At 69.8% G+C, this 55,740-nt stretch carries 51 protein-coding genes (2 of these 51 only partly in view); 32 read left to right on the top strand and 19 right to left on the bottom strand.

Annotated elements, in window-relative coordinates; translation table 11 throughout:
* The 4 genes in view from ACIBCK_RS09730 to ACIBCK_RS09745 are tightly spaced (at most 19 nt apart) and all read left to right on the top strand, a layout consistent with a single transcriptional unit that may run on beyond the window.
* A protein-coding gene (locus tag ACIBCK_RS09730) for a nitrate- and nitrite sensing domain-containing protein (RefSeq protein WP_399388410.1) crosses the window boundary here: on the top strand, window positions 1-1,271 show its 3' portion. The gene continues 1,282 nt to the left of window position 1, outside the view; 1,271 of the gene's 2,553 nt are visible here — the last part of the coding sequence; its start codon lies beyond the left edge, outside the window; its stop codon occupies window positions 1,269-1,271.
* A complete protein-coding gene (locus ACIBCK_RS09735; RefSeq protein WP_399388412.1) occupies window positions 1,268-1,702 on the top strand; it encodes a roadblock/LC7 domain-containing protein in 435 nt (144 codons plus the stop codon). Before ACIBCK_RS09730 ends, ACIBCK_RS09735 begins: the two co-directional genes overlap by 4 nt.
* A gap of 19 nt (window positions 1,703-1,721) precedes the next feature.
* On the top strand, window positions 1,722-2,135 hold the full coding sequence (locus tag ACIBCK_RS09740; RefSeq protein WP_399388414.1) for a DUF742 domain-containing protein: 414 nt from the start codon (window positions 1,722-1,724) through the stop codon (window positions 2,133-2,135).
* Window positions 2,116-2,721: an ATP/GTP-binding protein gene (locus tag ACIBCK_RS09745; RefSeq protein WP_367038817.1), complete on the top strand. Its 606-nt coding sequence runs from the start codon at window positions 2,116-2,118 to the stop codon at window positions 2,719-2,721. Before ACIBCK_RS09740 ends, ACIBCK_RS09745 begins: the two co-directional genes overlap by 20 nt.
* Window positions 2,722-2,798: 77 nt before the next feature.
* Here the strand turns inward: ACIBCK_RS09745 and ACIBCK_RS09750 are convergent, their stop codons facing one another.
* The gene (locus ACIBCK_RS09750) at window positions 2,799-3,227 is read right to left on the bottom strand and encodes a PPOX class F420-dependent oxidoreductase (RefSeq protein WP_399388416.1); all 429 of its coding nucleotides are present in this window, start codon (window positions 3,225-3,227) and stop codon (window positions 2,799-2,801) included.
* A gap of 93 nt (window positions 3,228-3,320) precedes the next feature.
* Between ACIBCK_RS09750 and ACIBCK_RS09755 the strand changes: the two genes are divergently transcribed.
* Complete coding sequence (locus ACIBCK_RS09755; RefSeq protein WP_399388417.1) at window positions 3,321-3,734, top strand: roadblock/LC7 domain-containing protein; 414 nt, start codon at window positions 3,321-3,323, stop codon at window positions 3,732-3,734.
* Window positions 3,735-3,843: 109 nt separating this feature from the next.
* Complete coding sequence (locus ACIBCK_RS09760; RefSeq protein WP_399388419.1) at window positions 3,844-4,830, top strand: DUF6397 family protein; 987 nt, start codon at window positions 3,844-3,846, stop codon at window positions 4,828-4,830.
* 41 nt (window positions 4,831-4,871) lie between these two features.
* Here ACIBCK_RS09760 and ACIBCK_RS09765 read toward each other — a convergent pair whose 3' ends face one another.
* The gene (locus ACIBCK_RS09765; protein ID WP_399388420.1) at window positions 4,872-5,399 is read right to left on the bottom strand and encodes a tetratricopeptide repeat protein; all 528 of its coding nucleotides are present in this window, start codon (window positions 5,397-5,399) and stop codon (window positions 4,872-4,874) included.
* Window positions 5,400-5,750: 351 nt separating this feature from the next.
* Between ACIBCK_RS09765 and ACIBCK_RS09770 the strand changes: the two genes are divergently transcribed.
* Together ACIBCK_RS09770 and ACIBCK_RS09775 are read left to right on the top strand one after the other, a co-directional pair.
* Window positions 5,751-7,952, top strand: a complete 2,202-nt coding sequence (locus ACIBCK_RS09770) for an MMPL family transporter (protein ID WP_399388422.1) — start codon at window positions 5,751-5,753, stop codon at window positions 7,950-7,952.
* 10 nt (window positions 7,953-7,962) lie between these two features.
* Window positions 7,963-8,238, top strand: coding sequence for a hypothetical protein (locus ACIBCK_RS09775; protein ID WP_399388424.1), 276 nt, complete (start codon window positions 7,963-7,965; stop codon window positions 8,236-8,238).
* Window positions 8,239-8,277: 39 nt separating this feature from the next.
* Here ACIBCK_RS09775 and ACIBCK_RS09780 read toward each other — a convergent pair whose 3' ends face one another.
* Window positions 8,278-9,183: an acyl-CoA thioesterase gene (locus ACIBCK_RS09780; protein WP_399388426.1), complete on the bottom strand. Its 906-nt coding sequence runs from the start codon at window positions 9,181-9,183 to the stop codon at window positions 8,278-8,280.
* A 120-nt stretch (window positions 9,184-9,303) separates the two neighbouring features.
* The gene (locus tag ACIBCK_RS09785; protein ID WP_399388428.1) at window positions 9,304-11,940 is read right to left on the bottom strand and encodes a DEAD/DEAH box helicase; all 2,637 of its coding nucleotides are present in this window, start codon (window positions 11,938-11,940) and stop codon (window positions 9,304-9,306) included.
* Between ACIBCK_RS09785 and ACIBCK_RS09790 the strand changes: the two genes are divergently transcribed.
* A complete protein-coding gene (locus tag ACIBCK_RS09790) occupies window positions 11,939-12,733 on the top strand; it encodes a metal-dependent hydrolase (RefSeq protein WP_367038809.1) in 795 nt (264 codons plus the stop codon). The two genes, ACIBCK_RS09785 and ACIBCK_RS09790, sit on opposite strands and share 2 nt — an antisense overlap.
* A 140-nt stretch (window positions 12,734-12,873) precedes the next feature.
* A complete protein-coding gene (locus ACIBCK_RS09795; RefSeq protein ID WP_399388430.1) occupies window positions 12,874-13,755 on the top strand; it encodes an alpha/beta fold hydrolase in 882 nt (293 codons plus the stop codon).
* Between the two features lie 147 nt (window positions 13,756-13,902).
* Here the strand turns inward: ACIBCK_RS09795 and ACIBCK_RS09800 are convergent, their stop codons facing one another.
* Both ACIBCK_RS09800 and ACIBCK_RS09805 read right to left on the bottom strand, forming a co-directional pair.
* Complete coding sequence (locus ACIBCK_RS09800; protein ID WP_399388432.1) at window positions 13,903-15,684, bottom strand: ABC transporter ATP-binding protein; 1,782 nt, start codon at window positions 15,682-15,684, stop codon at window positions 13,903-13,905.
* The gene (locus tag ACIBCK_RS09805; RefSeq protein ID WP_399388434.1) at window positions 15,681-17,537 is read right to left on the bottom strand and encodes an ABC transporter transmembrane domain-containing protein; all 1,857 of its coding nucleotides are present in this window, start codon (window positions 17,535-17,537) and stop codon (window positions 15,681-15,683) included. The genes ACIBCK_RS09800 and ACIBCK_RS09805 overlap by 4 nt, the downstream gene beginning before the upstream one ends.
* A 310-nt stretch (window positions 17,538-17,847) precedes the next feature.
* Here ACIBCK_RS09805 and ACIBCK_RS09810 point away from each other — a divergent pair, with 310 nt between their 5' ends.
* Both ACIBCK_RS09810 and ACIBCK_RS09815 read left to right on the top strand, forming a co-directional pair.
* Complete coding sequence (locus ACIBCK_RS09810; protein WP_399388436.1) at window positions 17,848-18,588, top strand: L,D-transpeptidase family protein; 741 nt, start codon at window positions 17,848-17,850, stop codon at window positions 18,586-18,588.
* 117 nt (window positions 18,589-18,705) lie between these two features.
* A complete protein-coding gene (locus tag ACIBCK_RS09815) occupies window positions 18,706-20,172 on the top strand; it encodes a cation:dicarboxylate symporter family transporter (protein ID WP_399388438.1) in 1,467 nt (488 codons plus the stop codon).
* Here ACIBCK_RS09815 and ACIBCK_RS09820 read toward each other — a convergent pair.
* The 3 genes from ACIBCK_RS09820 to ACIBCK_RS09830 all read right to left on the bottom strand — a co-directional run bounded on the left by ACIBCK_RS09820 (window position 20,111) and on the right by ACIBCK_RS09830 (window position 25,189).
* Window positions 20,111-21,580 carry a Gfo/Idh/MocA family protein gene (locus ACIBCK_RS09820; RefSeq protein ID WP_399388440.1) on the bottom strand — a complete coding sequence of 490 codons (1,470 nt, stop codon included), beginning with the start codon at window positions 21,578-21,580 and terminating at the stop codon, window positions 20,111-20,113. The two genes, ACIBCK_RS09815 and ACIBCK_RS09820, sit on opposite strands and share 62 nt — an antisense overlap.
* A 174-nt stretch (window positions 21,581-21,754) precedes the next feature.
* On the bottom strand, window positions 21,755-24,673 hold the full coding sequence (locus tag ACIBCK_RS09825) for an FAD-binding and (Fe-S)-binding domain-containing protein (RefSeq protein WP_399388443.1): 2,919 nt from the start codon (window positions 24,671-24,673) through the stop codon (window positions 21,755-21,757).
* A gap of 72 nt (window positions 24,674-24,745) precedes the next feature.
* Window positions 24,746-25,189, bottom strand: coding sequence for a MarR family winged helix-turn-helix transcriptional regulator (locus ACIBCK_RS09830; protein ID WP_399388445.1), 444 nt, complete (start codon window positions 25,187-25,189; stop codon window positions 24,746-24,748).
* Between the two features lie 116 nt (window positions 25,190-25,305).
* Between ACIBCK_RS09830 and ACIBCK_RS09835 the strand changes: the two genes are divergently transcribed.
* Window positions 25,306-27,123, top strand: coding sequence for an ABC transporter ATP-binding protein (locus ACIBCK_RS09835; protein WP_399388446.1), 1,818 nt, complete (start codon window positions 25,306-25,308; stop codon window positions 27,121-27,123).
* A gap of 46 nt (window positions 27,124-27,169) precedes the next feature.
* Window positions 27,170-28,009, top strand: coding sequence for an endolytic transglycosylase MltG (gene mltG, locus ACIBCK_RS09840; protein ID WP_399388907.1), 840 nt, complete (start codon window positions 27,170-27,172; stop codon window positions 28,007-28,009).
* 24 nt (window positions 28,010-28,033) lie between these two features.
* Here mltG and ACIBCK_RS09845 read toward each other — a convergent pair whose 3' ends face one another.
* The 6 genes from ACIBCK_RS09845 to ACIBCK_RS09870 all read right to left on the bottom strand — a co-directional run bounded on the left by ACIBCK_RS09845 (window position 28,034) and on the right by ACIBCK_RS09870 (window position 33,328).
* Complete coding sequence (locus tag ACIBCK_RS09845) at window positions 28,034-29,143, bottom strand: NAD(P)-binding domain-containing protein (protein WP_399388447.1); 1,110 nt, start codon at window positions 29,141-29,143, stop codon at window positions 28,034-28,036.
* 60 nt (window positions 29,144-29,203) lie between these two features.
* Window positions 29,204-30,412, bottom strand: a complete 1,209-nt coding sequence (locus ACIBCK_RS09850; RefSeq protein ID WP_399388449.1) for an LLM class flavin-dependent oxidoreductase — start codon at window positions 30,410-30,412, stop codon at window positions 29,204-29,206.
* Between the two features lie 2 nt (window positions 30,413-30,414).
* The gene (locus ACIBCK_RS09855; RefSeq protein ID WP_399388909.1) at window positions 30,415-31,458 is read right to left on the bottom strand and encodes an ABC transporter substrate-binding protein; all 1,044 of its coding nucleotides are present in this window, start codon (window positions 31,456-31,458) and stop codon (window positions 30,415-30,417) included.
* A gap of 56 nt (window positions 31,459-31,514) precedes the next feature.
* The gene (locus ACIBCK_RS09860; RefSeq protein WP_399388451.1) at window positions 31,515-32,291 is read right to left on the bottom strand and encodes an ABC transporter ATP-binding protein; all 777 of its coding nucleotides are present in this window, start codon (window positions 32,289-32,291) and stop codon (window positions 31,515-31,517) included.
* Complete coding sequence (locus ACIBCK_RS09865; protein ID WP_399388453.1) at window positions 32,264-33,124, bottom strand: ABC transporter permease; 861 nt, start codon at window positions 33,122-33,124, stop codon at window positions 32,264-32,266. The genes ACIBCK_RS09860 and ACIBCK_RS09865 overlap by 28 nt, the downstream gene beginning before the upstream one ends.
* 120 nt (window positions 33,125-33,244) lie before the next feature.
* Complete coding sequence (locus tag ACIBCK_RS09870) at window positions 33,245-33,328, bottom strand: putative leader peptide (protein ID WP_363206664.1); 84 nt, start codon at window positions 33,326-33,328, stop codon at window positions 33,245-33,247.
* 101 nt (window positions 33,329-33,429) lie between these two features.
* Between ACIBCK_RS09870 and ACIBCK_RS09875 the strand changes: the two genes are divergently transcribed.
* From ACIBCK_RS09875 to ACIBCK_RS09905, 7 genes are all read left to right on the top strand, one after another.
* Window positions 33,430-33,852, top strand: a complete 423-nt coding sequence (locus ACIBCK_RS09875; RefSeq protein WP_399388455.1) for a secondary thiamine-phosphate synthase enzyme YjbQ — start codon at window positions 33,430-33,432, stop codon at window positions 33,850-33,852.
* A 148-nt stretch (window positions 33,853-34,000) separates the two neighbouring features.
* A complete protein-coding gene (locus ACIBCK_RS09880; protein WP_399388457.1) occupies window positions 34,001-35,659 on the top strand; it encodes an MFS transporter in 1,659 nt (552 codons plus the stop codon).
* Between the two features lie 206 nt (window positions 35,660-35,865).
* Complete coding sequence (locus tag ACIBCK_RS09885; protein WP_399388459.1) at window positions 35,866-36,351, top strand: MarR family winged helix-turn-helix transcriptional regulator; 486 nt, start codon at window positions 35,866-35,868, stop codon at window positions 36,349-36,351.
* 154 nt (window positions 36,352-36,505) lie between these two features.
* Entirely contained in the window at window positions 36,506-37,543 is a 1,038-nt protein-coding gene (locus ACIBCK_RS09890) for an AvrD family protein (RefSeq protein WP_399388461.1), read from the top strand.
* Between the two features lie 233 nt (window positions 37,544-37,776).
* Complete coding sequence (locus ACIBCK_RS09895) at window positions 37,777-38,217, top strand: hypothetical protein (RefSeq protein ID WP_399388463.1); 441 nt, start codon at window positions 37,777-37,779, stop codon at window positions 38,215-38,217.
* Window positions 38,218-38,372: 155 nt separating this feature from the next.
* On the top strand, window positions 38,373-39,077 hold the full coding sequence (fabG, locus tag ACIBCK_RS09900) for a 3-oxoacyl-ACP reductase FabG (protein ID WP_399388464.1): 705 nt from the start codon (window positions 38,373-38,375) through the stop codon (window positions 39,075-39,077).
* A 59-nt stretch (window positions 39,078-39,136) separates the two neighbouring features.
* Complete coding sequence (locus tag ACIBCK_RS09905; RefSeq protein ID WP_399388466.1) at window positions 39,137-39,928, top strand: AAA family ATPase; 792 nt, start codon at window positions 39,137-39,139, stop codon at window positions 39,926-39,928.
* Between the two features lie 3 nt (window positions 39,929-39,931).
* Here ACIBCK_RS09905 and ACIBCK_RS09910 read toward each other — a convergent pair whose 3' ends face one another.
* Window positions 39,932-42,376 carry a tetratricopeptide repeat protein gene (locus ACIBCK_RS09910; RefSeq protein ID WP_399388468.1) on the bottom strand — a complete coding sequence of 815 codons (2,445 nt, stop codon included), beginning with the start codon at window positions 42,374-42,376 and terminating at the stop codon, window positions 39,932-39,934.
* Between the two features lie 189 nt (window positions 42,377-42,565).
* Between ACIBCK_RS09910 and ACIBCK_RS09915 the strand changes: the two genes are divergently transcribed.
* From ACIBCK_RS09915 to ACIBCK_RS09940, 6 genes are all read left to right on the top strand, one after another.
* Window positions 42,566-43,021 (top strand): carboxymuconolactone decarboxylase family protein, encoded by a 456-nt coding sequence (locus ACIBCK_RS09915; RefSeq protein WP_399388911.1) that lies wholly within the window; start codon window positions 42,566-42,568, stop codon window positions 43,019-43,021.
* 73 nt (window positions 43,022-43,094) lie between these two features.
* Window positions 43,095-43,550, top strand: coding sequence for an iron chaperone (locus ACIBCK_RS09920; protein WP_399388470.1), 456 nt, complete (start codon window positions 43,095-43,097; stop codon window positions 43,548-43,550).
* A gap of 85 nt (window positions 43,551-43,635) precedes the next feature.
* On the top strand, window positions 43,636-44,193 hold the full coding sequence (locus ACIBCK_RS09925; protein WP_399388472.1) for a PadR family transcriptional regulator: 558 nt from the start codon (window positions 43,636-43,638) through the stop codon (window positions 44,191-44,193).
* A gap of 79 nt (window positions 44,194-44,272) precedes the next feature.
* Complete coding sequence (locus ACIBCK_RS09930) at window positions 44,273-45,994, top strand: acyl-CoA dehydrogenase family protein (protein ID WP_399388474.1); 1,722 nt, start codon at window positions 44,273-44,275, stop codon at window positions 45,992-45,994.
* Window positions 45,995-46,140: 146 nt separating this feature from the next.
* Complete coding sequence (locus ACIBCK_RS09935) at window positions 46,141-46,338, top strand: hypothetical protein (RefSeq protein WP_399388476.1); 198 nt, start codon at window positions 46,141-46,143, stop codon at window positions 46,336-46,338.
* Between the two features lie 37 nt (window positions 46,339-46,375).
* On the top strand, window positions 46,376-46,585 hold the full coding sequence (locus tag ACIBCK_RS09940; RefSeq protein WP_399388477.1) for a hypothetical protein: 210 nt from the start codon (window positions 46,376-46,378) through the stop codon (window positions 46,583-46,585).
* A gap of 37 nt (window positions 46,586-46,622) precedes the next feature.
* Here the strand turns inward: ACIBCK_RS09940 and ACIBCK_RS09945 are convergent, their stop codons facing one another.
* Window positions 46,623-47,054, bottom strand: coding sequence for a VOC family protein (locus ACIBCK_RS09945; RefSeq protein WP_367038788.1), 432 nt, complete (start codon window positions 47,052-47,054; stop codon window positions 46,623-46,625).
* Between the two features lie 52 nt (window positions 47,055-47,106).
* Window positions 47,107-47,520: a Fur family transcriptional regulator gene (locus ACIBCK_RS09950; RefSeq protein WP_399388479.1), complete on the bottom strand. Its 414-nt coding sequence runs from the start codon at window positions 47,518-47,520 to the stop codon at window positions 47,107-47,109.
* 308 nt (window positions 47,521-47,828) lie between these two features.
* On the opposite strand from ACIBCK_RS09950, the gene katG reads away from it, so the two are divergent.
* Complete coding sequence (gene katG, locus ACIBCK_RS09955; RefSeq protein ID WP_399388481.1) at window positions 47,829-50,042, top strand: catalase/peroxidase HPI; 2,214 nt, start codon at window positions 47,829-47,831, stop codon at window positions 50,040-50,042.
* Between the two features lie 54 nt (window positions 50,043-50,096).
* Here katG and ACIBCK_RS09960 read toward each other — a convergent pair whose 3' ends face one another.
* Window positions 50,097-51,440, bottom strand: coding sequence for a Gfo/Idh/MocA family protein (locus ACIBCK_RS09960; RefSeq protein ID WP_399388483.1), 1,344 nt, complete (start codon window positions 51,438-51,440; stop codon window positions 50,097-50,099).
* Between the two features lie 215 nt (window positions 51,441-51,655).
* Between ACIBCK_RS09960 and ACIBCK_RS09965 the strand changes: the two genes are divergently transcribed.
* The 4 genes in view from ACIBCK_RS09965 to ACIBCK_RS09980 are tightly spaced (at most 57 nt apart) and all read left to right on the top strand, a layout consistent with a single transcriptional unit that may run on beyond the window.
* A complete protein-coding gene (locus ACIBCK_RS09965; RefSeq protein WP_399388485.1) occupies window positions 51,656-52,774 on the top strand; it encodes a Gfo/Idh/MocA family protein in 1,119 nt (372 codons plus the stop codon).
* Complete coding sequence (locus ACIBCK_RS09970) at window positions 52,771-53,685, top strand: PmoA family protein (RefSeq protein WP_399388487.1); 915 nt, start codon at window positions 52,771-52,773, stop codon at window positions 53,683-53,685. The genes ACIBCK_RS09965 and ACIBCK_RS09970 overlap by 4 nt, the downstream gene beginning before the upstream one ends.
* Entirely contained in the window at window positions 53,679-54,425 is a 747-nt protein-coding gene (locus ACIBCK_RS09975; RefSeq protein WP_399388489.1) for a cupin, read from the top strand. Before ACIBCK_RS09970 ends, ACIBCK_RS09975 begins: the two co-directional genes overlap by 7 nt.
* Window positions 54,426-54,482: 57 nt before the next feature.
* Window positions 54,483-55,740, top strand: the 5' portion of a protein-coding gene (locus tag ACIBCK_RS09980; RefSeq protein ID WP_399388491.1) for an ABC transporter substrate-binding protein. 26 nt of this gene lie beyond the right edge of the window; only the first 1,258 of its 1,284 coding nucleotides appear in the window; its start codon is at window positions 54,483-54,485; its stop codon lies off the right edge, out of view.

The following is a 55,740-nucleotide window of genomic DNA, read 5'->3' on the forward strand; positions in this document are numbered from 1 at the left end:
AAATCGACATTCACGCCGAAGCGCCGCCCGGCCCGCCCGCGGAGGACGAGACGGGGCAGGTCAACGAGGCGCTCGGCACGGTGCACCGGGCGGCCCTGCGTGCCGCCATCGAGCGTGCCGAACTCGCCAGCGGCATCTCGGGCGTGTTCGTCAACCTCGCCCGCAGGAGCCAGGTACTCGTCCACCGCCAGCTCAGCCTCCTCGACAGCATGGAACGCAGGTCGGACGACCCGAACGAGCTCAGCGACCTCTTCCGCCTCGACCACCTCACCACCCGGATGAGGCGGCACGCCGAGAGCCTGATCATCCTCTCCGGAGCCGCCCCCGGGCGCGCCTGGCGCCTGCCGGTCTCGCTGACGAACGTCGTCCGCGCGGCCGTATCCGAAGTCGAGGACTACGCGCGCGTGGAGGTACGACAACTCCCCGCCGCCGCGGTCGTCGGCACGGCCGTCGCCGACCTCACCCACCTCCTGGCCGAACTCGTCGAGAACGCCGCCCAGTTCTCACCGCCCCACACCAAGGTGCGGGTCAACGGCGAACCGGTCGGCAACGGTTACGCCCTGGAGATCGAGGACCGTGGCCTCGGCATGGGCGAAGAGACCCTGGCCGAGGCCAACCACCGCATCGAGCAGTCCGAAGCACTCGATCTGTTCGACAGCGACCAACTGGGGCTCTTCGTCGTCAGCAGGCTCGCCGCGCGACACGGGATCAAAGTGCACCTCAGCACGTCCCCCTACGGCGGCACCACCGCGGTCGTCCTCCTGCCCACCGCACTGCTGCAGAGCACCACGCCGGAGAGCACCGGAGCACACACCATGGAACGCGACCGCGAACAGAACGGACACGCGCGCGTGCCCGATGCCGCACCGATGAACGGCAACCCCGTACCCGCCCCGGCCGCCCGCCCCGCACTGGCCGCCACTACGGAGACCCCGGCGACGCCACCCCCAGGCGTCACGGCTCTGCGCCTGCACAAGCCCCCGGACGCGGAACCCGACCACGCCCCGGAATCTTCGGACGACCTCCCGCGCCGCGTGCGCCAGGCCAGCCTCGCCCCCCAGCTGCGTGAGCGACCCCGCGACGACGCGACCACATCCGTGAGCGTCCACGAAGACACCGAACGCAGCCCCGAAGACGTACGGGACCGCATGTCCGCCTACCGCGACGGCTGGGCCCGCGGCGGCGGACGCAGGCCGGGCATCGTCGGCGCGGTCCCCGACATCCCAGGGTCCGCCCCGGCCAGTGACAGCACCGAAGGAGATCACGCATGATCCAGGATCAGAGCATCACCGCAGGCAGGGCCGGCGAACTCGACTGGCTGCTCGACGACTTGGTATCGCGTGTCGGTGAGGTGCGGCATGCCGTGGTGCTCTCCAACGACGGACTCGCCGTAGGGGCCTCGACCGGCCTCACCCGAGAGGATGCCGAACATCTCGCCGCTGTCGCCTCCGGGTTCCACAGCCTCGCCAAAGGCGCGGGCCGGCATTTCGGGGCCGGGGGAGTGCGCCAGACCATGGTCGAGATGGACGACGGCTTCCTGTTCGTGGCGGCGGCGGGTGACGGCTCCTGTCTCGCCGTGCTCAGTGCCGTGACCGCAGACATCGGTTTGGTCGCCTACGAGATGGCGCGTCTGGTCAAACGCGTCGGCGAGCACCTGTACACGCCCCCGCGTTTCGCGGCGCAGCCACCCGCTGTCGGATGACACAGGGCGGTCTACGCAGATGACCGAGAACAGAAGCGGCGACCCGCGCGACGCGGGCAGCCAGTGGTACGACAACGAGGCCGGACCACTGGTCCGTCCCTACGCGATGACGGGCGGGCGGACCCGGCCCGGCCCCAGTGGAGTGCGTTTCGATCTGATCGCACTCGTCACTCTGGACCAGAGCGCACCGGGCCCCGGGGACGACACCGCGCTCGGCCCGGAACACCGGTCGCTCATCGAACTGTGCCGCACGGAGACCCAGACGGTTGCCGAGCTGGCGGCCGACGCCGACCTGCCCGTGGGGGTGGTCAGGGTGCTGCTCGGCGACCTGCTGGAAATGGGCTGCGTGAAGGTGAACCGACCTGTGCCCCCCGCGCAGCTACCCGACGAGAAGATCCTGCGAGAGGTGATCGATGGGCTCCGAGCGCTCTGACGCCGACGGCGGCGACACGACCGCCATGGCGTTGAAGATTCTGGTCGCGGGCGGCTTCGGGGTGGGCAAGACCACCCTGGTCGGCGCGGTCAGCGAGATCCGCCCGCTGCGCACCGAGGAACTCCTCAGCGAGGTGGGCCAGTCGGTGGACGACACCGGCGGAGTCGACCGCAAGACCACGACGACCGTCGCCATGGACTTCGGCCGCATCACCATCAGGTCGGGCCTGTCGCTGTATCTCTTCGGTACGCCAGGGCAGGACCGTTTCTGGTTCCTGTGGGACGAGTTGTCCCAGGGCGCGCTCGGAGCCGTCGTCCTCGCGGACACCCGACGGCTCGAGGACTGCTTCCCCGCCGTCGACTACTTCGAGCACCGGCACATCCCGTTCGTGGTGGCAGTCAACTGCTTCGCGACCGCGCGTACGTACGGCGCACATGAAGTGTCACGGGCCCTGGACCTCGACCGCGGCACCCCCGTGGTGCTGTGCGACGCACGGGACCGCGATTCGGGAAAGGAGGTGCTGATACGCCTGGTCGAGTACGCCGGGCGGATGCATACCGCCCGGCTGCTCGACACGGTGGGCTGACCACGGCCGCTGGGTGAGTACAGCCGTCGGGCTGAGCACGCCCGAAGGGTGAGCACGGCAAGGTGGGTGAGGCGTCGTCAGTCGGCGACGCCGCCGTGAGCGACCACCTTGTCGATCTTGACGCGTACGAGCAGCTCGCCGGGCACGCCATTGCGCTCGCCGAACTCCTCGGCGCGACTCTCGCCCATGTAGCGCGCGCCGAGCCGGCCGGCCCAGTGCCGCACCTTGTCGAGGTCGTCGATCAAGCGTGCCTGGCCTTGAATCACCACGAACGCGAACGGAGGCCTGTCGTCGTCCACACAAAGGGCGACGCGCCCGTCCCGCGCCAGATTCCGCCCCTTGACGGTCTCTGCGCCGGTGTTGAACACCAACTCCTCCCCGTCCAACAGGAACCAGATCGGTGCGATATGTGGGCTGCCGTCCGCCCGGACGGTCGACAGCTTGCCGGTACGGGTGCCCTGCGAGATGAAAGCCCGCCACTGGTCCTCGGTCATCTTCTGTGCCATGTCCTCATCATGCTTGCCGGGCGGCCGATGGTGGGGAAGGCTGGCAGGTCAGTTCCTTCAGCCAGGGGGAACAGAAAGCGGGGAGACGGGAACATGGTGCAGAACACGGGCCTCGGTTGGCTGCTCGACGACTTGACCAAGCGCATGGAGTCCGTACGGCACGCCCTGGTGCTGTCCAACGACGGCCTGGTGACCGGCGCGAGTTCGGAGTTGAAGCGCGAGGACGCGGAACACCTGGCCGCGGTCTCGTCGGGTCTGCACAGCTTGGCCAAGGGCTCGGGGAGGCACTTCCGTGCGGGCAGCGTGCGCCAGACGATGATCGAGTTCGACGACGCCGTGCTGTTCGTCACCGCGGCCGGCGACGGCAGCTGCCTGTGCGTCCTCAGCTCCGCGGAGGCGGACATCGGTCAGGTCGCGTACGAGATGACGCTCCTCGTCAATCGCGTCGGCGAGCACCTCGGAGTAGGCGCCCGGCAGCCGGAACGGACACCGGTCGTAGACCTCTGACCAGCTGAAACGGCGACGTGACGAGAGTTATCCACAGGCCCGACGCGGGTTGTGCTGATCGCGCTACGGTTTTCCCGAGAGCAAAGACGCCTCACGGGGGAGAACCACCATGACAGGTCAGACGATCACGCAGGAAACCGCCGACACGGCAGAGCGGGCGCCGGTCACGCAGAGCCGAGCGGCACGGGAACTGGGGCTGAAACGCGGCGAGTTCGAGCTCGCCGTGATGCTGGGACGCATCCACACCGTCAGCGACGCGATCGGCGGACGGCGCCGCGTCACACGCGAGGAGATCGAGCGCGTCCGTGCCGGGGAGGGTTTCCCCGAGGCGTGGATGGAGCGCATCAGAGCCGTGGGGACCACGGAGGGCGCCGCTCTCATGAACATCTCCACGGCCCGGTTCACACGGCTCACACGCGCAGGCTTCGTCACGCCGGTGAAATTTTATCTGAACCGCTATCGAGCGGTGGTGTGGCTGTATCTGGCGGAAGAGCTGAAGCACTTCGCCGAGTCCGAGGTCAACGCAAGTCTGCTGACGGGTCGCGCCCCCGGCACGATCCGCGCCCAGCTGGATGCGGGCGTGGACCTGCGGGCACGGAACTGGCGGGGCCGCCACGCGGGAGCACTGTTGCGTCAGTCCAACGACCCTTGGGAGCGCGCCGCGGCCGTGGCCTCACTGCTCGACCCGGTCCAGATCGCGGAAATCATCAGGGATCCGTACGAACGCGCCTACGTGCGAAGGCTCATGCCCCAGTCCTTCGGCCAGGGCGCACCGGAGTCACCGGCGGGACGGATCATCGAGAAGATCACGACCGCGGACGACCCGGACGAGATCCGGTGGCTGCGGGCCAACCTCACCATCGGTCTCTCCCAGGCCAGGGGAGAACGGCCGGCGCCACGGCCCGCACCGAAGCCTGCGCCCCATCCGGCGCCCGGCACCATCCCCACTTCTCGGGCAGAGCTCGATGCCGGGGCGAGCCCACGCCCCGCGCCGCATCACGAAGCACCACGGGCGGCACAGCCCGACGAAGGGAAGGGAGGACGGCCGCCGGAGCCGCGAGGCCTGCTGAAGTGGATGCGTCGCAGGGGAGCGTAGCCGGACAGGCACGAGGGCAGAGCCGGCCGCGGGGCGCGTCGCTACGTGGTCGCGTCGAGGTCCTTGGCGTAGTGCTCGATCGCGGGACGGTAGCCGGCGATGTCCGGGTCCTGGCTCGTGGTGGCGAGCAGGGTCAGGAGCATCTCCATCGCGTCGTGCGCCCGGCCGGTGTTGTAGAGCGCCATGGCCAGGAAGGTCTTGAGCGCGGCGTCGTCGGGGAATTCCGCCGCCGCGCCGCTCAAGGTCGTGACGGCTTTCGGATAGCGGCCTAGGACGCGGTAGGTGCTGCCCAGACCCAGGAGCGCTCCCCGGCGGTCATCAGGGCAAAGGCCCGGCTGCGAGACCGCACGGACGTAGTGGGGCACCGCCTCCGCCTCCAGGCCGAGCGTGTCGTGCACCCACGCGGTCTGGTACGCCACCTCCGCGTCCTGGGGGAACTGCTCGCACAGGGCGAGGAGTTGCTCCCGGGCCTCCTCGCGGCGACCGTCCGCGCGGAGTCGCACGGCCTCGGCCAGCAGGCGGTCACGATCCCCGGTCATGTCCTCGTCGTCCCTCTTCAACGCCCCCATACCTCTCTCCAACCTTCCTCAGACCACCCGAAGTCCCGCAGTTCCCCAGTCCCCCCAGTCCCGAGTCCCGAAGTCCGAGCCGACCGGAGGCACACATGCCATTTTGCCTGGAACACATCTCGCGGACCGCGCTCCTGAGCGTGGGTGCAAGCACTCGTACGGACGGTGGGGCAGAGAACGAGGGGCCGTCACCCGTTTCCCCGCCCCCGAGGTGCCGCGGGCGTCGCCGTTGCGTTGAATCCGAAGTGACCTATGCCTTGGGGAGCAAGCATGTCAGTGTCACGCGGGCCGAGTGACCCACCGGCGAGCGCTTCATCACGCCGGCCGAACGACACACCGCCACGGCCAGGCATGCTTCGGCGGACCGGGCAGTGGTGCGCCCGCCACTGTGTGACCGTCATCGTGGTGTGGCTCGCCGCGCTGGTCGGGCTGCAGGTCCTGAATCACGCCTACGGCGGTCAGTACTCCGACGACTTCTCCCTGCCCGGCACCGAGTCGCAGGCGGGCCTGGACGTTCTCCAGGCCCACGAGCCCGCGGCCGGTGGCTACAGCGCCCAGGTCGTCCTGCACGACTCGGGCAAGCCTCTCAGTGACGAGAGTGACCAGGTCAGCGCGGCCGTCAGCAGCCTGCAGAAGCTGCCCCACGTGCTGTCCGCGCAGAGCCCGCTGCCCGCGCAGCAGCAGCCCGCCGGTACGCCGAACCTCGGCCCGCTGTCCTCCGACGGCAAGACGGGCTACATCACCGTCCGCTTCGACGTGCAGCCCTCCACCCTCGGCGACGACTACCTGACCGGTGTCGACAAGGCGGTGCAGCCGTTGCGCAGCGCCGGTGTGGAGGTGGAGTACGGAGGCCCGCTGGGCGAGCTCGCCCGCCCCGAGGCGGACGACCGCACGAGCGAGGCCATCGGGTTCGGCGTGGCGATCGTGGTCCTGCTGATCGGATTCGGCAGCGTGCTCGCCGCGCTGCTGCCGCTGGTGACAGCACTGATCAGCGTGCTCTGCGGCCTCGCCTGCCTGGGCCTCCTCGCGGGTGTGTTCACCTTCGCCACGGTCTCGCCGACGCTGGCCACGATGATCGGTCTCGGTGTCGGGATCGACTACGCCCTCTTCCTGGTCACCCGCCACCGTCAGAACCTCCTCGGCCAAGACACGGTCACGGCAGCGGGGCATGCGACGGCGACCAGCGGCCGGGCGGTCCTGGTATCCGGATGCACGGTCATCATCGCCCTGTCCGGGCTGTGGGTCTCCGGGATCTCGTTCATCGGCAAACTGGGCCTGGCCGCCGCGGTCACCGTCATCACGGCGGTACTCGGCGCGCTGACCCTGGTGCCCGCCCTCCTCGGACTGATCGGGCGCCGGATCGACAGACTCCGGGTGCGGACCCCGATCGCCGAGACGAGCACCGAGCCGGGGGCCGCCGACCAGGGCGGCTGGCATCGCTACGCACAGCGCGTGGAGCGACGGCCGTGGTGGTTCCTCGTCGGCGGCGCCGCCGTGCTCGCGGTTCTGTCCGTCCCGGTCTTCTCCATCCAACTGGGGCACATCGGCGACGGAGCGGATCCCAAGTCCTTCACCGACCGGCGCGCCTTCGACCTGATGTCCTCCGCGTTCGGACCCGGCTCGAACGGCCCGATGACACTCGTCATCGACCAGAGCGCCGTGCCCCAGTCGGACAGGGCGGCGCTGGCGAGCCAGGCGCAAAAGGCCCTCACCGACGTACCCGACGCGGCCGCGATCACCCCGCTCAAGGCCACGTCGGACGGTGACGTCCTGATCTCCACGGCCTACTCCGTGGCCGCTCCGCAGGACGAGCGGACCACAGAGCTGCACGAGCACCTGAGCGACGATGTGCTCCCGCAGGCGGTGTCAGGGACGAAGGCCAGCACGTACGTCACGGGGACGACCGCCGCGCAGGCGGACTTCCTGGAGATCGTCTCCAAGAAGCTGCCGCTGATCATCGCGGTGGTCGTCGCCCTGGCCTTCCTCGTCATCCTCGTCGTGTTCCGCGGCCTGCTTGTCGCGGTCAAGGCAGCGGTGCTCAACGTCCTGTCGATCGCTGCCTCGTACGGGGTCGTGGTGGCCGTCTTCCAGTGGGGCTGGGGTGGCCCTGCGCTCGGGGTGTCGGGGAAAGTCCCAATCGAGAGCTACGTACCGATGATGATGTTCGCGATCGTCTTCGGGCTGAGCATGGACTATGAGATCTTCCTGCTGTCCCGGGTCCACGAGGCATGGCTGCGCACCCGCGATGCCAAGGCGAGCGTCGCCCATGCCCTGGAGATCACCGCGCGGGTTATCACTTGCGCCGCATTGATCATGGTGAGTGTCTTCGCCGCATTCATCATCAGCGACAACATCGTGGTGAAGATGCTGGGTCTCGGTCTCGCGGCCAGCGTGCTCATCGATGCCACCGTGGTGCGGCTGTTGCTGGTGCCGGCGGTCATGACGCTCCTGGGCAAGAGCGCCTGGTGGACGCCTCGTTGGCTGGACCGGCTGCTTCCGCATATCGACGCCGAGGGCGAAAGCCAGCCGACCGGGCAGTCCGGGAAGCCGTAGGCTCATCCGTATGAAGATCCGCGGCATCGATCCCCGTGACGCCACCTGGGAACTGGACCACGCCCGTTACCGCGTCTATTTCTGGGACGTTCCCGCCGCGACGGCGCACGAGTACGAAGTCCTCGACACCGTCGATGTCGGCGAACTCCTGGAGTGGGCGTCGCGATACGCCGCCGACCGCGGGTGGTCGTACACCGTCTACACGGCGGTCAGCGACGGCGACAGGCTCGGACTCGTCCGTCTCGCGGGCGTCTTGGGGGACCCGTTCGCCGACGCCTTGGACTGACCGACGCGCCGGGCTGATCGGCGTGCCGGCGGGAGACGCTCACGCGCCCGTCGGCGGCCTCCCGTCCATGTGCCGCTCCCCATAAGCCCGGAAGAGCCCTTCCTGCACGACGGAGACCAGCAGCCTGCCCTTGATGTCGTAGATACGGCCGCGTGCGAGACCGCGGCCGCCCGTCGCGATCGGGGACTCCTGGTCGTAAAGGAACCACTCGTCCGCGCGGAAGGGGCGGTGGAACCACATGGCGTGGTCCAGCGAAGCCATGTCGAAGCCACGCGGACCCCACAGCGGTTCCACCGGGATGCGGACGGCGTCCAGGAGCGTCATGTCGCTCGCATACGTCAGCGCGCAGGTGTGGACGAGCGGATCGTCGCCGAGTGGGCCGACCGCGCGCATCCAGACCGCGCTGCGCGGCTCGGCGTCCTTGATCTCCTCGGTGGTCCAGCGCAGCCGGTCCACGTAGCGGATGTCGAAGGGCTGGCGCCTGGCCATCCGCTCCAGCTGCTCGGGGAGTTCGCCCAGATGCTCGGTGATCTCCTGGGCGACCGTCGGCAGCGTCTCGGGGTCGGGAGCCGTGATGCGCGGCGGCAGCTGGTGCTCGAACGCTCCTTCCTCGGGCTGATGGAAGGACGCGGTGAGGTTGAAGATGGTGCGGCCCTGCTGCACCGCGGTGACCCGGCGCGTGGTGAAGGAACGCCCGTCCCGCACTCGCTCGACCTGGTACACGATCGGCACGCCGGGACGGCCGGGCCGCAGGAAGTAGGCGTGCAGCGAGTGCACCGGGCGCTCGCCCTCGGTGGTGCGCCCCGCGGCCACCAGGGCCTGCCCGGCGACCTGCCCGCCGAAGACCCGCTGCAGGGACTCCTGCGGGCTGCGGCCACGGAAGATGTTGACCTCGATCTGCTCCAGGTCCAGCACGTCGACAAGCCGGTCGGCGGGGTTGTTCATGAAGGTTCCTCGACTCCTGTCCGGGGGAAGCTCGGGGCGGTCAGCGGTCAGCGGTCAGCGGTCAGCGGTCAGCGGTCGACTGGCAGCTGACCGCTGGCAGCAATTGTCAGCCGTCAGCCCTCAGAGCTGACCGACGTCCGTGACCCGCACAACGGCGCGCCCCTCCTCGTCGGAAGCCGCGAGATCGACCTCCGCGCTGATACCCCAGTCATGGTCGCCGTTCGGGTCCGCGAACGTCTGCCGGACGCGCCACAGACCGTGGTCCGCGTCCTCCTCGATGAGCAGCAGCTTGGGGCCACGCGCGTCGGGGCCGGTGCCGAGATCCTCGTACTCGTCCCAGTACTTGTCCATGGCCGCGCCCCAGGCGTCCGCGTCCCAGCCGGAGTCGGCGTCCAGTTCGCCCAGTTCCTCGACGTGGTCGAGCGCGGCGAGTTCGACGCGGCGGAAGAGCGCGTTGCGGACCAGGACGCGGAAGGCGCGGGCGTTGGCCGTGACCGGCTTGACCTGGTCGGCCTTCTCCTGGGCCTCCTCCGCGGTCATGACCTCGGGATTGGCGAGCTGCTCCCACTCGTCGAGGAGGCTGGAGTCGACCTGGCGGACCATCTCGCCGAGCCAGGCGATGAGGTCTTCCAGGTCCTCGGACTTCAGGTCGTCCGGGATGGTGTGCTCAAAGGCCTTGTAGGCGCTCGCGAGGTAGCGAAGGACGATGCCCTCGGTGCGGGCGAGCTCGTAGAAGGACGTGAACTCCGTGAAGGTCAGCGCCCGTTCGTACATGTCGCGGATCACGGACTTGGGGGAGAGCGGGTGGTCGCCGACCCACGGGTGGCTCGTCTTGTAGGTGTTGTACGCGTGGAAGAGCAGCTCCTCCAGAGGCTTGGGGTACGTGACGTCCTGGAGGCGCTCCATGCGGTCCTCGTACTCGACGCCGTCCGCCTTCATCAGGGCCACCGCCTCGCCGCGTGCCTTGTTCTGCTGGGCGGCGAGGATCTGGCGCGGGTCGTCCAGGGTGGACTCGACGACGGACACCATGTCGAGGGCGTACGAGGGGGATTCCTGGTCGAGCAGGTCGAAGGCGGCCAGCGCGAACGTCGACAGCGGCTGGTTCAGTGCGAAGTTCTGCTGGAGGTCGACCGTCAGACGCACGATGCGGCCCGAGGCGTCCGGCTCGTCGAGCTTCTCCACCACACCGCCGTCGAGCAGCGAACGGTAGATGGCGATGGCGCGGCGGATGTGCCGCAGCTGCTGCTTGCGCGGCTCGTGGTTGTCCTCAAGGAGGTGACGCATCGCCTCGAAGGCGTTGCCCGGGCGGGCGATCACCGCCAGGAGCATGGTGTGCGTGACGCGGAAGCGGGAGGTCAGCGGCTCGGGCTCGGAGGCGATGAGCTTCTCGAAGCCGGACTCGGTCCATCCCACGAAGCCCTCGGGGGCCTTCTTGCGCACCACCTTGCGGCGCTTCTTCGGGTCGTCGCCCGCCTTGTTGAGCGCCTTCTCGTTCTCGATGACGTGCTCGGGCGCCTGCGCCACGACGAGGCCCGCCGTGTCGAAGCCAGCACGTCCCGCGCGGCCCGCGATCTGGTGGAACTCCCGGGCGCGCAGGGTCCGTACGCGCGTGCCGTCGTACTTGGTGAGGGCGGTGAAAAGGACCGTGCGGATCGGGACGTTCACGCCGACGCCGAGGGTGTCCGTGCCGCAGATGACCTTCAGCAGACCGGCCTGCGCCAGCTTCTCGACGAGCCGCCGGTACTTCGGCAGCATGCCCGCGTGGTGCACGCCGATCCCGTGGCGCACGTACCGCGAGAGGTTGCGGCCGAACTTGGTGGTGAAGCGGAAGTTGCCGATCAGCTCGGCGATCTTGTCCTTCTCCTCGCGCGTGCACATGTTGATGCTCATCAGCGACTGCGCGCGCTCGACGGCCTGTGCCTGCGTGAAGTGGACGATGTAGACCGGCGCCTGCTTGGTCTCCAGGAGCTCGGTGAGCGTCTCCGTGATGGGCGTCAGGCGGTACTCGTACGACAGGGGCACGGGGCGGGTCGCGGAGCGGACGACCGAGGTGGGGCGTCCCGTGCGGCGTGTCAGGTCCTTCTCGAACATCGACACGTCGCCGAGCGTCGCGGACATGAGGATGAACTGTGCCTGCGGCAGTTCGAGGATCGGGATCTGCCAGGCCCAGCCGCGGTCCCCCTCCGCGTAGAAGTGGAACTCGTCCATCACGACCTGGCCGACGTCGGCGTTCTTGCCGTCCCGCAGCGCGATGGACGCGAGGACCTCGGCCGTGCAGCAGATGACGGGGGCGTCGGAGTTCACGGACGCGTCGCCGGTGAGCATGCCGACGTTCTCGGTGCCGAAGAGCTTGCACAGGTCGAAGAACTTCTCCGACACCAGAGCCTTGATCGGAGCCGTATAGAAGGTGACCTTGTCCTGGGCCAGCGCCGTGAAGTGCGCACCCGCCGCGACCAGGCTCTTTCCGGAGCCGGTCGGCGTTGACAAGATCACGTTGGCTCCGGAGACCACCTCGATCAGCGCTTCCTCCTGAGCCGGATAGAGAGTGATCCCCGTCTCCTCGGCCCACGAGGAGAAGGCTTCGAAGAGGGCATCGGGGTCGGCATCCGGCGGCAGCTGATCAATAAGGGTCACACCCCCATCTTGCCTTCCTTCTGTCCCGATCCGGGAACCGGCGGTCTCCACGAAGATCACGAACGCTACGCTGTGTGGCCAACGGGGCGTCAGTACAACAGAAATGGGGCGGGGAACAGCCATGATGGGTCCGGCACACTCACTGTCGGGGGCTGCGGCCTGGCTCGGCGTCGGAGCGGCCGCGGCGGCCGCCGGGCACACGATGCCCTGGCCCGTCCTCCTCGTCGGAGCCCTGATCTGCGCCGGGGCCGCGCTCGCACCCGACCTCGACCACAAGTCGGCGACCATCTCGCGGGCCTTCGGGCCCGTCTCCCGGGGCCTCTGCGAGATCGTCGACAAGCTCTCGGCCGCCGTCTACAAGGCGACCCGCAAGCAGGGCGACCCGCGCAGGGCCGGCGGACACCGCACCCTCACGCACACCTGGCTGTGGGCCGTCCTCATCGGCGCCGGGTCCTCCGCCCTCGCGATCTTCGGCGGGCGCTGGGCGGTCCTCGCGCTGCTCTTCGTCCACGTGGTGCTCGCCATCGAAGGCCTGCTGTGGCGGGCCGCGCGCGGGTCGAGCAGCGATGTGCTGGTGTGGCTGCTCGCCGCGACGAGCGCCTGGATCCTCGCCGGGGTCCTGGACAAGCCCGGAAACGGCGCGGACTGGCTGTTCACCGCGCCCGGCCAGGAGTATCTGTGGCTGGGTCTGCCGGTGGTGCTCGGCGCCCTGGTGCACGACATCGGGGACGCGCTCACGGTCTCCGGCTGCCCGATCCTGTGGCCCATCCCCATCGGCCGCAAGCGCTGGTACCCCATTGGACCGCCGAAGCTGATGCGGTTCCGGGCGGGCAGCTGGGTCGAGCTGAAGGTGCTGATGCCGGCGTTCATGCTGCTCGGGGGAGCGGGCGGCGCGGCGGCGCTGAACTTCATCTGAGGGATGCCGTGCGTGGGCGGATCCTCGGCCGGTACCGACCCGCGACAGCGGACCCTCGGCCGGTACCGACCCGCGATAGCGGCCCCTCGTCCGGTATCCCCCGGCGATGACTTCCGGCCCTGGTCAGGGTCTACACGAACATGACGACGCACATGCTCACCACCCGTGAGGCCGAGCTCGCCTACGACGTCCGCGGCCCGGTGCCGCCGGCGGACGGGCGCCCTCCGCTGCTCATGATCGGCCACCCCATGACCGCCGACGAGTTCGGAGCCCTGGCGGCCCGCTTCCCGGACCGCACCGTGGTCACCTACGACCCGCGCGGCCTCGGCCGCAGCAGCCGCAGCGACGGCAGGACCGATCATGACCCCACGGTTCAGGCCGGCGACGTGCACGCGCTGATCCAGGCGCTGGGGGCCGGCCCTGTCGAGCTGTTCGGGAGCAGCGGTGGCGCGGTGGTCGCGCTGGCACTGGTGGCGGCCTACCCCGACGACGTTTCCACCCTGGTCGCGCACGAGCCGCCGCTGCTCACTGTGCTCCCTGATGCCCCGGCGGCCGAGCGTGCAAGGGCTGGCGTGCTGGGGGCGTACGACAAGAGCGGCTGGGGTGCCGGGATGGCGGCCTTCATCTCGATGACGTCATGGCAGGGCGAGTACACCGACGCCTACTTCGCCGAGCCCGCGCCCGATCCTGCCGCGTTCGGCCTGCCGACGGAGAACGACGGCTCGCGCGATGACCCGCTGCTCTCCGACCGGTCGTGGGCGGTCAGCGGGTATCAGCTGGACGTCGGCGCGCTCGCCGCGGCATCGACGCGGATCGTCATCGCGGTGGGGGAGGAGTCGCAGGGCGTGGTCACCTGGCGTACCTCGGAAGCGACAGCCGCGCTCCTTGGCCAGCGGCCGACGGTGTTCCCGAGTCACCACGGCGGCTTCACGGGCGGTGAGTCCGGCTATCCGGGCAAGCCGGACGAGTTCGCGCTCAGGCTGCGTGAAGTGCTCGACAGCGCCGGTTCCGGGGGCAGTTGACCGCCTGGCCGTCCGGCCGCCCAGCCGCCCAGCCGTCCGGCCGCCCAGCCGCCCGGCTGTCTTCGGCGGGACGGAGCGAAAGGACCGCTCCGTCCCGCCGAGCCTCCTTTACCCGTGCCAGGCCGCTCCGTCCCGGCCGAGGCTCCGCTACCCGTGCCAGGACCGCCAGAGCGCCGCGTACGCGCCGCCCGCCCCCACCAGCTCGTCATGGCTGCCCAGCTCGCTGATCCGGCCGTTCTCGACCACCGCGATGACATCCGCGTCGTGCGCGGTGTGCAGACGGTGGGCGATGGCGACGACGGTGCGGCCGTCCAGGACGCGCGCGAGGGAACGCTCCAAGTGGCGTGCCGCGCGCGGGTCCAGGAGCGAGGTCGCCTCGTCGAGGACCAGGGTGTGCGGGTCGGCAAGGACCAGGCGGGCCAGCGCGACCTGCTGGGCCTGTGCCGGTGTGAGGGCGAAACCGCCCGAGCCCACCTCGGTGTCAAGACCCTCGCTCAGGGACCGGGCCCAGGTGTCCGCGTCGACCGCGCCGAGCGCCGCCCACAGTTCGGCGTCCCGCGCCCCGGTCCTCGCGAGCAAGAGGTTGTCGCGCAGGGAGCCCACGAAGACGTGGTGCTCCTGGTTGACCAGCGCGACGTGGGAGCGGACGTCTTCCGCGGGCATGGCCGACAGCTCCGCCCCGCCCAGCGTCACATGACCGTCGCGCGGTGCGTAGATCCCGGCGAGCAGTCTGCCGAGCGTGGACTTGCCCGCGCCGGACGGGCCGACCAGGGCGACGCGCGAGCCCGGTTCGACGGCGAGTGACACCTCGCGGAGCACGTCGACGCCCGGCCGGTAGCTGAAATGCACGTCGTCCGCGAGCACGTCGCGTCCGTCAGGAGCGACGGAGCCGTCGCCCGCGTCCGGTTCGATGTCCCGTACGCCGACCAGGCGGGCCAGTGAGACCTGGGCGACCTGCAGTTCGTCGTACCAGCGAAGGATGATGCCCAGTGGGTCGACGAGCATCTGTGCGATGAGTGCGCCCGTGGCCAGCTGGCCGACACCGATCCAGCCCTGCAGGACGAACACGCCGCCGATCATCAGGACCGAGCAGAGCACGAGGGTGTGGGTGAAGGTGATGACCGGGAAGAGGACGGAGCGCAGGTAGAGAGTGTGTCGTTCCCACGCCGTCCATTCCTTGATGCGCCGCTCCGACAGCTCCACGCGGCGTTTTCCGAGCCGGTGCGCCTCCACCGTGCGCCCCGCGTCGATGGTCTCGGCGAGGGCCGCGGCGACAGCGGCGTACCCCGCGGCCTCCGAACGGTAGGCGGAGGGCGCCCGCTTGAAGTACCAGCGGCAGCCGACGACCAGAAGCGGCACCGCGGCGAGGACGGCGGGCGCGAGCGGCGGCGCGGTCACGGCGAGACCGCCGATCAGGAGCCCGGCCCACACCACGCCGATCGCCAGCTGCGGCACGGCCTCCCGCATCGCGTTCGCGAGCCGGTCGACGTCCGTGGTGATCCGCGAAAGGAGATCACCCGTCCCGGCCCGCTCCAGGACGCCCGGCGGCAGCCCGACCGACCGTACGAGGAAGTCCTCGCGCAGATCGGCCAGCATCCGCTCGCCGAGCATTGCGCCGCGCAGCCGCACCTGCTGGACGAAGCAGGCCTGCACGAGCAGGGCGACGGTGAAGAGGCCGATAGTGCGGCCCAGATGGAGGTCACGGGCGCTGTCCGCGACGTTCTCGACCAGATCGCCCAGGAGGTAGGGCCCGGCCATCGACGCGATCACGGCACAGGTGTTGACCGTGATGAGCAGGGCGAAGGCCCGGCGGTGCCGCCTGACCAGTTCGCGTACGTACGCCCCTACGGTCGCGGGCGCGCCCACGGGCAGGGTGTCCGCGGTGGTCGGGGCCGCCGGGTCGTACTCCGGTGGCGCCAGGCCGATCATGCCGTCTCCTCGATGTCGATCTTGATGTCGGTCAGGTTCACGGAGGCTTGTTCCTCGTCCGTCTCACGCGTCACGACCGCCCGGTAGCGCGGCTCGCTGTGCACGAGATCGCGGTGCACGCCCACCGCCGCGACCTCCCCCTCGTGGAGGAAGACCACGCGCTCGGCCCGGTCGAGGAGCAGCGGCGACGAGGTGAGGACCACCGTCGTACGCCCCTTGCGCAGCCCCTTGACGCCGTCGGCGACCCGCGCCTCGGTGTGCGAGTCGACGGCGGACGTCGGCTCGTCGAGTACGAGGACTTCGGGGTCGGTGATCAACGAGCGGGCCAGCGCGAGCCGTTGCCGCTGCCCGCCCGACAGGGAACGTCCGCGCTCGGTGACGTGGGCGTCCAGCGGGTCCTCGCTCACCGAACCCTGCGCCAGAGCGTCCAGCACGTCGGCGCACTGCGCGGCGTCCAGGGCCTCGTCGGCGCTCACCGCTCCCGATGCCGGGACGTCGAGGAGTCCGCGGAGCGTGCCGGAGAGCAGCACCGGGTCCTTGTCCTGTACGAGGACGGCGGTACGGGCGGTGGCCAGCGCCGTCTCGTCGAGCGGCACCCCGCCGAGCAGCACGGACGGCAGCTCCTGCGCGTCGTCGAACGCCGCGTGCCCGCCGAGGCGTTCGGCGAGCCGCCCCGCCTCGTCCGGATCGCCGCACACGACGGCGGTGAGACGGCCCGAGGGGGCGAGAAGCCCGGTCGCCGGGTCGTAGAGATCACCGGTGGGCGTCGGGAGATCACCGGTGGGCGTCGGAGCGCCGGCATGCGGCCCGACCCCCGCGTACTCGGTGCTCGCCGTCCGCTCGCCACCGGCATGCGTCGTGCGCTGGAGCGAGAGCACCCGCGCGGCACGCTTGGCCGAGGGGCGCGAGAAGCTGTAGGCCATCGCGATCTCCTCGAAGTGCCGCAAGGGGTAGGTCAGCATCGTGACCGCGCTGTAGACGGTGACCAGTTCACCGATGGTGATCCGGCCTTCGCGCGCCAGGTTCACGCCGTGCCAGACGACCACGATCAGGAGCAGCCCCGGCAGCAGCACCTGAACCGCCGAGATCGCCGCCCACATCCGGGCGCTGCGCACGGCGGCCGTACGCACTTCCTGCGAGGCGCGGCGGTAGCGGTCGAGGAAGAGGTCCTCGCCGCCGATGCCGCGCAGCACCCGCAGCCCCGCCACGGTGTCCGAGGCGAGTTCGGTCGCGCGCCCGGCCTTCTCCCGCTGATGGTCGGCCCGCCGGGTGGCGCGCGGCAGCAACGGGAGCACGGCGAGCGCCAGCACCGGCACACCCACCGCGACGACCACACCGAGAGCGGGCTGGTACACGACAAGGCCCACGCAGACGAAGACGACCGTGAGGGCGGCCGCCGTGAACCGCGAGATCGCCTCCACGAACCAGCCGATCTTCTCGACGTCACCGGTGGATACGGCCACCACCTCACCGGCGGCGACTCGCCGCGTGAGCGCCGAGCCGAGCTGGGCGGTCTTGCGGGCCAGCAGCTGCTGGACGCGGGCGGCCGCGGTGATCCAGTTGGTGACCGCGGTGCGGTGCAGCATGGTGTCGCCCAGGGCGATGGCGATGCCGCACAGGGCCATCACCCCGCCCGCCACGGCGAGCCGTCCCCCGGAGCGGTCGACCACGGCCTGTACGGCGAGGCCGACGAGGTAGGGGAGCACCGCGATGGAGCCGAAGTGCAGGATGCCCCAGGCGAGGGACTTCAGCTGGCCGTCGAGCTGGTTCCGCCCGAGCCAGCGCAGGAAGTGGGGGCCCGAGCGGGCATCCGGCATGCCCGGGTCGGTGAACGGAAGATCGCGAATCTGCATGAGGTGTGACGTCCCAGGGTTGGGGTCGGGGTCGGGGTCGAAAGAGAGGGGCCGTCGGTTCGGCGGAGCGTGCCGGCGTGAACGGACGGTGTGGAACGGGAGGTGAGGAAGCGGGGAAGCGGCGGGGCGGGGAAGCGGCTCCACAAGGGGAGAAGCTGACGTCGAGCGGCGGTGACTCGCCGTGAAAGGTTCGCCTCGCTCGGTGGCGCGAAGCAAACGATTTTCCGTCGGGGAGTAAAGATTCGGCCCCTTCTTCGACGGCGGCCGGGCGACGGGACGGCTCCCGCGAGCCGGGTGCGACCATGGGCGGATGCGTATAGCCGGTGCGGTGCGAACGGCGGCCGCCCTCGCGGCCTGCGGTGTTCTGTTGACGTCCTGCGGGAGTTCGGGCCACGGCCCCAAGGCCGGGGGGAAGAACGAGGAGGGCGCGGGCCGGGAGAAGAGAGCCGATGCGCCGGCGACGACCGACCTCAAGCGCATCCCCAATGTGGGTGACCCCTTGCAGAACAAGATCCCCAAGAACTCCCGGCAGGTCGTCGCGGTCTACGGAGAGGGCGAGGACTCGGCGAAGTCGACCGTCGTCCTGTACGAGAAGTCCGGCTCGACCTGGGACAAGACCCGTAGCTGGGCCGCGCACAACGGCAAGAAGGGCTGGACGACCGACCACCGCGAGAACGACAAGCGCAGCCCGGTCGGCGTCTTCACGCTCACCGACGCCGGCGGCGTCCTCGCCGATCCCGGCGCGAAGCTCCCGTACACGCAGAGCGCGTCGATGCAGGCCCCGCACTACTGGCCCAAGACGCACTGGCACGACTTCGACTACGTCGTCGCGATCGACTACAACCGCGCCAAGGGCACCCCGCCCAACGACCCGACCCGCCCCCAGGGACAGTCCAAGGGCGGCAGCATCTGGCTGCACATGGACCACGGCAGCGGTACGTCGGGCTGCGTGAGCCTGTCGAAGCAGGGCATGAAGTACCTCCTCGAGAACCTCGACCCGAAGGAGCACCCGGTGGTGCTGATGGGCGACAAGGCGCATCTCAAGGGCTAGCCCCTGCTGACCTGACCCCTTGGAGCAAGATCCAAGATTTACGCCGATGTGATCTGGAGGTCTTTTCCGGAAGAGGGCACTCCGCCATAGTGGCGCCTCGCGGAAACAAATTTCCGTATGGCAGAAGCCAGTTGGAGCCTCACCACAGGAGTGCCCGTGCCGCAGTCCGTACCGTCCCTGCCGCGACGCGTAGCACGCACCTTGCGAACCTCACTGTTCGCGCAGGTCGCCTGCGCGTTGGTGCTCGGAGTCCTCGTCGGGAGGCTGTGGCCCGACGCGGGCACCGCCGTCCAACCGCTCGGCGACGGCTTCGTACGTCTCATCAAGGCGATGATCGCCCCGCTCGTCTTCTGCGTGGTCGTCGCAGGAATCACCAAGGCCGGAGACCTCAAGGCCTTCGGCCGTATCGGGATCAAGGCCCTGATCTGGTTCGAGGTCGCCACCACGGTCGCCCTCGTCGTCGGTCTGCTCGCCGGAAACCTCGTCAGCCCCGGGACCGGCATGAACGTCGACCCCGCCACACTCGACGCATCGGCCGTCGACGAGAAGACCGGCGGCGGTGAACTTCCCTCGACGAGCGAGTTCATCCTGCACTCGCTGCCCGACAGCGCGATCGGGGCCTTCGCCGAGAACTCGCTCCTCCAAGTCCTCGTCCTGTCCTGCCTGGTGGGCGCCGCCCTGCTGCACCTGGGCAACACGAAGGTCCCCGCGATACTGCCCGCCATCGAGCAGGGCCAGGAGGTCGTCTTCGCGATCGTCGGCTTCATCATGAAGCTGGCACCGCTCGCCGTCTTCGGCGCCACCGCGCATCTGGTGGGGGAGTACGGTCTCGGCGCCCTGTCGACGTACGGCAAGCTCATCGGCGTCTGTTACGCGGTGGCTCTGCTCTTCCTCGTCCTGCTCGGCGTCGCCCTGAAGGCGCTGACAGGACTGAGCCTGTGGAAGTTCGTCCGCTACACCCGCGAGGAGATGCTGCTCGCACTCGGCACGGCCTCCAGCGAAGCCGTCATGCCGCGCATGATGCAGAAGCTGCGCCAGGCGGGCTGCCGCGACGACGCGGTGGGCCTGGTCCTGCCGACGGGGTACTCCTTCAACCTCGACGGAGCCTCGATCTATCTCTCCGTCGGTACGTTGTTCATCGCGCAGGCCGTGGGCGTGGACCTGAGCCTGGGCCAGCAGATCACGGTCGTCCTCGTCCTGATGCTGACCAGCAAGGGCATGGCGGGCGTGCCCGGTTCGGCGTTCCTCGCGCTGTCCGCGACCGCCTCCGCGCTCGGGGTCATCCCGGCCGGCGCGGTCGCGCTGCTGCTCGGCGTGGACCGCATCATGGACGCCATGCGCGTCGCCACGAACCTGCTCGGCAACTGCGTCGCCGTCTTCGTGGTCTCGCGCTGGGAGGGCGCACTGGACACGGCGCGGGCGAAGAAGGTCCTGGGCGGCGAGATCGCCTTCGTTCCGGAACAGGGCGAACCGGTGGAGGAGCCCGGCAGTGCCGATGCGAGCACTGCCGGGCCCAAGTCCCTTACGCCTGCGGCTTCTGAGAGTCCACTCCCGGACGGGCCTTCTTCCACAGCCCGCGAGTGAAGTCCGGGATCGCCTGCGGCGCGCCCTTCGCCTTGATCGACAGATGGCTCAGGGGGACGGGCGACGTCCAGACGGCGGCGTCGTAGACGTCGAAGTCAGGAACGAGGCCGAGCTGCATGGTCTGCATCAGACGGAAGATCATGATGTAGTCCATGCCGCCGTGCCCGCCCGGCGGGTTGGCGTGCTCCTTCCACAGCCAGTGGTCGAACTCGGTCGCGTACTTGTCGAAGTCGCCCCACTCGTCGTTCGTGTGGTCCGGCTCGATGTAGATGCGCTCGGGGTAGTCCTCGAACACGCCCCGCGTGCCGCCGAGGCTGTTGATCCGGGAGTAGGGGTGCGGGGTGCTGACGTCGTGCTCCAGGCGAATCACCCGCCCCTTCGCCGTCTGGACGAGGCTGATCGTGCGGTCGCTCTCGATGTACGTCTCCTTCCAGCTCGGGTCGCCCGCCGGCATGTGCGCCTTGCGGTACTCGGCGAGGCCGAGGGCGGGCGTGCCGAAGCTGGAGATGTGCGTGACGCGGTCGCCGCGGTTGATGTCCATGTAGTTGGAGACCGGACCGAAGCCGTGGTTGGGGTAGAGATCGCCGCGCAGCCGCGTGTGCCACAGGCGCCGCCAGGGTCCCTCGTAGTAGTCCGGGTCGAACATGAGGCCGCGCAGATCGTGGTTGTAGGCGCCCGCTCCGTGCAGCAGATCGCCGAACTTGCCCGCGTGGGCCATGCGCAGGACGCGCATCTCGTTCTTGCCGTAACAGCAGTTCTCCAACTGCATGCAGTGTCTGCGGGTCCGCTCGGAGAGGTCGACCAGTTGCCAGAGCTGGTCGAGCTGGAGGGAGACGGGACACTCCACACCCACGTGCTTGCCGTTCAGCATCGCGGACTTGGCCATCTCGAAGTGCCAGTCCCAGGGCGTCGCCACGTACACGAAGTCGATGTCCCCACGCTTGCACAGGTTCTCGAAGTCGTGATCGCCCTTGGTGTACGTCGCCGGAGCGGGCTGGCCCGCATCGGTGACCTTCTTCGCCGCGGCGGCCGTCTTGTCCTTGACCGGGTCGCAGAGCGCGACGACCTTCACCCCGGGGACCGCGAGGAACAGGTCGATCATGCTGCCGCCGCGGTTGCCGAGCCCGACGATGCCGACTCGCACCGTGGAACGCCGCTCGAACGGTACGCCGATCATGGTCTTGCCCTTGCGGGGCGGCGCCTGTGCGGCCGAGTCCGCGGCCATGGGCGCTGCGGGCGCGCCCTGCGGGGCATCCGCGTGGGCCGTGCCGCCGGCGAGGGCGCCGAGACCGAGCCCGGCTCCGGCGAGGCCGGCGGTGCGGAGCACGGCGCGGCGGGATGCGCCGTCGGCGGACTCGTCAGGGGTCGCGGACTCGTCAGGGTTCGGCTTCGCGTGCTCGTCGTGCATCGGACCTCCGTGGCTTGGATGCCTGCGCTGGAACGGATGCCACCCTGATGGCGGGACGGGCGTGGCGCAAGGGACCGAAGTGGCCGGGGAGTTGGATTTATTTGGCGCCGCCCCGCCACCGGGGACGCGGCGGGTGCGATCCCGGTGTGATCCGGTGGGGCCTTGGGGACGGCTTCACGGCCGTGTCGCGTGCTCCAGCTCCAGGAGTACGGAGTAGTACGCGCGGCCCGTGGCGTGGTCCATGCCGACCTCGCACATGCGGTTCGCCGAGAGGTGTGCGTCGAAGGGGCGGGCGGTTACTTCGGCCGCCTCCTTGCGGGTGGCGGACTCCGTCAACTCCTTGTGCAGCATGCCGCGGTCGCCCGCGAAGGCGCAGCACCCCGCGTCGTCGGGGACCACCACCTCGTCCGCGCAGACCTCGGCGACGGCGCGCAGCTGGGCCTCGTCACCGAGGTGGCTCATGGAGCAGGTGGGGTGCAGGACGGCGGAGCCGACCGTGCGGTACACGTTCAGGTGAGGGAGCAGCTCGTCAGCGGCCCAGACGAGCGAGTCGACGATGTTCAGCTCGCGGTGCAACTGCCTGTTGTCGGCGGTGAGATAGGGGACGACTTCGTGCGCGATGCCGAGCGTGCAGGACGAGGCGTCCACGACCAGGGGCAGCCTGCCGCCCGCCGTCCAGCCCCACGCCGCCTCGACGATGCGGTTGGCCATCACCGCGTTGCCCTCGTCGTACCCCTTCGAGTGCCAGATCGTCGCGCAGCATGTCCCCGCGACATCGTCCGGAATCCAGACGGGCCTTCCCGCGCGCGTGGAGACGGCGACCATCGCCTCCGGCAGGGAGCGGTCGCCGGGGCTTGTGAAGATGCGGTTGACGCACGCCGGGTAGTAGACGGCGCTCGCGCCCGCGCGCGTGGTGCGGGGCAGCTTGCGGGCGGCCGCTCCCGGGATGCTCGGCAGCCACTCGGGGACCAGATCGGGGCGGACCGCCTTGCGCGCGGCGCGCGTCACCGAGGTCAGGAGACGGTCGCTGATACGGTCGGCGGCGGCCACGGCGAGCCGTGCTGCGGCCTCCACCGCCTTGAAGTTCCTGGCGGCGAGGGCGGCCCTCCTCTCCTCGCGCGGTGAGTGCCGTGCGTGCCGGAACTCCTTCATCAGGGCGCCCGTGTCGATGCCCACCGGGCAGGCCAGCTTGCAGGTGGAGTCACCGGCGCAGGTGTCCACCGCGTCGTATCCATACGCCTCGACCAGGCCGTCCTCGACCGGGGACCCGGAGGGCTGGCGCATCATCTCGCGGCGCAGCACGATCCGCTGGCGCGGAGTGGTCGTCAAGTCCTCGCTGGGGCAGGTCGGTTCGCAGAAGCCGCACTCGATGCAGGGATCCGCGATCAGCTCCACCTTGGGGATGGTCTTGAGGCCGCGGAGGTGAGCCTTCGGGTCGCGGTCGAGGACGATCCGCGGCGCCAGCACCCCGTCAGGATCGATGATCTGCTTGGTGCGCCACATCAACTCCGTGGCCCTCGGGCCCCATTCGAGCTCCAGGAACGGGGCGATGTTGCGTCCGGTCGCGTGCTCGGCCTTGAGCGAGCCGTCGAAGCGCTCGACGGTCAGCCGGCAGAACTCGTCCATGAACGCGGCATAGCGCTCCACGTCCGAGGGCAGGCCCGCGTCGAACGCGAGCAGGAAGTGCAGATTGCCGTGCGCGGCATGCCCCGCGACGGCCGCGTCGAAACCGTGCCGCGTCTGGAGCTCCAGAAGGGCCCCGCAGGCGTCGGCGAGCCGCGACGGCGGCACCGCGAAGTCCTCGGTGATCAGTGTCGTCCCGGAGGGGCGTGAGCCGCCCACCGCCGTCACGAACGCCTTGCGGGCCTTCCAGTAGCCGCCGATCGTCCTGGGGTCGCGGGTGAAGGCGTTGGTCACCGAGGCGACCGGCGCGACCAGTTCAAGCCCCTCGGTCACCTTGGCGGCCGCAGCCTCGTACACCTCCTGGCGCGTCTCGTCCGGTGCGCGGAACTCCACCAGAAGCGCGGCCGTCGACTTCGGGAGCCGCGCCCAGTCGGCGGGCACCCCCGCCACGCTGGTCGAGGCACGCAGAGTGTTGCCGTCCATCAACTCGACGGCCAGTGCGCCCGCTTCGTTGAACAGCGGGACGGCCGCCGCCGCGGCCGGCAGGGAGGGGAAGAACAGCAGGCCGGTGGTGACATGCCGGTCCAGTGGAAGCGTGTCGAACACGACCTCCGAGATGAACCCGAAGGTGCCCTCGGAGCCGACCATCAGGCCGCGCAGGATCTCGACGGGCGTCGCGCCGTCCAGGAAGGCGTCCAGGCGATAGCCGTTCGTGTTCTTGATCTCGTACTTGGCGCGGATACGGGCCGTGAGCTCCTGGTCCGCCTCGATCTCCCGCTTGATCGCCAACAGGCCCTCGCACAGGGCAGGTTCGGCGTGCGCCAGCTGTTCGTCGGCATCCGGGTCCGCCGTGTCGACGACCGTGCCCGTCGGCAGGACGAAGGTGAGCGAGGCGACCGTGCGGTACGAGTTGCGTGTGGTGCCCGCCGTCATTCCGGACGCGTTGTTCGCGACGACTCCGCCGATAGTGCAGGCGATGGCGCTCGCCGGGTCGGGGCCGAGCACCCTCCCGTGCCGGGCGAGCGTGGCGTTGGCCCGCAGGATGGTCGTCCCCGGGCCGATGCGTGCCTGCTCGCCCGCGCCGATGACCTCGACGCCCGCCCAGTGCTTGCGGACGTCGACCAGGATGTCCTCGCCCTGGGCCTGGCCGTTGAGCGAGGTGCCCGCCGCGCGGAAGACGACCTCGCGGCTCCTGCCGTGCGCGTACGACAGGACGGCGGAGATGTCGTCGATGTCCTCGGCGACGACCACGACCTGCGGCACGAAGCGATAGGGGCTCGCGTCGGACGCGTACCGCACGAGGTCGGAGATCTTCGTCAGCACCTTGTCCTCGCCGAGCAGCGCTGTCAGTTCCGAGCGCAGCGGCTCGGGGGTGCCCTTGGCCTGCCGGTCCGGGACCCGGTCGTGAGCCGGTGCCTCCGGGCGCGACATGGGGCGCAGGGATTCCGGCTTGGGCTCCAGGATCGGCATGAGCTCTCCTCGGCGGGGTCATACGGTCAGCGGTCTGGGGTGGCCCGCGGTCTCGGGTGGCCCGCCGCGGTGTCAGCAGCGGCGGACGTCCGGCACATCGAACAACGCGTTCAGCAGGACGCCCAGCTGCTCGCGCTGCTCGGCGTCCAGTGGGGCAAGGATGTCCTCCGCGGCGGCCCGGCGCGCGCTGCGCAACTCCCTCAGCGATTTGCGCCCCGCGTCCGTGAGCTCGATGCGGATCACCCGGCGGTTGGTCGGATCGGGGACGCGACGCACGAGATCACCGGACTCCAGGCCGTCGACCAGGCTCGTCACGGCGCGCGGGACCACCTCGAGGCACTCGGCGAGGTCGGCCATACGGGGCGGGGTGTCGTACTGCACGAGGGTGCGCAGCAGGCGCGACTGGGCCGGGGTGATGCCGATCGGCACCAGATGGCGCTTCTGGATGCGGTGCAGCCTGCGGGTCAGCCGCAGCAGCTGTTCGGCGAGCAGTCCGTCGGCGTCCGGGGTGTTCATGCGGGAACATTATCAGGACCTTGTGCATTGTGAGTATAGGTAACAGTGAGCTATGCTCCCTCAGTCATCGTCGGCTGTACTGCTGCCGACGGCCGTCTCACCTCCCGTAGGAGCCCATGCCACACGACGAACCCAAGTGGACACCGCAGCCCCTGGCCCCCGGCCAAGAGGAACAGCCGCGGCAGATCCGCCGCATCCTGCGCCTCTTCCGCCCCTACCGCGCCCGTCTCGCGGTCGTCGGCCTGCTGGTCGGCGCCGCCTCCCTGGTCTCGGTCGCCACCCCCTTCCTGCTGAAGGAAATTCTCGACACCGCCATCCCGCAGGGCCGGACGGGCCTGTTGAGCCTGCTGGCTCTCGGGATGATCCTCAGCGCGGTCGTCACCAGCATCTTCGGCGTTCTGCAGACCCTGATCAGCACGACGGTCGGGCAGCGCGTGATGCACGACCTGCGCACCGCTGTCTACGGCCGCCTGCAGAGCATGTCGCTCGCCTTCTTCACCAGGACCCGCACCGGTGAGGTCCAGTCCCGCATCGCCAGCGACATCGGCGGCATGCAGGCGACGGTCACCTCCACCGCCACCTCCCTGGTCTCGAACTTCACCAGCGTGATCGCCACGATCGTCGCCATGCTCGCCCTCGACTGGCGTCTGACGGCCGTGTCACTGCTCCTGCTGCCCGTCTTCGTGTGGATCAGCCGCCGGGTCGGCCGCGAGCGCAAGAAGATCGCCACGCAGCGGCAGAAGCAGATGGCCGCGATGGCGGCGACGGTCACCGAATCGCTCTCCGTCAGCGGCATCCTGCTCGGCCGCACGATGGGCCGCGCCGACTCGCTCACCCGGTCCTTCGCCGACGAGTCCGAGCGCCTCGTCGACCTCGAGGTCCGCTCGAACATGGCGGGCCGCTGGCGCATGGCCGTCATCTCGATCGTCATGGCCGCCATGCCCGCCGTCATCTACTGGACCGCGGGCCTCGCCCTGCAGACGGGCGGCCCGACGGTCTCGATCGGCACGCTCGTCGCCTTCGTCTCGCTCCAGCAGGGCCTGTTCCGGCCCACGGTGAGCCTGCTGTCCACCGGCGTACAGATCCAGACCTCGCTCGCGCTCTTCCAGCGCATCTTCGAGTATCTGGACCTGCCCATCGACATCACCGAGCCCGAGCACCCGGTGCGCCTGGACAAGATCAAGGGCGAAGTCCGCTTCGAAGGCGTCGAGTTCCGCTACGACGGCGACGACGGCCGGAGCCGCCCGATCCTCGACGGCATCGACATCACCGTCCCCGCGGGCGGCAGCCTGGCCGTCGTCGGCCCCACCGGATCGGGAAAGTCGACCCTCAGCTATCTGGTGCCGCGGCTGTACGACGTGACGGGCGGGCGCGTCACGATCGACGGCGTGGACGTGCGCGACCTGGACTTCGACACGCTGGCCCGTGCGGTCGGCGTCGTCTCCCAGGAGACGTATCTCTTCCACGCGTCGGTCGCCGAGAACCTGCGCTTCGCCAAGCCCGACGCCACGGACGACGAGCTGATCGCGGCCGCGGGCGCCGCCCAGATCCACGACCACATCGCGTCCCTCCCCGATGGGTACGACACGGTGGTCGGCGAGCGCGGCCACCGCTTCTCCGGAGGCGAGAAGCAGCGCCTCGCCATCGCCCGTACGATCCTGCGCGATCCGCCCGTGCTCATCCTGGACGAGGCGACCAGTGCCCTGGACACGCACACCGAGCACGCCGTGCAGGAAGCCATCGACGCCCTGTCCGCCGACCGGACGACCCTCACGATCGCCCACCGGCTCTCCACCGTCCGCGGCGCCGACCAGATCGTGGTCCTGGACGCGGGCCGGACCGCCGAGCGCGGCACCCACGAGGAGCTCCTGGAAAGGGACGGCCGTTACGCCGCCCTGGTCCGAAGAGACGCCCAACTGGAGCCAGCGACATGAAAATATGCTCGGTATGTCCGCATTTGCAAGATAATGTGACCGCATGCTGCAGACCAAGACTCCGCGCCGGGGCACGATTCGACTGACGCGTCGGGGCCGGATCGCCCTGATCGCGACCGGAACCGTCGCGGCGGTCACCGCCGTGACGGTGCCGCTGCTGCTCCCGGAAGACGACGGACGCCCCGAATCCCTGACCATCCCGGAGGGCTGGCGCTCCACCCAGGTGTACGGGGCCGTCGACAAGGTCCTCGGTGTGCCGACCGGCACCACGAAGAAGGCCCTTCCCAAGGCGGGCCTCAAACTCCCCGCCGACGCACGCGGCAACCCGGAGGGCTACCTCTTCCCTGCCACGTATCCCATCAACGACAAGTCGACCCCCGCCTCCGTGCTCTCGTACATGGTGAACACGGCGACCAAGAAGTTCAGCGGCGGCCAGGTCACGGCGGGCGCCGAACGCAACGCCGTGAACGTCTACCAGACCCTCACCATCGCCAGCATGATCGAAGCCGAGGCAGGCACCAAGGCGGACATGGGCAAGGTGTCCCGGGTCATCTACAACCGCCTCGAACAGGGCATGCCGCTGCAGATGGACTCGACGATCAACTACGCCCTGAACCGCTCCACGCTGAACACCCGTGAACGCGACACCCAGATCAACAGCCCTTACAACACCTACGCGCGCATGGGCCTGCCCCCCACCCCGATCGGCAACCCCGGCGAGGAGGCTATGCGCGCGGCGACCAACCCGACGCAGGGCAACTGGCTGTACTTCGTGACGGTGAAGCCGGGGGACACCCGCTTCACGGCGAGCTTCGAGGAGCAGCAGAAGAACGTGGCGGAGTTCAACAGGAACCAGAGCAAGGACCAGAAGAAGCAAGGGGCCTGAGAGCAGGGGCCCGCCCCCGGTGTGTCACACGGTGGCGGGTACCTCCTGCAGAAGCCTCTTGATGTCCCGCACCGCCGCTCGCCCCGCACGGTTCGCGCCGATCGTGCTGGCCGACGGCCCGTACCCCACCAGGTGGATGCGGGGGTCGGCGGCGGCGCGAGTGCCCTCGATCCGGATGCCGCCTCCCGCCTCGCGCAGCCGCAGCGGCGCCAAGTGTTCGATGGCGGCCCGGAAGCCGGTGGGCCAGAGAATGACGTCGGCGTCCACGCGCCGCCCGTCGTTCCACTCCACGCCGCTCGGCGTGACGCGGTCGAACATCGGGAGCCGGTCGAGCACCCCCTCGGCCCGCGCCTGCCGGATGGCGTCGTTGACGGGCAGCCCGGTCACGGACACCACGCTCTGTGGCGCGAGCCCCTGCCGCACCCGCTCCTCGACCATGGCCACGGCCGAGCGCCCCCAGTTCTCGTCGAAAGGGGCCTCACGGAAGACGGGCTCACGCCGAGTGACCCAGGTGGTCCGCGCGGCGTACGGGGCGATCTCCATCAGATGCTGGGTGCCCGATGCCCCGCCGCCCACGACGATCACGCGCTGACCCTGGAACGCCTCGGGCCCGGGATAGACGGCCGTGTGCAACTGCCGCCCGCGGAAGGTGTCCTGCCCCGGGTAGCGCGGCCAGAACGGCCGGTCCCACGTGCCCGTGGCGTTGATCAGGGTGCGGGTCGCCCACGCGCCGGCCGACGTCTCGACCAGCAGCCGCCCACCGTCGCCCTCGCCCACCCGGTGGACGTCGACGGGCCGGTGCACGCGCAGGTCGAAGCGCTGCTCGTACGCGTCGAAGTACTCCCGGATGACCTCCGACGAGGGGCGTGCGGGGTCGGCCCCGGTCAGCTCCATGCCGGGGAGTGAGTGCATCCCGTGGACTTTCCCGTAGGTGAGCGAGGGCCAGCGGAACTGCCACGCACCACCGGGCCGTGGCGAGTGGTCCAGGACGACGAAGTCCCGGTCCGGCTCGAAGCCGGCCCTGCGCAGGTGATAGGCGCTGGACAGACCCGCCTGACCGGCGCCTATGACCACCGCGTCCACCTCTTGTGCCGCCTCGCGTGCGGCCGCGTCCCGTGCCCCGATGTCGTTCACGTTTCTACTAACTCCATCGGGGCCCGGGATCTTCCCGCGTCGGCGGCCGTCCGGGTCGCGTCAGCGCCCGCCCGCCACCAGCAGGGGAGCGCCGCCGGGAGCGGAGGCCGGACGGCCGTTCGCCGCAGGCACACCGGCCAGCTGCGAGGCCGGAATCCGGGGCAGCAGCCCGCGCGCCGCCAGATCAGGGATCACACCCTCGCCGAACCAGTACGCCTCCTCCAGATGCGGATAGCCCGACAGTACGAAGTGCTCGACCCCCAGCGCGTGATACTCCTCGATCCGGTCCGCGACGTCCGCGTGGCTGCCGACCAGCGCGGTGCCCGCGCCGCCCCGTACGAGACCGACGCCCGCCCACAGATTCGGCGAGATCTCCAGCTCGTCGCGGGAACCGCCGTGCAGCGCGAGCATCCGCTGCTGGCCGACCGACTCGCTGCGGCCGAGAGCCTGCTGGGCGGCGGCGATCGTGTCCGGGTCGAGGTCGTCGAGCAGCCGGTTCGCCGTGGCCCAGGCCTCGGCGGCTGAATCACGCGAGATGGTGTGCAGGCGGATCCCGAACCGGACCGTGCGCCCCTGCTCATCGGCCAGAGCGCGAATCCAGTCGATCTTCGCCTTGACCTGCTCCGGCGGCTCGCCCCACGTCAGGTACACATCCGTGTGCCGAGCCGCGACGGGACCGGCCGCCGCCGACGAACCACCGAAGAAGATCTCCGGCAGCGGGTCCGGCGGCAGCGCGGTCAGACCGCCCTCCACGTCGTAGTGCTCGCCGTGGAAGTCGAAGGGCTTCCCGCCCCACACGCCCCGCACGATGGACAGGAACTCATCGGTACGGGCGTAACGGCGATCGTGGTCGAGATGGTCGCCGAAGCGCCGCTGCTCGGTCGAGTCGCCGCCCGTGACGACGTTCAGGAGCAACCGCCCGCGCGTGATGCGCTGATACGTGGCCGCCATCTGCGCGGCGAGCACCGGCGATATGACGCCGGGCCGGAACGCCACAAGGAACTTGAGGCGCTCGGTGTGCTGGGCCAGCGCGACCGTCGTCAGCCAGGCGTCCTCGCACCAGGTGCCGGTCGGGGTCAGCACCGCCTCGAAGCCCAACTGCTCGGAGGCCTTGGCGATCTGGATCAGATAGTCGATGTCGGGGGCCCGCACCCCGCTGACCGGCGTGACGCGCGAGCGCTTGATGCCGCCGTCGGTGTAGGCATGCCGGTCCACGAGGGTGCGGCCGTCGCCGCCGGTCGGCAGGAACCAGTTGAGGTGGACGGTCATCGTCAGGACTCCTTGCGGTACGTGCGCGGCTTGCTGGTCGAGGGCGGCAGATCGCCGTTGAAGCGGGTGTCGACGAAGTCGCCGAAATCGATGCGGCGCGGAATGAGCTTCTGGTCGGCGAAGGTGTCCGCGATCTCCTGCTCGGAGGTGATCACGTTCTTGTCCACGGCCACCGGGACCCGGGTGCCGTTGGTGCGCTTGACCGCGGCGAGCGCGACCTCGTAGGACAGCCCGGTGTCCTTCGCCCAGACCTTCGCCCACGCCTCCGGGTGGTCGTAGACCCAGTCCTGCGCCTTGCGCAGCCGCCTGAGGTAGTCGTCGATCGCCGCGGACTTCTTCTTGTCCTTGAGCGCGCCGGGTGCTGCCACCTGGAAGCCGAGGCCGTTGACGACCCCGTCACCGTCGGTCAGAACACGGCCCTTCTTGCCCTGGAGGACCTGCGAGGTGTACGGGTCCCACACCGCCCAGGCGTCCACCTTGCCGCTGGTGAACGCGGCCAGTGCGTCGGCGGGCTGGAGATACTTGACCTTGACGTCCTTGAAGCCGAGCCCGGCCTTCTCGAGGGACGCGATCAGCTGATAGTGCGCCGACGAACCCTGCGCGACGGCGATGGACTTGCCCTTGAGTTCTTCCGCCTTCTTCAGCTCCGAGCCGTTCGGGACGAGGATCGCCTCGCCCGCCGCGGTGCCGTGGGTCGCGGCCACCACGGAGATCTTCGAGTTGGCTCCGGCGGCGAAGACGGGTGGCGTGTTGCCGACGGCGCCGATGTCCACGGCCTTGGCGTTGACGGCCTCCAGGAGGGGCGGCCCGGAGGTGAAGGTCGACCAGCGGATCTTGTACTTCAGGTCGTCGAGCTCACCGGCGGCGCGCAGCACGGCCTCCGAACCGCCCTTCTGATCACCGACGTTGAGGGTGAGCGAACCCTGGCCGTCGGTCCCGCCACCGGCGCCGGCGGACGAGGTGCTGGCGGAGGAGGACCCGGAGCAGGCGGCGAGCAGCAGGGCCAGGGGGAGGAGCAGGGCGGGGGCGGCGATGTGTCGTCGCATGGTGAGTCCGTTCGGTCCGGTCGTGCTGTTCACAGGGGAGAGGGAATGCGGAGGGTTCACGCCGCGGCCACGGCTTCCGCGGAGTCGTGCGCGTCGACGCCCAGGCGCTGCAGAAGCTCGGCACGCAGTTCGGCGAAGCGCGGATCGGAGATGCCGCGCGGCCGGTCCAGATCGATCTCGGTCTCGTACGCGATGACCCCCGCGTCCATGACGAGCACCCGGTCGGCGAGCAGGACGGCTTCCTCGACGTCGTGCGTGACGAGCAGGACGGCGCAGCCGCGCCGCTGCCACAGTTCGTCGACGAGACGCTGGGCCTTGATGCGGGTGAGCGCGTCGAGCGCGCCGAACGGCTCGTCGAGCAGCAGCAGATCGGGCTCGCGGACCAGGGCGCGGGCCAGTGAGGCGCGCTGGGCCTCGCCCCCGGAGAGCGTCTTGGGCCAGGCGTTCGTACGGTGTTTGAGGCCGACCTCCTCCAACGCCCGCTCGGCGACGCCGCGTTCGGGCTTCCCCTTCAGGCCGAGCAGGACGTTGCGCCACACGCGCTTCCATGGCATGAGCCGGGGCGCCTGGAACGCGACGGCCTTGCGGCGCGGTACGAGGACCGTCCCCTCGATGTCCCGGTCGAGCCCGGCGAGGATGCGCAGCAGGGTCGACTTGCCGCAGCCGCTGCGTCCGAGCAGCGCCACGAACTCGCCCGGCCGCACGTCGAGGTCCAGGCGGTCGATGACGGGACGCCCGTCGAAGGAACGCGTGAGGCCTTCGACGCGTACGGCTGAAGTGCTGGGTGTGTAGGGGGAGTTGAGGGTCACTGGCCGGTGAACGTCGGTCGCCATTGCAGCAGCAGCCTTTCGAGGGTACGGACGATGAAGTCGGCGATGAGGCCGAGGAAGGCGTAGACGATCAGGCAGACGACGATCACGTCGGTCCGCAGGAAGTCACGCGCCTGGACCATCAGGAAGCCGATCCCGGAGTCCGCGTTGATCTGCTCGGCGAAGACGAGGGCGAGCCAGGCGATGCCCAGCGAGTACCGCAGCCCGGTCATCGCACCCGGCAGCGCGCCCGGCAGGATGACGTGGCGCACGAGTCCCCACCGGGAGAGCCCGAGGGACTCCCCGGCCTCGATGAGCTGTGAGTCGACCCCGCGGATTCCCGCGTACACGTTCAGATAGAGCGGGAAGGAGACGCCCAGGGTGATGATGGCGACCTTGGGCGCCTCACCGATGCCGAACCAGATGATGAACAGCGGGATGAGCCCGACGAACGGCACGGTGCGCAGCATCTGCACGCTGGCGTCCACGAGATCCTCGCCGACGCGGAAGAGTCCGGAGATGAGCGCTAGCGAGGTCCCGACGACGACGCCGAGCAGGAGCCCCACCGCGACGCGTTGCAGGGAGACCCCCATGGCGGAGGTCAGCGAACCGTCGGCGAGGAGATCACGGGCGACACCGGCGATGGTCCCCGGCGAGGCGAGGATGTCCTGGGGCAACGCCCCGGTGGAGCTGAGGACTTGCCACAGGGCGAGCAGGGCGAGCGGGCCGGAGGTGCGGCGCAGCCAGCGGGGGACGCGGGTGCGGCGGGTGGATGAGGGGACGATGGGGACGAGCTCGTACTTCGATATTCCCGAAATATCGGGTACGGAGCCCGGCGGGGCATGGCTGATGCTCATGGGTGCTCCACGGCAGGAGGGAAGGATGCCCGAGAGGCCTACGCGCGGGATGGCGACATCAACCGCGTGAGGGCAGCGGGGCAGAGAAGCGCTAAGGCAGGAAAGCGGGCTGAGGAGGCGTCAGCAGCCGCGAGGACACGCAGCAGAGGCCACCCGCAGCAGGTCGATGTGACCGCGCGTGGTGAGCAGAGCTGAACGCAACATGCGGCAGAACGTAGCCACGTCATCCGCGTACGGTCAATGTCGTCTCGAAAGGCGGACGCCGCGTATCAGTGAATGGGAGCGCCGTGAGGGAAGATGGACCCATGTCCGACGCTTTCACCACCCGTGTCCTGAACGTCACCACCGGCTCTTCGGAGAAGGTCTTCGACCTCACCGACGACATCGAGAGCTTCCTGCGCGAGGCCGCAGCGGGCCGTGACGGTCTGCTCAACGTCTTCGTCCCCCACGCGACGGCCGGCATCGCGATCCTGGAGACGGGAGCGGGCAGCGACAGCGACCTGCTGGCCGCGCTGCACACCCTCCTCCCGGCCGACGACCGCTGGCAGCACCGCCACGGCAGCCCCGGCCACGGCCGCGACCATGTCCTGCCCGCACTGGTGCCGCCCCACGCGACGTTGCCGGTGGTGGAGGGCCACCTCGAGCTGGGGACGTGGCAGTCGGTGTGCCTGGTGGACACGAACAGGGACAACCCCCGGCGCGAGGTGCGGCTGTCGTTTCTCGGGTGAGAGCTCGTCCGGCGGTTTCCGGTCGGATCCCCTCGGATCATGGCCGAGACGTGAGCGGTCCGTTGACAGGTGTCCGGGGCCTTCGTAGCTTTTCAAATCGTTGGAAATACCGATGATTTGAGAAGCTGATCATTCTGATCTCGGGGGAATGATGTCCGGACGAACGACGTCGGTGGGCGGGCGGGGGTGGACTCTGGCCGTCGTGTGCGTGGCCACGTTCATGCTGCTGCTCGACCTGACCGTGGTGAATGTGGCGCTGCCCGACATCAGGGACGCGTTCGACGCGAGTTTCACCTCGCTCCAGTGGGTGCTGGACGCCTACGCCCTGGGTCTCGCCGCCGTCCTGCTGACGGCCGGGTCGCTGGCCGACCGCCTGGGGCGCAAGCGGGTCTTCAACATGGGCTTTGTCGTGTTCCTGGCGGCTTCGCTCGCCTGCGGCCTCGCGGACGATGCCGTCGTGCTGTCCGTGGCGCGCGGGGTCCAAGGGCTCGGGGGAGCGGTCCTGTTCGCCGTCGGGCCCGCGCTGATCGGGCAGGAGTACCGGGGCAAGGACCGGGGCAAGGCCTTCGGCGTCTTCGGTGGTGTCGTCGGCCTGTCCATCGCCTTCGGTCCGCTCATCGGGGGCGCGCTCACCGACGGGCTGGGCTGGCGCTGGATCTTCCTGGTGAACCTCCCGGTCGGGCTGCTCGCCATGGCCGTGAGCACGCTGCGGATGCGCGAGTCCCGCGAGGAGTCCGCCCCCGCCGTGGACTGGTGGGGCCTGGTGCTCTTCACCGGCGCGCTGACGCTGCTGGTGCTCGCGCTGCTGCGCGGAGAGGCCGAGGGATGGGGCAGCGCGCCCATCGTCGGCATGTTCGTGGCCTCCGTGGTCCTGCTCGCGGCGTTCGGTGTCGTGGAGCGGCGCCGCGGTGAACGGGCCATGTTCCAGCTGTCGTTGTTCAGGAACAGGACGTTCAACGGGGTGTCGGTGGTGACGCTGCTGTGCGCCGCCGCGACGATGTCCGCGATCTTCCTCCTGGTGTCGTACGTGCAGAACGTCCTCGCGTACTCGCCGTGGGAGACCGGCCTGCGGTTCCTGCCGCTGACCGGGACGCTGTTCGTCGCGGCCGCGATCTCGGGATCGCTGACCACCCGGGTGCCGCAGCGGCTGCTGATGGGAACGTCCCTCGCGCTCATCGCGCTCGGGCTCTCCCTCGTCGCGCTCACGGGTCCGGACACGTCCTGGACCGCGCTGCTGCCGAGCATGTTCGGGATCGGCCTCGGCATGGGGCTGTTCAATCCACCGCGCGCTTCGCTGTCCATCGCCGTCGTGGAACCGTCCAAGGCCGGCATGGCATCGGGGATCAACGAGACGTTCCAGCAGGTGGGTGTCGCCATCGGCATCGCGGGCTTCGGCGCCGCGTTCCAGGGCAGGGTGACCGACCTCTTCGTGCAGTCCGAGGCGGGGCGGCAACTGGGCGTCTCCGCCCACGAGTTCGGTGCGGCCGTTGCGGCGGGCGGTGGCGCGGAAGCCGCCGGCCGTGCGCCCTCGGAGATGGCGCCCGCGCTCGAAGCTGCCGCCCGCACCGCCTTCGTGGACGGGCTGACGGATGTGATGTTCGTGTGCGCGATCATCGCCGCCGTCGGCGCGGTCGTGGGCTTCGTCTTCATCCGCACGCGCGACCTGCACGAGAGTGCCCGCGGCGAGACCGTGGACGCGGAGCACCGGACTGTGGTGAACACCGCTGACGCGCAAGGGCTCTTGGAGGGCGAGAGCGCCGGAGCGCCGGTCGTGGCCCAGTCCGTTCGTACCGGGGGAGACGGGTGACCCGTCGTTCCGGGGGAGACGGGTGACCCGCTCGGAGACGGCAGGGCTGCTCCCCTGATCGCACGCACCACCGCGCGGTGACACCGGCCTTGGAAGCCGGTGTCACCGCCAGTACCCTTGATGTGATCGATGATCGGAGCGGGGGATGCTCGGCATCACCGAGCAACCGCATCAACCAGCGCTCAGAGGCAAAGGGGATGGCCCGGATGGCAGAGGCGACGCCCGTGCCGGCGCAACCCGCCGGGCTCGATTTCCCCCTCGTCCGCAGGACCGGCTATCTACTGAACAAGGCCGGATCGATCCTGATGGAGGACGCCGAGCGGGCGCTCATGGCGCAGGGCATGCGCCTGCGCTATTTCTATGTCCTCGCGGCGCTGGAAAGTGATCTGAGTCTGTCTCAGCAGGATCTGAGCAGACTCCTCCACCTGGACCCGACGACCATGGTGGCTCTGATCGACGAGATGGAGCGGGCCGGGCACGTGGAGCGGCGGCGCAATCCGTCGGACCGCAGGCGCTACATCCTGCGCCTCACCGATGCCGGCCGCGAGGCGCTCGACCGCGCCGGCGGTGCCGTCGACGCCGTGGAGCAGGACTTCCTCTCCGCCGTTCCCGAGCAGGACCGCGACCGACTGCGGACACTGCTCGGTGATCTGCTCGCCGACCGCTGGCCGCGCGTGATCGCCTGCGAGTGACGGAATTAGAGAATCCCTATTTGAGGAATTCTTTGGGTTGATCTGTGGAGGCCGTCACAGCTTTCCTTAAACAATTGCTTTCCCCTTGGCGGGCTGGATAGTGTTTTTCTGTCCGGGCCGCTTGGTCCGCGACACGGGGGAAGGTAAACGGGGAATGAACAACAAAGAATTAATATACGGATCTCTGGATAGCTGCCTCGGGCCCGGCAGCTCCCGCTTTTTCGGAAGCGGATACAAACGCGTCACTCAAGGCCTCAAAAACATCACCACCGACGGGTCACCCGAACCGGGAGCGCTCGTCACCGCGCGCGGCACCCTCGCGTATCCGAGCGACTGGTCCCGCAAATCCGGCTCCGGCGGCGAGCTGCGACCGCATCTCAGCAGTATCGACGCCCTGGTGCTCGCCGCGAACCTGGCGGAGACGCACCTCGGCCGTGCCTTCGGGCTCGGCGCCGCCGAGCGGCGCAGGATCTGGCTGCGCCGTGCCGACGTACGGGCCGGCAGCACACCTCACGAAGACCTCGCGGACTTTCCCGTGCACGGCAGGCTGATCGCCGTCCACGGTCCGAACGGGGAACACGTCCACGGTCCGAACAGCGAACACGCCTCGCTGGCCAGCACGTTCGACTGCCGGGTCGGGAGCCTGAAGGTGCGCTGCACACTCGTGCACGAACAGGGCGACAGGGCGGGCACCCCGGCCACGTACTCCGATGAGAAGCAGGCGCTCGGACCCGCGCGAGCCCGCCACTACGGCGTGGGCTACAAACAACGCGAACAGTACGCCGAGCAGGTCCGTGTCGACCTCGACAAGCAGCAGGTCCAAGGTCTGCAACGCGTCGTCGCCACGGACGAGGACGCCCACACATGGGGAGCGGAAGCGGCTTACGGGCCGTCGGTCTCCATGGTCGACGCACTCGTGGGCGTGGCCCAACTGGCCCAGATCCTGCTCTACGCACAGGACGGGCTGTCCCGCGGCAACACCGACACGCTCTGGATGAGGCGCTTCGTCATCCGCGCGGACACCCCGGTGCGCCCCCTGGGGCAGAGCTTCACCCCGACCGTGCACACCGCGAACTCACGGCTCCTTTCCATGGGCGACGCCCGCTGGCGCACCGCGGAACTCGCGGTGGACGACTTCGCGGGAATCGACGGGCGATGCTGGCTCGCGCACCGGCTGCCTGCCGCCGCGTAATCGCGCCGAATTACTGCTGGGCTGTTTTCACGCCCCATTCGCACCAGAGTTACACGCGTGAAAAGCAACGGGGGAAATAGATCATGCACTTTACGCCCACGCTCCGATTAGGAGACGTGCTCGTCGTACTCGAAGGGCCTGCCCGCATGCTCTGGAAAGAGCACGCCACCGGTCCCGTAACACCGCACTGGACACCGACAGGACTGTGGCCGAACGCGCGGCAGCGTGCCGAGGTGCGAGAGCACCTGGACGGGGAACGGCCACTGCTCGTCCTCCTCGACGAGGCGCGGCGCCACGTCCCCATGCTGCGCGAGGAGTGGCAGGCCGCGCCCTGCCGACTGCTGCGCGAGCAGGCGGGCGCCGGCTCCGAGGCTCCCGCGGACGACGAGGTCGTCGACATCAGCCTTCCGTTCCTCGACTGGCTGCCCGCGGCCCACAGGGAGCGCGCCGCGCGCTTCCTCGCGGAAAGCGACGCGGAACTGTCCCGTACGCCCATGGCGTTCCTGCCACCGCTGATGACCGAGGAACGGCGCGACGGAACGCCACGGAGCCCGCGCTTCGCCCGGCGGCTGCTGCCGAACGCGCTGACGGCGGACCGCCTCGCCGCAGCTGTCGCGCATCTGTTCGCCGATGCGTCGCAGTACTGCGGGGCAGCGGCCGGCTCGGTGCGGTGACCCATGAACCCACTGAACCCGCCGCTCCCCAGCCTGGGGGAGATCGGCCTCCTGATCGCCGCGACAGCCGCGCGGAATCTGGCGGTCAGCGGCCGACGAACGACCAAAGGCCACAGCCGGCAGGCGAAGAACGCCACTGTCCCGAGGAGGCACTGATGGGACGCTCGGTCATGGTCACCGGCGGCAACCGCGGTATCGGACTCACCGTGGCGACCGCCCTGGCGGCCGACGGCGACCGTGTCGCCGTCACCCACCGGGACAGCGCGCCGCCCGGCGAACTGCTCGGCGTCCGCGCCGAGATGACGGACGCCGGCAGTATCGACGCCGCCTTCAAGGAGGCGGAGGCGGCACACGGGCCGGTCGAAGTGCTCGTCGTCAACGCGGGCATCACCCGGGACGCCCTGGTGCTGCGCATGGCCGAGCAGGACTTCACGGACGTCGTCGACGTCAACCTGCACGGCGCCTTCCGCACGGTACGACGGGCCGTGCGCGGCATGGTGCGGGCACGCTGGGGGCGGATCGTGCTGATCTCCTCCATGACCTACGCGTACGGAGCCCCGGGCCAGGTCAACTACGCGGCCGCCAAAGCCGGAATGCTCGGCATGGCCCGCTCCCTCGCCTGGGAGCTCGGCCCCAGGAACATCACGGTCAACGTCGTCGCCCCAGGCCTGATCGACACGGCCATGAGCCGCGAGATCACCGACCAGCGACGCGAACACCTGCTGTCCATCACTCCGCTCGGCCGCGTCGGCGAAACAGATGACGTCGCCGCCGCTGTGCGCTATCTCGCCGGCGAATCGGGCCGCTTCGTCACCGGAGCCGTCCTGCCGGTCAGCGGCGGCCTGGGCCTCGGCGGCTGACCACATCACCCCACGCCCCGGCTCCGGCCGGGGCACCCACGACGGGAAGAGAGCACACCATGGGGAACACGATGACCCCCCTGCCGCACAGCGGCCTGCACCTGGCGATCTCCGGAACGTACTCCAGCGGCAAGAGCACCACGACAGAGACGTTGTCGATGGCGACGGGAATTCCGCGCACGCACGCGATGACGTCCCGGGAGATCCTCGTGGACCTCGTTCCGGGCAAGCAGGTCCAGGAACTCACCGCGATGGAACTGACGATGCTGGGGTTGCGCCGCCTGGAGGAGCGCATCCACCACGAGGCGGGCCAGGGCCCGTTCATCTCCGACGGCTCCGTGATCCACGAGTGGATCTACGGCGAGGCCCGTATGCGGGTCGGCATCAACCCCGGGGCCAACGTGTTCCTGCGGGCGGTGAAGAACGTCGCCGGGCTCCCGGTGAAGCGGTTCTACCGTCAGTACATGGACGCCTACGGCGCCGTCGCCAAGGCCCGTGCCAAGCGGATCTACGACGCCTATGTGCACCTGCCGGTCGAGTTCGAGATGAAGGCCGACGGCCACCGACCTGTCTCCGAGCCGTTCCGCAAGATGTCCGACGACCTGCTGATCGAGACCCTGGAGGAGCTGGAGATCCCCTACCACGTGGTGGGCGGCAGCGTCCGCGAACGCGTGGAGCGGATCGTCGAGATCTTCGATCTGCCCCTGGTGATGCCGCTCGACGAAGCGATCGAACGGGCCGGCGCCAAGGTGCGCAGGGCCGCCGAGGTACTGGAACAGGACGCCCGCTTCCACGAGGCTCAGCGGGCCAAGTCCCTGCGGCGGCGCGTCTCGTACGCGGTGCGCTTCTGACCGTCAGTCGAGCACCTCAAGGACGGCCCGGCCCGCCGCGCGGTGTTCGGCGGCCGCGGCCGGGTCCGTCGTGTCGAGAACGATCGCGATGCCCTCGTGGGCCAGCGCTTCCTCGTTGCGGTATCCCAGTGCCGGGGCGATTTCGAGGGCCTGGCGGTGCAGGCGCAAGGCCTCGTCGGGCAGGCCCGCGAGGCGGCAGGTCTCGGCGTAGCCATTGAGGAAGTGGATCTTCCAGTGCTCCTCGAAGAGTTCGTCGAGCAGCGCGAACGCCTTCCGGTGGCAGGCAAGGGCCTCGTCATGGCGGCCCATGTGCCGCAGTGCGACACCCAGGCAGTTGAGGCACCACGCCTCGTTGTGGAGGTGGCCGTCCTCGCGGGCCAGCGCCAACGCCCGGTGCAGGTGCTCCGCCGCCTCGTCGGGCTCCTCGTGAGCGATGGCCACGCCGAGGGTGAGGTGCGCCGTCAGCGCGGGCGGTGACGCCGGGTCGGCGTGGGGCATGCCGAGGACCTCTCGGGCCCGCTGCGCCGCCTCATCGCGGTGTCCCAGCTGGAGCATCGCCCAGGCTTCCGACGCGGCCGCACCGGCCGACCCGGTCGGGCAGCCGGCCTGCTCGTACAACTTCCCTGCCAGCCTGAAGAGTTCGAGCGGTTCCTCGACGTGACCCTCGTCCCACTTCAAGTAACCGCGCCGCAGGGTCAGTTCGGCTTGTGACCCCACGTCCCCCGCCTGGGACACCCGCGGCTGCGCCGCCTCGTACGAGGCGGCGGCCTCCGCCATACGGCCCGCGTTGTAGCGGGCGAAGCCCAGATCGCTGTGCGCGTCGGCCAGTTGGAGTGGATCGCCGAGGCGCTCGGCAGCGGCCAGCGACCGCTCGAAGAGGACGTTGAGGTGCGTCGTGCCGCAGCGCCGCGCGAAGTACGCCCGCAAGAAGCGCGGCAGCTCGCACACATGCGCGTCGGCCCCGACGGCGGCCGCCGTCTCGAAGGCGCCCACCAGATTCTCGTACTCCGCCACCAGCCAGGCGAACGCCGCGTTCTTGTCCGCGAACCGCGGCAGCGCGGCAGGCGGCCTTCCCGCGGTCGGCGGCCTGCCCGGCGAAAGGAACGGCATCGCGGCGTCGGCGGCAGCGGCCGCGTGCACGTAATAGTCGAGGAAGCGGGCAAGGGCCTGCTCCCGTTCGGCCGAAGAGTCCTGCTCCTCGCCGGCCCGGCGCGCGTGCTGGTGCACCAGGTCGTGCAGGCGGTAGCGGCCCGCGGTCGACTCCTGTACGAGGTGCGCGTCGACCAGGTCCTCCAGCATCGCCCGCGCACTGTTCAGCGGCACGTCGGCGAGGGATGCCGCCAGATACGCGTCGAAGGAACCACCGGGGAGCAGGCCGAGCAACCGGAACAGGCGGGCCTGGGAACGGTCCAACTGCCGTACGGACATGGCGAACGCGGTGTCGAACTCGCTCGCGCCCTCGGCCATCCGCTCGACGAGGATGCCCACCGTCCAGCCCGGCCGGTGCCGCAGCCGGGCCGCGGCAAGGCGAAGGGCGAGCGGCAGATGACCGCACAGCCGCAGCACCTCGGCGGCGGACTCGGGGTCGCGGGCGAGCCTGCCCTCGGGTCCTGCCGGGTCGCCGCTGGCTCGGGCGAGGAGCTCCGCGCTTTCCCGGGTGCTCAGCACGTCGAGTGACACCGGCGGTACCTCGTCCAGGCCGATGAGCCGGTTCCGGCTGGTGATCAGGGCGACGGACGGACCGGCTCCCGGCAGCAGGGGGCGGACCTGGTCGGCGTCGGCGGCGTTGTCGATCACCACGACGACTCGCCGGTCGGCCAGCTCGGAGCGCCAGCAGGCGGCCAGTTGCTCGATGCCTTCCCGCGGGACCTTCTCGGAGGGGACGTCGAGCGCGCCGAGCAGCATCCGCAGCGCGGAGTCGGGATCGAGCGGTTCCCGGCCCTCGGTGAATCCGTGCAGGTCCACATAGAGCTGGGCGTCGGGGTAGTCGGCGGCGAGCCGGTGCGCCGCGTGGATCGCCAGGCAGGTCTTGCCGACTCCCGCCATGCCGTCGACGGCGACCACTCGGTGGCTCTCCACCGCGGCCAGCACGGCGGCGAGTTGGGTCTCACGTCCGGTGAAGTCCGGTACGTCGCGCGGCAGATCGTTGCGGGGCCTGGGCCTGCCCTGGCGGCTGGACTTCGGTGGTGCGGGCAGAGGGTTGGAGGAGCGTTCCCACAGGGGGCGCAGCGGGCGGGGGTCGCGCTTGACGAGGCGGCAGAGCGCGACCACCGAGGGCCAGGGCGGCACCGTCCGGCCGCTGAGGTAGCGCGACAGGGACGAGGAGCTGAGGCCGGAGTCCCGCGCGAGGGCCCGTACGCCGAGTCCGGACAGGTCCTGGATCAGGCGCAGCCGGGCCGCCAGCTCGCTCTGCGGGTCCGCCTTCGCCGTGTGTCGCGACTCATCCACCAGATACCCCCCGTGTCCCGTGAGGCCAGAAACTTACCGGGCCACGTCGTCGCTGCTCAAGGCTGTTTCACCTGTCCCACGGTGTCCCAACGCCGTGGTCGTGGCGAGGGGTTCCCGCTGATATGGAGTCACACCCCGAGGCAACGGGGAACGACCCCGAAGAAGGAGCACACCGAGATGCAGTCCCGTATGCAGTCCCGTATGCAGAACCCCGCCGTCGTCCTCTCCGACGCCATGCCGGCCATCCAGTCGCTCATCAAGGCCGTGCACTCCGGTGGGGTGGAGGGGCAGACCCTGGAGCTCGTGCACCTGCGTGTGAGCCAGATCAACGGCTGCAGCGCCTGCGTCGACGGTGGCGTGAAGTCGTCCCGCAAGGCGGGCGTCAGCGACGAGCGGCTCGCCGTGGTCGCCGCCTGGCGCGAGGCTCCGTACTTCACGGAGCCGGAGCGGGCGGCGCTGGAACTCGCCGAGGCCGCGACGCGTCTCGCCGACCGCGGCGACGCGGTGAACGACGAGGTGTGGGACGCCGCCGCCACCCACTTCGACGAGAAGCAGCTGGCCGCGATCGTCCTCATGATCGGCGTCACCAACCTGTTCAACCGACTCAACGCCACGACCCGCCAGATCGCCGGCGCGTGGGGCTGAGCACCCGGGCACGCCGCTCCCCCCCCCCCGAACACCGACCAACCCACCCGCTCACGTACGTAAGGAAGTCGCCATGACGACCACGCAGAAGACCGCGAAGTTCGACGGATTCACGGATGAGGAACGAGGCGCGATGAAGGCGCGCGCCCAGGAGCTCAAGGCGTCCGCGCGCCGCGGATCGCGCGCCGACAAGGTGGCGCAGGAGGAGGCCGCCGTGGTGGAGAAGATCGCCGAGATGCGGGAGTCGGACCGCGTCATGGCCGAGCGGATCCATGCCGTGATCAAGGAGAACGTCCCCGAGCTCGCGCCGAAGCTCTGGTACGGAATGCCCTCCTACGCCAAGGACGGCAAGGTCGTCTGCTTCTTCCAGAGCGCACAGAAGTTCGGCGCGAGGTACGCGACGTTCGGCTTCAGCGACAAGGCGAACCTTGACGACGGTGCCATGTGGCCGGCCTCGTACGCCCTGACGGAGCTGACCACCGAGGGAGAGGCGAGGATCGCGGCCCTCGTGCGGAACGCGGTGGGCTGAGCCGGGTGGGCTGAGCCGGGTGAGCCGCGTCTCACCAGCGCGGCTCCACTTGTTTATGCAACGAGTTGCATAGCAGGATCGGGGCATGGCGCTAGAGCACGCGATCCTCGTCTCGCTGCTGGAGAAGCCGGGCTCAGGCTATGAACTCGCCCGGCGGTTCGAGCGGTCCATCGGCTACTTCTGGACCGCCACCCACCAGCAGATCTATCGCGTTCTCAAGCGCATGGAGAGCGACGGGTGGATCGACGTCCGCGAGGTGCCGCAGCAGGCGCGGCCGGACAAGAAGGAGTACTCCGTCGCCGCCCTCGGGCGGACCGCCCTCTCGCAGTGGCTGCACGAGCCGATCGAACCCGAGAGTGTGCGGCACGAGCTGGCCGTGAAGATCCGCGGCGCGGCCTTCGACGACCCGGTCGCACTGATCCACGAGGTCGAGCGGCACCACCGGGCGCACGCCGACCGGCTCGCACGCTATCTCGCGGGCGAGCTGCGTGACTTCACCGGACCCGAAGCGCCCGCCACGCCCGACCCCGGGCAGGAGCTGCAGCATGTCGTGCTGCGCGGCGGCATCGCGTACGAACGAATGACGCTCGCCTGGCTCGACGACGTGCTCGCCACACTCCACCGGCTCGGCCCCCAGGGCTGAACCCGCCTGCCGCCCAAGCTCTCCGCGCCCGCACTCGCTCACCCTCACCCGACCTCCCGAGCCGGAAAGGCGAACACTCATGGCCGACCCGCTGCTGTTCAACCCGCGCACCTACGACCCCGAGCACTTCGACCCCGAGACCCGCAGGCTGCTGCGCGCGACCGTCGACTGGTTCGAGGCCCGGGGCAAGCGTCGCCTGATCGAGGACTACCGCGACCGCGCCTGGCTGGCGGACTTCCTCGAGTTCTCCGCCAAGGAAGGCCTGTTCGCGACCTTCCTCACCCCGGCGTCCGCCGCGGAGGGGCAGCAGGACAAGCGCTGGGACACCGCCCGGATCGCCGCCCTGAACGAGATCTTCGGCTTCTACGGGCTCGACTACTGGTACGCGTGGCAGGTCACCATCCTCGGCCTCGGCCCGGTCTGGCAGAGCGAGAACGCCACCGCCCGCGCCCGCGCCGCCGAACTCCTCGCGCAGGGCGAGGTGTTCGCCTTCGGCCTGTCCGAGAAGACGCACGGCGCCGACATCTACTCCACCGACATGCTCCTCGAACCCGACGGCGACGGCGGCTTCCGGGCCAGCGGCTCCAAGTACTACATCGGCAACGGCAACGCCGCAGGTCTCGTCTCCGTCTTCGGCCGCCGCACCGACGTCGAGGGCCCCGACGGCTACGTCTTCTTCGCCGCCGACAGCCGCCACGAGGCGTACCACCTGGTGAAGAACGTCGTCGACTCGTCCAAGTACGTGAGCGAGTTCCGCCTGGAGAACTATCCGGTCGGCCCCGACGACGTGCTGCACACCGGCCGCGCCGCCTTCGACGCCGCGCTCAACACCGTCAACGTCGGCAAGTTCAACCTCTGCACCGCCTCGATCGGCATCTGCGAGCACGCGATGTACGAGGCCGTCACCCACGCCCAGAACCGCATCCTCTACGGCCGTCCCGTCACCGCCTTCCCGCACGTGCGTCGCGAGTTGACCGACGCGTACGTCCGTCTCGTCGGGATGAAGCTGTTCGGCGACCGCGCCGTCGACTACTTCCGCTCCGCCGGTCCCGACGACCGCCGCTACCTCCTCTTCAACCCCATGACGAAGATGAAGGTGACCACGGAGGGCGAGAAGGTCATCGACCTGATGTGGGACGTCATCGCGGCCAAGGGCTTCGAGAAGGACAACTACTTCGCGCAGGCGGCCGTCGAGATCCGAGGCCTGCCCAAGCTGGAGGGCACGGTCCACGTCAACCTCGCCCTCATCCTCAAGTTCATGGGCAACCACCTCCTGAACCCGGCCGCGTACGAGCCCGTGCCGACCCGCCTCGACACGGCGGACGACGACTTCCTCTTCCGGCAGGGACCGGCGCGGGGCCTGGGCGCCATCCGCTTCCACGACTGGCGCACCGCCTACGACGCGTACGCCGCCGTGCCCAACGTCGCGCGCCTGCGCGAACAGGCCGACGCCCTCTGCGAGTTCGTCACCACGGCGGCGCCCGACGAGGAGCAGAGCCGCGACCTCGACCTCCTCCTCGCCGTCGGCCAGCTGTTCGCGCTCGTCGTGCACGGCCAGCTGATCCTGGAGCAGGCGCGTCTGACGAACCTCGACGAGGACGTGCTCGACGAGCTGTTCGCCGTCCTCGTACGCGACTTCTCCGCGCACGCCGTCGAACTGCACGGCAAGGACTCCGCCACCGAGGCACAGCAGAACTGGGCCCTTGGCGCGGTACGCCGCCCGGTTGTCGACGACGCGCGCTCCGCACGGGTGTGGGGACGCGTCGAAGCACTGGCCGGGACGTACGAGATGGCGCCCTGACGCGTGGTGCGGGGACGTGCGACGTGACGGATACCGCTGCGGGCCGTCGGCGCCGTGGAGAGTGACGGCGTGACATCGGTGCGGCTGTTGATCAGCGGCGACACCACGGGGGAGCGCCGCTCTCGCTGACCACCCGCGCCTCCCGGGTGAGCGTAGGGGTGTGCGGCTATCTGCTGCTGCTCGTCGTGCTGTTCACGGTCGTGGAGACAACGGAGCAAGCGACGTGGCTGAGGGTCGCCGCGTTCCTCTCGCCCGGTGGCGCCGGACTGCTGCTGCTGGCCTGGCGGTTCTTCCTCCGCGATCCGTGGATCCTGCGGCGCCGTGGTGTGACGGTGCCCGGGTGAGATCCTCACGTACCGCACGTCGTCCAAGCAGCAGGCCATGAACCCCGTCCTGCGGTTCACGACGGCCAAGGGCGTCACCGTGACGCACGATTCGACGGTGACCGTGCTGACGCGGCGCAAGGACCCGGTCGTGGACGTCACCTACGATCCACAGGACCCCAGCAGGGTCCGCGGCGGCCGGGCGCCGGCTCACATGGCAGCGGGGCTCATCCTCGCCGCGCTGGACGGCCTGCTGGGCGGCCGGTAGGCCCGCGGCGGAGAAGCCGGGTGCCGCCGCGTGCGGATCAGGCCGCGAACACCTGGGAGTCGTCGGCGAACGCCTTGAACTCCAGGGCGTTGCCGGCCGGGTCCAGCAGGAACATCGTCCGCTGCTCGCCCTTCTCGCCCTCGAAGCGTACGTACGGTTCGATGATGAACTCGATGCCTGCCGTGCGCAGTCGCTCGGCCAGTTTCTGGAACTCGGGGACCGGCAGGATCAGTCCGAAGTGCGGCACCGGGACGTCGTGGCCGTCGACCGGGTTGTGCACGCGCTGGGCGCCCTTCGGCGCGAGGTGGGTGACGAACTGGTGACCGTGCAGATTCCAGTCCACCCAGGTGTCCGCGCTGCGGCCCTCCTCCAGGCCGAGCACCTCACCGTAGAAGAGACGCGCCGCGGCGAGGTCGTCGACCGGCATGGCCAGGTGGAACCGGGGGATGGGAGAGTGGGGTTCGGTCATGGCACTGCCTCCTGTGACGGGAGAGTCCGGGTGGACCTGGCACGGGCCCCGATCACCCGCGGGCGCAGTCCGGGCACATGCCCCGGTACGTCACCTCGGCCGCGGACACGGTGAAGCCGAACCGCTCGGAGTCCGGCAGTGCGGCCAGCGGGTCGCCGCCGGGGTGCACGTCACGGATGGCGCCGCAGCCCGAGCACACCAAGTGCTGGTGGGGCCGGTGGGCGTTGGGGTCGTACCGCTTCGCGCGGCCGGTGGACACCTCGATGACCTCGCCGAGGGTGACCAGCTCGCCGAGGGTGTTGTAGACCGTGGCACGGGAGATCTCCGGCAGCCGGTCGGTGGCGCGCGCGAGGACCTCGTCCGCGGTCAGGTGGACATGTTCGCCGTCGAGTACCTCGGCGACCACCCGACGCTGCGCGGTCATCCGCCAGCCACGTCCGCGAAGCCGTCCCAGAAGATCGCTCATGCTTACCAGCCTAACTGTGCTTTGTCTGACGCCTGAATTCGTACGGACCCGTCTGTCGTATTGACTTGGACTTGGTCCATCGTAGGATCAGTTCCGGCCGACGGCCAAGGGACAGGGCAACAGCAGGGAACAGCACGTGACTTCAGGAGACGGGTCCGCTCGGCCCGGCATCCGGTACCCCGCTCGCGGAAATCCAATCCGGCGGGCCGTCCCGGCCGCCGAGGCCCGCGCCGTCCCCGGGCGCCCCCGACCGTTGCGCCGTACGCAGTTTCTGAGCACCGTGATCCGCCCCGTCCGGAAGGATTCCCATGACTGAGAACCATGACGCGATCGTCACCGACCCGAAGCCGGAAGAGACTGGCGGCTGCCCGGTCGCGCACACGCGCGCGCCGCACCCGACCCAGGGCGGTGGAAACCGTCAGTGGTGGCCGGAGCGGCTCAACCTGAAGATCCTCGCCAAGAACCCGGCGGTGGCCAACCCCCTGGGTGAGGAATTCGACTACGCCGAGGCGTTCAAGAGCCTCGACCTGCCGGCCGTGAAACGGGACATCGCGGAGGTGCTCACCACCTCGCAGGACTGGTGGCCCGCCGACTTCGGCAACTACGGCCCGCTGATGATCCGCATGGCCTGGCACAGCGCGGGCACCTACCGCATCAGCGACGGCCGCGGCGGCGCGGGTGCCGGTCAGCAGCGCTTCGCCCCGCTCAACAGCTGGCCGGACAACGTCAGCCTCGACAAGGCCCGCAGGCTCCTGTGGCCGGTGAAGAAGAAGTACGGCCAGAACCTCTCCTGGGCCGACCTCATGGTCCTCACCGGCAACGTTGCCCTGGAGACGATGGGCCTGAAGACCTTCGGCTTCGCCGGCGGCCGCGCCGACGTCTGGGAGCCCGACGAGGACGTGTACTGGGGCCCCGAGACCACCTGGCTCGACGACGAGCGCTACACCGGCGACCGTGAGCTGGAGAACCCGCTCGGCGCGGTCCAGATGGGTCTCATCTACGTCAACCCCGAGGGCCCCAACGGCAACCCGGACCCGGTCGCCGCGGCCCGCGACATCCGTGAGACGTTCCGCCGCATGGCGATGAACGACGAGGAGACCGTCGCGCTCATCGCGGGCGGCCACACCTTCGGCAAGACCCACGGCGCGGGACCGAGCGAGGCCGTCGGTGACGACCCCGAGGCCGCGCTCATGGAGCAGCAGGGCTTCGGCTGGAAGAACACCCACGGCACCGGCGTGGGCCCCGACGCCACCACCAGCGGCCTCGAGGTCATCTGGACCACCACGCCCACGCAGTGGGGCCACGACTTCTTCAAGCACCTCTTCGAGTACGACTACGAGCTCACCCAGAGCCCGGCGGGTGCGAACCAGTGGGTGGCGACGAACGCCGAGGCGGTCATCCCCGACGCCTTCGACACGTCGAAGAAGCACCGCCCGCAGATGCTCACCACCGACCTGGCGCTGCGCTTCGACCCGGTCTACGAGCAGATCTCGCGGCGCTTCTACGAGAACCCGGACCAGTTCGCGGACGCGTTCGCCCGCGCCTGGTACAAGCTGACGCACCGTGACATGGGCCCGATCGTGCGCTACCTCGGCCCGGAGGTGCCCTCCGAGGTGCTGCTGTGGCAGGACCCGCTGCCGGCGGCCGAAGGCGAGCCGGTCGACGCCTCGGACATCGCGTCGCTCAAGGAGAAGATCCTCGCCTCGGACCTCACCACCGCGCAGCTGGTCTCCGCGGCCTGGGCCGCGGCGTCCTCCTTCCGCGGCAGCGACAAGCGCGGTGGCGCCAACGGCGGTCGCATCCGCCTGGAGCCGCAGCGCAGCTGGGAGGTGAACAACCCGGACAGCCTCGCGCAGGTTCTGCGTACGCTCGAGGGCATCCAGTCGTCCTTCAACTCCGGTGCCAAGAAGGTCTCGCTGGCCGACCTGGTCGTCCTCGCCGGCTCCGCGGCGGTCGAGAAGGCGGCCAAGGACGCGGGTGTCCAGGTCGAGGTGCCGTTCACGCCGGGCCGTGTCGACGCCGCGCAGGAGCAGACGGACGTCGAGTCGTTCGCCGCGCTGGAGCCGACCCACGACGGCTTCCGCAACTTCGTCGGCAAGGGCAACCGCCTGCCGGCCGAGTACCTGCTGCTCGACAAGGCGAACCTGCTGACCCTGAGCGCGCCCGAGCTGACGGTCCTGGTCGGCGGTCTGCGCGTCCTCGGCGCCAACCACGCCGGTTCGAAGCACGGCGTGTTCACGGACAAGCCGGGCACTCTGTCGAACGACTTCTTCGTCAACCTGCTCGACATGGGCACGACCTGGAAGTCGACGTCCGAGGCACAGGACGCGTTCGAGGGCCGTGACGCGAGCGGCGCGGTCAAGTGGACCGGCACCCGCGCCGACCTGGTCTTCGGCTCGAACTCCGAGCTGCGCGCGCTCGCCGAGGTCTACGCGAGCGATGACGCGAAGGAGAAGTTCGTGAAGGACTTCGTCGCGGCCTGGAGCAAGGTCATGGACCTCGACCGGTTCGACCTCGTCTGAGTTCCCTGACGGTGGCGTACGGGCCGGTCCTCTCGGACCGGCCCGTACGTCGTCTCAGCTCTCCATGAGTCTCCGTACGTCGACCGGAAGCCCCGTGACGAAGGACTGGTTCGCGGCGAGCCCCGTGGCCAGGGAGCGGGCTCCGTCCTCGGCGCCCGCCGCGCGGCCCAGGGAGTCCGGCACACCGGGTGCTCGCTCGCCGAAGAGATCGGCCAGCATACGCACGTCCCCGCCGCCGTGCCCGCCCTCACCGGTGGACACCTTCACCTCCCTCGGCTCCTCCCAGAAGCGGCGCAGCAGGAGTTGGATGCGGCCCGCCTCGTCCCCGACCGCCGCGCCGTGCAGGACGGGGCTCGCGCCATCGGTCCGTACGTCGGGGCGCGTCCAGGTGGATTCCTCCACCAGGAGTTCGACGCGTCCCTCGCTGCCGTTGAAGGCGATCCGATAGCCCTCCCAGGGCGCGTAGGCCGTCAGGTGGTACGTGAGGGTCGCGCCGGACGAGTAACGCACCAGGACCGCCATGTCGTCCTCGATGCTCACCCCGGGTCCGAACACGTTCTGGTCGCGGTGGTAGCCGTCTTCCGCCTCCGCATCCAGGTACAGGGCACTGAGTGCGGACGAGTCGGTCAGACGGATGGCGAAGGGATCGCTCTCGGCTGCGGGAGAGCCGTGCGCGCGGGCGTAGTCGCGGGCCAGACCGCGCCGGGTGCCCGCCTCGTCGCCGTAGAAGAAGAGTCCGCCTTGCGCGTAGACGGTCTCGGGCCGCGCGCCCAGCCACCAGTTGACCAGGTCGAAGTGGTGGGTGGCCTTGTGCACCATCAGGCCACCGGAGTTCGCCTTGTCGCGGTGCCAGCGGCGGAAGTAGTCCGCGCCGTGCCGCAGGTCGAGCAGCCACTCGAAGTGCACCGAGCCGACCTCGCCGATCGCGCCGTCCGCCAGGAGCTCCCGTACGGCTGAATGCACCGGGTTGTAGCGGTAGTTGAAGGCGACGCGGACGTCGTGGCCCGTGTGGCGCCGCGTTTCGAGGATGCGACGGGCGCGCTCGGCGGTCGTGGTCATCGGCTTCTCCGTGACCACGTCGCAGCCCGCTTCGAGGGCCCGCACGATGTAGTGGTCGTGGAGGTGGTCGACGGTGCAGACCACGACGAGGTCGACGCGCTCACGGCGCAGCATCTCCTCGAAGTCGTCCGGGGCGTACGCGGGCACGGCGGGGCGGCCCGGGTGGGCGGCCGCGATCCAGTCGTTGTGGACGGCCATGCGGTGTGCGTTGACATCGCAGAAACCGGCCAGTTCCATCCGGTCCGCGTAAGGGCCGGCGAGCGCCTCGGTGAAGAGCTGGGCGCGGGCGCCGAGCCCCACCACGGCACAGCGACGACGGCGTGGGGCGTCGATGGGCATGAGTGCATCCGTTCGGGGAGTTGAGGATCTCGGATGTCCGGATGTGGGCGTCGCGGGGGGAGGTGGTGAGCGCGCGGCAACGATTGGCGTCCACCTCATTGAGTCGTTTCATTCTTCGTTCCGGTTTTCGGCTCCGAGGTCTTGTTCTGGGATTCCTGCGGTGCCTAGGGTCGGCATCGGTGCAAGCGCTTTCTAAGCTCGTTCGAGGAGACCGTATGTCCTCCACCCCCACCCGTCTACGGGCCGCCGTCGTCGGCACAGGCGGCATCGTGACCGGAAGTCATCTGCCCGCCCTGCGGGCCCACGCGGACCGGATCGAGCTGAGAGCCGCAGTCGACGTCGACCCCGCTCGGCTCGCCGCGTTCCGCGCGGAGGCCGCCGCCGCGGACATGAACGTCGATGGCTACGCGGACTTCGACGCGATGCTCGACGCGGTCCGCCCCGACCTGGTTCTGATCGGCACCCCGCCCTCGCTGCACCGCGCGCAGACCGTGGCCGCGCTGAAGGCGGGCGCGTGGGTGCTGTGCGAGAAGCCGCTGTGTCTCTCGCTCGCCGAGTACGACGAGATCGCCGCCGCCGAGGAGGTGTCGGGGACGTACGCCTCGGTGGTCTTCCAGCACCGCTACGGCTCGGGCGCCGTCCACGCCCGCGAGCTCATCGCGAGCGGCGAACTGGGCTCGCCCCGGGTCGCGCACTGCCAGACCACCTGGCACCGCGACAGCGCCTACTACGCGGTGCCATGGCGGGGGCGTTGGGAGAGCGAGGGCGGCGGCCCCACCATGGGGCACGGCATCCACCAGTTCGACCTGCTCCTGCACCTGCTCGGCGACTGGACCGAGGTGCGTGCCATGGCGGCCCGCCTCGTGCACGACACGGAGAGCGAGGACGTCTCGACCGCCCTGGTGCGGTTCGAGAGCGGCGCGCTCGCCACCGTCGTCAACAGCGTCCTGTCCCCGGACGAGGTCAGCCGCATCCGTCTCGACTGCGCCGACGCGACGCTCGAACTCACCCATCTCTACGGCCACTCCAACGACGACTGGGTCTACACCCCGGCCCCGCACGTCGACGCGGGGCGCGCGAGGGCCTGGCGCACGCCGACCGCCGACGTGCCCAGCTCGCACGCCGCCCAGCTCGGCGCCCTCCTCGACGCCCACGAGCGGGGCATTCGGCCACCGGGCAGCGGCGCCGACGCCCGCCGCACCCTCGAATTCGCCGCCGCGCTCTACAAGTCGGCGTTCACCGGGCAGCCGGTGTTCGCGGGCGAGATCGTCTCCGGCGACCCCTACTACCCGGCCATGCACGGCAGCCACCCCGACTGGAGCCCTCAGCGATGACGATTCAGGTCACCCACACCCACGGCGAGCGGATCACGGTCGAGTCGGGCGGTGTCGAGCTGCTCAGCTACGTCTACGCCCCGGACCCGGACGCCTTCGAGGCGCGCAAGCCCTACATCCACCCCCTGCGCACCCTGGCCGGACACCAGGTCTCGGGCTATCGGCCGAACGACCACCGCTGGCACAAGGGCCTTCAGATGACCGCGAGCCATCTGTCGGGGCAGAACTTCTGGGGCGGCAACTGCTATGTCCACGGCGAGGGTTATCTGCGCCTGCCGGAGCGTGTCGGCTCCATGCGGCACGACGGATTCCCCGCCATCGCCGTGGACGACGAGCGCCTCCACTTCACCGAGGAGCTCACCTGGATCGAGAACGGCGGCCAGGAATGGGCCAGGGAAGAGCGGGACATCACCGTCCACTCGGTCGACGCGGACGCCGGGTCGTGGGCCCTCGACTGGTCGATCCGGCTGACCAACATCCGCGACGAACCCCTGCGCTTCGGCTCGCCGACCACCGCCGGCCGCGAGATGGCCGGATACACGGGCCTGCAGTGGCGCGGTCCGCGTGACTTCACCGGCGGCGCCGCCTTCGGCCCCGACGACGACAAGGACGCGGCCGGGCTGATGGGCACCCAGGGGCCGTGGCTGGCCTTCACCGCCGAGCACGACGACGTCGACGCGCACTCGACGCTCGTCTTCGCGCACAGCCCGGAGAACGTGGACGGGATCCACGACTCGCACTGGTTCGTGCGCTCCGAACCCATCCCGACCGTCGCCTTCTCCTGGGCGTTCTTCGAGGAGTTCGAGCTGACGCCCGGCGCGTCGTTCGCCTACCGCTACCGCGTCGTGGTCGCCGACGGCGCGTGGGACCGCGACCGCGTCGCCACCCACCTGAAGGGCCTGTCATGGTGAGCCTTCCGCACCCCCTGCCCGGAGCCGTCGGCCTCTCGCACCTGAGCGCCTATGAGTGGGAGGCCGCCGACGGCGTGTGCGGCGGAAGCCCGCATCTGCACCTGGTGTGCACGGAGGCGTACGTCGTCACCGGCGGCCTCGGGGCCGTCCAGACGCTCAGCCCCGACGGCTACCGCGAGGTCCCCCTCGAAGCGGGCTCCGTCGCGTGGTTCACGCCCGGCACCGTCCACCGCATGGTGCAGGGCGGCGACCTGCGGATCACGGTCCTGATGCAGAACAGCGGCCTGCCCGAGGCCGGGGACGCCGTCTTCACCTTCCCGCCCGACGTGCTCGCCGACCCCGAGCGGTACGCGGCCGCGGCACGGCTCCCCGCCAAGAGCGGCCCGGAGGCGGAGGCCGCCGCTCGCAAACGCCGTGACCTGGCCGTCGAGGGGTATCTGCCGCTGCGGGAGGCGCTCAGGGCCGGGGACAACGGCCCCTACCTGGAGTTCCAGCGGGCCGCGGCCCGGCTCGTGCGGGACAAGGTCCCCACCTGGCGCGAACTGTGGCAGGCGGGCGCCCTCGCCACCGCCGAGCGCACCGGCGCGCAGCTGGCGGCCCTGGAGTCCGGCACCCCCGACTACCTCGCGGGATCGGGCTCGTACGACAGCCGGCCTTCGCGCCACGGCGGGTACGGCATGTGCGGGCGCCGCGACGAGTACGAACTGCCGGGCACGACGCTCCCGTACCACGGCGAGTAACCGCCCCGATCCGTAGAAGCGTCCGTCAGGAATCCAGAGAGGAGAGGTGTCATCGGCATGCCCGGAAACAGGACAAAGTGGTCCTGCGGAGCGGTCGCGGTGCTCACGCTCAGTGCGCTGCTCACCGGCTGCGGCGGCTCGGACGAATCGAGCGGCGGCGGCCGGACCGTTCTGCGCTACACCTGGTGGGGCAACCCCGACCGGGCGGCCCGTACGCAGGAAGCCATCGCGCTGTTCGAGAAGGAGCACCCCGGGATCACGGTGCAGACCTCGTTCGCCGGCTACGAGGCGTACAAGCAGAAGCTCGCCACCCAGGCGGCGGGCGGCGACGCCCCCGACGTGATGCAGCTCGACTACCGGCAGATCGACCAGTACGCGTCCGGCGGCATCCTCCTCGACCTCGGAAAGCGGAAGAAGACCCTGCGCACCGACGAGATCGACCCCGGTCTCCTCGCCACCGGGGTCGTCGACGGCACCCAGTACGCGATCCCGCAGGGCCGCGGCACCGAAACCGTCGTGTACGACGCCGAACAATGGAAGGCGGCCGGGGTGAAGCTCCCGCACAAGGGTTGGACCTGGGACGAATGGGCCGACGCCATGCGGGAGTTGGCGAAGCGGACGGGGAAGCCGGGCTCCGTCGACCCCGGGCAGAGCGAGGACTGCTTCGAGGTGTGGCTGCGAGGTCAGGGCAAGACCCTCTACACGAAGGACCGCAAGCTCGGCTTCACCGCCGACGACCTGACCCGCTGGTGGACCTTCACCGACAAGCTGCGCCGCGAGGGCGCGGTGTCGTCCGCCCAGCAGACGACGCAGCTCGACGGGACCGTGGAGAACCAGCCGTTGGCGCGCGGCAAGGCGATATCCGACTTCAACTGGGACGCGCCCGCCAGCGGCTACACGCCCATCGTGGGCGAGGGCCTGACGCTCGCCCCGATGCCGTCCGGAGCGGACGGCACGCCCGGCCAGTACTTCAAGCCCTCGATGTTCATGGGCGCGGCGGACAGCACCCAACACCCCCAGGAATCCGCAGAGTTCATCGACTTCATGATCAATGACGAGAAGGCCGCGGCCATCCTCGGTGCCTCCCGGGGCATCCCCGTCAACGAACCGATCCGCGACGAACTCGGCCCCGAACTGAAGGGCTTCGACAAGATCGTCGCCGACTACCAGGACTCCGTCGACGGCAGCCTCGATGCGCCGCCGCAGGCCCCGCCCAGCGGCGACAACGCCTTGCAGACCACCTTCGGGCGCGACTACGACCAGGTGTCGTTCGAGCAGATGTCACCCCGTGAGGCGGCGGAGGACTACATCACCG

Origin of the sequence: Streptomyces sp. NPDC051218 (assembly GCF_044455475.1) — a bacterium.
Taxonomy (GTDB): Bacteria; Actinomycetota; Actinomycetes; order Streptomycetales; family Streptomycetaceae; genus Streptomyces.

Coding starts and splice junctions, on each gene's coding strand:
- ACIBCK_RS09735 (WP_399388412.1), top strand. CDS start 1,268: ATGATCCAGGATCAGAGCATCACCGCAGGCAGGGCCGGCGAACTCGAC.
- ACIBCK_RS09740 (WP_399388414.1), top strand. CDS start 1,722: ATGACCGAGAACAGAAGCGGCGACCCGCGCGACGCGGGCAGCCAGTGG.
- ACIBCK_RS09745 (WP_367038817.1), top strand. CDS start 2,116: ATGGGCTCCGAGCGCTCTGACGCCGACGGCGGCGACACGACCGCCATG.
- ACIBCK_RS09750 (WP_399388416.1), bottom strand. CDS start 3,227: ATGGCACAGAAGATGACCGAGGACCAGTGGCGGGCTTTCATCTCGCAG.
- ACIBCK_RS09755 (WP_399388417.1), top strand. CDS start 3,321: ATGGTGCAGAACACGGGCCTCGGTTGGCTGCTCGACGACTTGACCAAG.
- ACIBCK_RS09760 (WP_399388419.1), top strand. CDS start 3,844: ATGACAGGTCAGACGATCACGCAGGAAACCGCCGACACGGCAGAGCGG.
- ACIBCK_RS09765 (WP_399388420.1), bottom strand. CDS start 5,399: ATGGGGGCGTTGAAGAGGGACGACGAGGACATGACCGGGGATCGTGAC.
- ACIBCK_RS09770 (WP_399388422.1), top strand. CDS start 5,751: ATGCTTCGGCGGACCGGGCAGTGGTGCGCCCGCCACTGTGTGACCGTC.
- ACIBCK_RS09775 (WP_399388424.1), top strand. CDS start 7,963: ATGAAGATCCGCGGCATCGATCCCCGTGACGCCACCTGGGAACTGGAC.
- ACIBCK_RS09780 (WP_399388426.1), bottom strand. CDS start 9,183: ATGAACAACCCCGCCGACCGGCTTGTCGACGTGCTGGACCTGGAGCAG.
- ACIBCK_RS09790 (WP_367038809.1), top strand. CDS start 11,939: ATGATGGGTCCGGCACACTCACTGTCGGGGGCTGCGGCCTGGCTCGGC.
- ACIBCK_RS09785 (WP_399388428.1), bottom strand. CDS start 11,940: ATGGCTGTTCCCCGCCCCATTTCTGTTGTACTGACGCCCCGTTGGCCA.
- ACIBCK_RS09795 (WP_399388430.1), top strand. CDS start 12,874: ATGACGACGCACATGCTCACCACCCGTGAGGCCGAGCTCGCCTACGAC.
- ACIBCK_RS09800 (WP_399388432.1), bottom strand. CDS start 15,684: ATGATCGGCCTGGCGCCACCGGAGTACGACCCGGCGGCCCCGACCACC.
- ACIBCK_RS09805 (WP_399388434.1), bottom strand. CDS start 17,537: ATGCAGATTCGCGATCTTCCGTTCACCGACCCGGGCATGCCGGATGCC.
- ACIBCK_RS09810 (WP_399388436.1), top strand. CDS start 17,848: ATGCGTATAGCCGGTGCGGTGCGAACGGCGGCCGCCCTCGCGGCCTGC.
- ACIBCK_RS09815 (WP_399388438.1), top strand. CDS start 18,706: ATGGCAGAAGCCAGTTGGAGCCTCACCACAGGAGTGCCCGTGCCGCAG.
- ACIBCK_RS09820 (WP_399388440.1), bottom strand. CDS start 21,580: ATGCACGACGAGCACGCGAAGCCGAACCCTGACGAGTCCGCGACCCCT.
- ACIBCK_RS09825 (WP_399388443.1), bottom strand. CDS start 24,673: ATGCCGATCCTGGAGCCCAAGCCGGAATCCCTGCGCCCCATGTCGCGC.
- ACIBCK_RS09830 (WP_399388445.1), bottom strand. CDS start 25,189: ATGAACACCCCGGACGCCGACGGACTGCTCGCCGAACAGCTGCTGCGG.
- ACIBCK_RS09835 (WP_399388446.1), top strand. CDS start 25,306: ATGCCACACGACGAACCCAAGTGGACACCGCAGCCCCTGGCCCCCGGC.
- ACIBCK_RS09850 (WP_399388449.1), bottom strand. CDS start 30,412: ATGACCGTCCACCTCAACTGGTTCCTGCCGACCGGCGGCGACGGCCGC.
- ACIBCK_RS09855 (WP_399388909.1), bottom strand. CDS start 31,458: ATGCGACGACACATCGCCGCCCCCGCCCTGCTCCTCCCCCTGGCCCTG.
- ACIBCK_RS09860 (WP_399388451.1), bottom strand. CDS start 32,291: ATGGCGACCGACGTTCACCGGCCAGTGACCCTCAACTCCCCCTACACA.
- ACIBCK_RS09865 (WP_399388453.1), bottom strand. CDS start 33,124: ATGAGCATCAGCCATGCCCCGCCGGGCTCCGTACCCGATATTTCGGGA.
- ACIBCK_RS09870 (WP_363206664.1), bottom strand. CDS start 33,328: ATGTTGCGTTCAGCTCTGCTCACCACGCGCGGTCACATCGACCTGCTG.
- ACIBCK_RS09875 (WP_399388455.1), top strand. CDS start 33,430: ATGTCCGACGCTTTCACCACCCGTGTCCTGAACGTCACCACCGGCTCT.
- ACIBCK_RS09880 (WP_399388457.1), top strand. CDS start 34,001: ATGATGTCCGGACGAACGACGTCGGTGGGCGGGCGGGGGTGGACTCTG.
- ACIBCK_RS09885 (WP_399388459.1), top strand. CDS start 35,866: ATGGCAGAGGCGACGCCCGTGCCGGCGCAACCCGCCGGGCTCGATTTC.
- ACIBCK_RS09890 (WP_399388461.1), top strand. CDS start 36,506: ATGAACAACAAAGAATTAATATACGGATCTCTGGATAGCTGCCTCGGG.
- fabG (WP_399388464.1), top strand. CDS start 38,373: ATGGGACGCTCGGTCATGGTCACCGGCGGCAACCGCGGTATCGGACTC.
- ACIBCK_RS09905 (WP_399388466.1), top strand. CDS start 39,137: ATGGGGAACACGATGACCCCCCTGCCGCACAGCGGCCTGCACCTGGCG.
- ACIBCK_RS09915 (WP_399388911.1), top strand. CDS start 42,566: ATGCAGTCCCGTATGCAGAACCCCGCCGTCGTCCTCTCCGACGCCATG.
- ACIBCK_RS09920 (WP_399388470.1), top strand. CDS start 43,095: ATGACGACCACGCAGAAGACCGCGAAGTTCGACGGATTCACGGATGAG.
- ACIBCK_RS09925 (WP_399388472.1), top strand. CDS start 43,636: ATGGCGCTAGAGCACGCGATCCTCGTCTCGCTGCTGGAGAAGCCGGGC.
- ACIBCK_RS09930 (WP_399388474.1), top strand. CDS start 44,273: ATGGCCGACCCGCTGCTGTTCAACCCGCGCACCTACGACCCCGAGCAC.
- ACIBCK_RS09940 (WP_399388477.1), top strand. CDS start 46,376: ATGAACCCCGTCCTGCGGTTCACGACGGCCAAGGGCGTCACCGTGACG.
- ACIBCK_RS09945 (WP_367038788.1), bottom strand. CDS start 47,054: ATGACCGAACCCCACTCTCCCATCCCCCGGTTCCACCTGGCCATGCCG.
- ACIBCK_RS09950 (WP_399388479.1), bottom strand. CDS start 47,520: ATGAGCGATCTTCTGGGACGGCTTCGCGGACGTGGCTGGCGGATGACC.
- katG (WP_399388481.1), top strand. CDS start 47,829: ATGACTGAGAACCATGACGCGATCGTCACCGACCCGAAGCCGGAAGAG.
- ACIBCK_RS09960 (WP_399388483.1), bottom strand. CDS start 51,440: ATGCCCATCGACGCCCCACGCCGTCGTCGCTGTGCCGTGGTGGGGCTC.
- ACIBCK_RS09965 (WP_399388485.1), top strand. CDS start 51,656: ATGTCCTCCACCCCCACCCGTCTACGGGCCGCCGTCGTCGGCACAGGC.
- ACIBCK_RS09970 (WP_399388487.1), top strand. CDS start 52,771: ATGACGATTCAGGTCACCCACACCCACGGCGAGCGGATCACGGTCGAG.
- ACIBCK_RS09975 (WP_399388489.1), top strand. CDS start 53,679: ATGGTGAGCCTTCCGCACCCCCTGCCCGGAGCCGTCGGCCTCTCGCAC.